At 46.2% G+C, this 57,671-nt stretch carries 35 protein-coding genes (1 of these 35 running past the window's edge); 25 read left to right on the top strand and 10 right to left on the bottom strand.

Going from position 1 to position 57,671, the window contains the following annotated elements:
* Window positions 1-525 precede the first annotated feature (525 nt).
* From ACRD7P_RS14215 to ACRD7P_RS14225, 3 genes are all read left to right on the top strand, one after another.
* The gene (locus ACRD7P_RS14215; protein ID WP_430908297.1) at window positions 526-1,392 is read left to right on the top strand and encodes a cupin-like domain-containing protein; all 867 of its coding nucleotides are present in this window, start codon (window positions 526-528) and stop codon (window positions 1,390-1,392) included.
* Window positions 1,389-3,119, top strand: a complete 1,731-nt coding sequence (locus ACRD7P_RS14220) for a C45 family autoproteolytic acyltransferase/hydolase (RefSeq protein WP_430908298.1) — start codon at window positions 1,389-1,391, stop codon at window positions 3,117-3,119. Before ACRD7P_RS14215 ends, ACRD7P_RS14220 begins: the two co-directional genes overlap by 4 nt.
* A 93-nt stretch (window positions 3,120-3,212) precedes the next feature.
* Window positions 3,213-4,505, top strand: a complete 1,293-nt coding sequence (locus ACRD7P_RS14225; protein WP_430908299.1) for a phenylacetate--CoA ligase family protein — start codon at window positions 3,213-3,215, stop codon at window positions 4,503-4,505.
* An 8-nt stretch (window positions 4,506-4,513) separates the two neighbouring features.
* Here ACRD7P_RS14225 and ACRD7P_RS14230 read toward each other — a convergent pair whose 3' ends face one another.
* Window positions 4,514-5,890 (bottom strand): glycoside hydrolase family 71/99-like protein, encoded by a 1,377-nt coding sequence (locus ACRD7P_RS14230; protein WP_430908300.1) that lies wholly within the window; start codon window positions 5,888-5,890, stop codon window positions 4,514-4,516.
* 397 nt (window positions 5,891-6,287) lie between these two features.
* On the opposite strand from ACRD7P_RS14230, the gene ACRD7P_RS14235 reads away from it, so the two are divergent.
* The 3 genes from ACRD7P_RS14235 to ACRD7P_RS14245 all read left to right on the top strand — a co-directional run bounded on the left by ACRD7P_RS14235 (window position 6,288) and on the right by ACRD7P_RS14245 (window position 8,502).
* On the top strand, window positions 6,288-7,424 hold the full coding sequence (locus tag ACRD7P_RS14235; RefSeq protein WP_430908301.1) for a response regulator: 1,137 nt from the start codon (window positions 6,288-6,290) through the stop codon (window positions 7,422-7,424).
* Window positions 7,425-7,639: 215 nt separating this feature from the next.
* A complete protein-coding gene (locus ACRD7P_RS14240; protein ID WP_430908302.1) occupies window positions 7,640-8,155 on the top strand; it encodes a DUF6265 family protein in 516 nt (171 codons plus the stop codon).
* Entirely contained in the window at window positions 8,152-8,502 is a 351-nt protein-coding gene (locus tag ACRD7P_RS14245; RefSeq protein ID WP_430908303.1) for a hypothetical protein, read from the top strand. The genes ACRD7P_RS14240 and ACRD7P_RS14245 overlap by 4 nt, the downstream gene beginning before the upstream one ends.
* Before the next feature lie 91 nt (window positions 8,503-8,593).
* Here the strand turns inward: ACRD7P_RS14245 and ACRD7P_RS14250 are convergent, their stop codons facing one another.
* Window positions 8,594-9,064, bottom strand: coding sequence for a CBS domain-containing protein (locus ACRD7P_RS14250; RefSeq protein ID WP_430908304.1), 471 nt, complete (start codon window positions 9,062-9,064; stop codon window positions 8,594-8,596).
* A 121-nt stretch (window positions 9,065-9,185) separates the two neighbouring features.
* On the opposite strand from ACRD7P_RS14250, the gene ACRD7P_RS14255 reads away from it, so the two are divergent.
* From ACRD7P_RS14255 to ACRD7P_RS14270, 4 genes are all read left to right on the top strand, one after another.
* On the top strand, window positions 9,186-11,471 hold the full coding sequence (locus ACRD7P_RS14255; RefSeq protein ID WP_430908305.1) for a M28 family peptidase: 2,286 nt from the start codon (window positions 9,186-9,188) through the stop codon (window positions 11,469-11,471).
* The gene (locus tag ACRD7P_RS14260) at window positions 11,464-12,270 is read left to right on the top strand and encodes an SDR family oxidoreductase (RefSeq protein ID WP_430908306.1); all 807 of its coding nucleotides are present in this window, start codon (window positions 11,464-11,466) and stop codon (window positions 12,268-12,270) included. The genes ACRD7P_RS14255 and ACRD7P_RS14260 overlap by 8 nt, the downstream gene beginning before the upstream one ends.
* Window positions 12,271-12,382: 112 nt before the next feature.
* Complete coding sequence (locus ACRD7P_RS14265) at window positions 12,383-12,754, top strand: hypothetical protein (RefSeq protein ID WP_430908307.1); 372 nt, start codon at window positions 12,383-12,385, stop codon at window positions 12,752-12,754.
* Between the two features lie 189 nt (window positions 12,755-12,943).
* Window positions 12,944-13,651, top strand: coding sequence for a hypothetical protein (locus ACRD7P_RS14270; protein WP_430908308.1), 708 nt, complete (start codon window positions 12,944-12,946; stop codon window positions 13,649-13,651).
* Here ACRD7P_RS14270 and ACRD7P_RS14275 read toward each other — a convergent pair.
* Genes ACRD7P_RS14275 through ACRD7P_RS14285 form a run of 3 tightly spaced genes read right to left on the bottom strand, consistent with a single transcriptional unit; the run spans window position 13,648 to window position 15,768 of the window.
* Window positions 13,648-14,736 (bottom strand): DUF2652 domain-containing protein, encoded by a 1,089-nt coding sequence (locus ACRD7P_RS14275; protein ID WP_430908309.1) that lies wholly within the window; start codon window positions 14,734-14,736, stop codon window positions 13,648-13,650. The genes ACRD7P_RS14270 and ACRD7P_RS14275 overlap by 4 nt on opposite strands.
* Window positions 14,737-14,792: 56 nt before the next feature.
* The gene (locus ACRD7P_RS14280; protein WP_430908310.1) at window positions 14,793-15,281 is read right to left on the bottom strand and encodes a nuclear transport factor 2 family protein; all 489 of its coding nucleotides are present in this window, start codon (window positions 15,279-15,281) and stop codon (window positions 14,793-14,795) included.
* Window positions 15,274-15,768: a hypothetical protein gene (locus ACRD7P_RS14285; RefSeq protein ID WP_430908311.1), complete on the bottom strand. Its 495-nt coding sequence runs from the start codon at window positions 15,766-15,768 to the stop codon at window positions 15,274-15,276. The genes ACRD7P_RS14280 and ACRD7P_RS14285 overlap by 8 nt, the downstream gene beginning before the upstream one ends.
* 63 nt (window positions 15,769-15,831) lie before the next feature.
* On the opposite strand from ACRD7P_RS14285, the gene ACRD7P_RS14290 reads away from it, so the two are divergent.
* The 3 genes from ACRD7P_RS14290 to ACRD7P_RS14300 all read left to right on the top strand — a co-directional run bounded on the left by ACRD7P_RS14290 (window position 15,832) and on the right by ACRD7P_RS14300 (window position 17,632).
* Entirely contained in the window at window positions 15,832-16,770 is a 939-nt protein-coding gene (locus ACRD7P_RS14290; RefSeq protein ID WP_430908312.1) for an NAD-dependent epimerase/dehydratase family protein, read from the top strand.
* Window positions 16,771-17,011: 241 nt separating this feature from the next.
* Window positions 17,012-17,404, top strand: coding sequence for a response regulator (locus ACRD7P_RS14295; RefSeq protein WP_430908313.1), 393 nt, complete (start codon window positions 17,012-17,014; stop codon window positions 17,402-17,404).
* Window positions 17,405-17,503: 99 nt separating this feature from the next.
* Window positions 17,504-17,632, top strand: coding sequence for a hypothetical protein (locus ACRD7P_RS14300; RefSeq protein WP_430908314.1), 129 nt, complete (start codon window positions 17,504-17,506; stop codon window positions 17,630-17,632).
* A gap of 163 nt (window positions 17,633-17,795) precedes the next feature.
* Here the strand turns inward: ACRD7P_RS14300 and ACRD7P_RS14305 are convergent, their stop codons facing one another.
* Window positions 17,796-18,398, bottom strand: coding sequence for a hypothetical protein (locus ACRD7P_RS14305; protein ID WP_430908315.1), 603 nt, complete (start codon window positions 18,396-18,398; stop codon window positions 17,796-17,798).
* Window positions 18,399-18,671: 273 nt separating this feature from the next.
* Here ACRD7P_RS14305 and ACRD7P_RS14310 point away from each other — a divergent pair, with 273 nt between their 5' ends.
* Complete coding sequence (locus ACRD7P_RS14310; protein WP_430908316.1) at window positions 18,672-20,003, top strand: MFS transporter; 1,332 nt, start codon at window positions 18,672-18,674, stop codon at window positions 20,001-20,003.
* 543 nt (window positions 20,004-20,546) lie between these two features.
* Window positions 20,547-21,584 (top strand): helix-turn-helix domain-containing protein, encoded by a 1,038-nt coding sequence (locus tag ACRD7P_RS14315; protein ID WP_430908317.1) that lies wholly within the window; start codon window positions 20,547-20,549, stop codon window positions 21,582-21,584.
* A gap of 145 nt (window positions 21,585-21,729) precedes the next feature.
* Here ACRD7P_RS14315 and ACRD7P_RS14320 read toward each other — a convergent pair whose 3' ends face one another.
* On the bottom strand, window positions 21,730-25,650 hold the full coding sequence (locus ACRD7P_RS14320) for a T9SS type A sorting domain-containing protein (RefSeq protein ID WP_430908318.1): 3,921 nt from the start codon (window positions 25,648-25,650) through the stop codon (window positions 21,730-21,732).
* Between the two features lie 450 nt (window positions 25,651-26,100).
* Between ACRD7P_RS14320 and ACRD7P_RS14325 the strand changes: the two genes are divergently transcribed.
* Both ACRD7P_RS14325 and ACRD7P_RS14330 read left to right on the top strand, forming a co-directional pair.
* The gene (locus tag ACRD7P_RS14325) at window positions 26,101-28,818 is read left to right on the top strand and encodes a S8 family serine peptidase (RefSeq protein WP_430908319.1); all 2,718 of its coding nucleotides are present in this window, start codon (window positions 26,101-26,103) and stop codon (window positions 28,816-28,818) included.
* Between the two features lie 277 nt (window positions 28,819-29,095).
* A complete protein-coding gene (locus ACRD7P_RS14330; RefSeq protein ID WP_430908320.1) occupies window positions 29,096-30,631 on the top strand; it encodes a tetratricopeptide repeat protein in 1,536 nt (511 codons plus the stop codon).
* 305 nt (window positions 30,632-30,936) lie between these two features.
* On the opposite strand, the gene ACRD7P_RS14335 is transcribed toward ACRD7P_RS14330, so the two are convergent.
* Window positions 30,937-31,377, bottom strand: a complete 441-nt coding sequence (locus ACRD7P_RS14335) for a nucleoside deaminase (protein WP_430908321.1) — start codon at window positions 31,375-31,377, stop codon at window positions 30,937-30,939.
* A gap of 307 nt (window positions 31,378-31,684) precedes the next feature.
* A complete protein-coding gene (locus ACRD7P_RS14340; protein WP_430908322.1) occupies window positions 31,685-31,906 on the bottom strand; it encodes a hypothetical protein in 222 nt (73 codons plus the stop codon).
* 290 nt (window positions 31,907-32,196) lie between these two features.
* Between ACRD7P_RS14340 and ACRD7P_RS14345 the strand changes: the two genes are divergently transcribed.
* From ACRD7P_RS14345 to ACRD7P_RS14375, 7 genes are all read left to right on the top strand, one after another.
* Window positions 32,197-38,886, top strand: a complete 6,690-nt coding sequence (locus ACRD7P_RS14345; protein WP_430908323.1) for a gliding motility-associated C-terminal domain-containing protein — start codon at window positions 32,197-32,199, stop codon at window positions 38,884-38,886.
* A 37-nt stretch (window positions 38,887-38,923) separates the two neighbouring features.
* Window positions 38,924-39,862 carry a PorP/SprF family type IX secretion system membrane protein gene (locus tag ACRD7P_RS14350; protein WP_430908324.1) on the top strand — a complete coding sequence of 313 codons (939 nt, stop codon included), beginning with the start codon at window positions 38,924-38,926 and terminating at the stop codon, window positions 39,860-39,862.
* 365 nt (window positions 39,863-40,227) lie between these two features.
* Window positions 40,228-40,413 carry a hypothetical protein gene (locus ACRD7P_RS14355; protein WP_430908325.1) on the top strand — a complete coding sequence of 62 codons (186 nt, stop codon included), beginning with the start codon at window positions 40,228-40,230 and terminating at the stop codon, window positions 40,411-40,413.
* Window positions 40,414-40,419: 6 nt separating this feature from the next.
* Complete coding sequence (locus tag ACRD7P_RS14360; protein WP_430908326.1) at window positions 40,420-41,892, top strand: fasciclin domain-containing protein; 1,473 nt, start codon at window positions 40,420-40,422, stop codon at window positions 41,890-41,892.
* Between the two features lie 603 nt (window positions 41,893-42,495).
* Window positions 42,496-53,283 (top strand): PKD domain-containing protein, encoded by a 10,788-nt coding sequence (locus ACRD7P_RS14365; protein WP_430908327.1) that lies wholly within the window; start codon window positions 42,496-42,498, stop codon window positions 53,281-53,283.
* Between the two features lie 10 nt (window positions 53,284-53,293).
* On the top strand, window positions 53,294-54,244 hold the full coding sequence (locus tag ACRD7P_RS14370; protein WP_430908328.1) for a PorP/SprF family type IX secretion system membrane protein: 951 nt from the start codon (window positions 53,294-53,296) through the stop codon (window positions 54,242-54,244).
* 12 nt (window positions 54,245-54,256) lie between these two features.
* On the top strand, window positions 54,257-56,194 hold the full coding sequence (locus ACRD7P_RS14375; protein ID WP_430908329.1) for an OmpA family protein: 1,938 nt from the start codon (window positions 54,257-54,259) through the stop codon (window positions 56,192-56,194).
* A gap of 109 nt (window positions 56,195-56,303) precedes the next feature.
* On the opposite strand, the gene ACRD7P_RS14380 is transcribed toward ACRD7P_RS14375, so the two are convergent.
* Window positions 56,304-57,539, bottom strand: a complete 1,236-nt coding sequence (locus tag ACRD7P_RS14380; protein WP_430908330.1) for a T9SS type A sorting domain-containing protein — start codon at window positions 57,537-57,539, stop codon at window positions 56,304-56,306.
* A gap of 11 nt (window positions 57,540-57,550) precedes the next feature.
* Here ACRD7P_RS14380 and ACRD7P_RS14385 point away from each other — a divergent pair, with 11 nt between their 5' ends.
* On the top strand, window positions 57,551-57,671 hold the 5' portion of the coding sequence (locus tag ACRD7P_RS14385; RefSeq protein WP_430908331.1) for a hypothetical protein. The gene runs 146 nt beyond the window's last position; the window shows 121 of its 267 coding nt (coding positions 1-121); it begins with the start codon at window positions 57,551-57,553; the stop codon falls past the right edge of the window.

Below are 57,671 nucleotides of genomic sequence, written 5' to 3' on the forward strand. Positions count from 1 at the left end.
GAGAGCTGATCGTTTCAAATTGGGTATCCGTCAATTCCATTTAACAAAGATACCTATTTTGTGTTAACACGCCCTAAATGAAATACGACCCTGATGGCAACATCAGGGTTTTTTTTAGAACGAAAACCGCTGTCCAAATTCAAACTCAAACATCAAACACAAATTCAAGCGCATTCCGCTTACTACTCAATACTAAGTACTTTGTACCAATTACTAGAAAAAATACCGCTACGCTAAAAGAACAAGGACGCATAACAAGTTCAAAAGTCAAATACAAACTCAAAGTTAGCAGTTACACTTACTTTTTACGCAACATTAAAAACTGCTACCCCATTGATTATTGTTAACTGCTAATTGTTCACTGAAAAAACACATGTCATGTCGAGCCTGTCCAGACCTCCGTTCAAATTCAAACGCAAAAATCAAGCTCAAGTGTCAAGTTCGCAACCACACTTGCTACTTTTACTAATTACAACCAGCTACCCACTACCAATTGTTCATTTTTCATTGTAAATTAGTCCAACCATGGGGAAATTTAAAACGCGTCCGGTAACCCGGGTAACGGATATTTCGAAGCAGGAGTTTATAGAACAATTTTATAAGCCCCAAATTCCCGTTTTGATAACCGGCCTTACCAAAGACTGGCCCGCCTATAAAAAATGGAAGCTCGAGTATATTCAGGAACGTGCGGGAGAGCAGGTAGTGCCCTTGTACGATAACGAACCAGCCAAGGACAAGGAAAGTGTATACGCCCCTGCCAAGGAAATGAAACTCTATGATTATATTGAAATACTGAGGACCAAACCTACGGATCTACGGATGTTCTTTTATAACATTCTGAAGGAAATGCCGGAATTGCTCAATGATTTTGATTATCCCGAAATCGGGCTCAAGTTTTTTAAAAAATTGCCCGCCCTGTTCTTCGGGGGAGGAAAAAGTAAGGTATTCATGCATTACGATATTGACCTGCCCGATAGCATGCATTTTCATTTCGATGGAGAAAAAAGGGTAACCCTATTCTCCCCTGCCCAAACAAAATACCTCTACAAGGTGCCCTTTTCCATACACAATATCGAAGAAATCGATATGGACGATCCCGATTTTGAAAAATACCCCGCCCTTGAGAAAGCCGAAGGAATTGTAGCGGAGATGAAACATGGGGACGCCCTCTACATGCCCAGCGGTTACTGGCATTCCATACGCTACTTGAACGGCGGTTTTTCAATGACGCTACGTGCCCTTCCCCGAAAACCCTCCCGTTTTGCAAAAATGCTCTATAACGTGCTGATCATGAGAAATATCGACAACCTTACCCGAAAGTATTGGGGTCAAAGATGGTTGGACTATAAAGAACGGTTGGCCGTTAAACGAACCGAGAAAAACCTGATTTGACACCCTTTACAGCACCTTTTTTTGAACACCCCGGACCTAGGGCTTTCCACAAAACCTTTCGATCCGGGATTCCTAAAATGGTTTGGACCGTTCTACTCCTGGCCACACTCTATTCCTGTGGTGTATCCAAATCGTTAAAGGACCTTCCCGAACTGGGAAACTATCAAAACGAAATTCCACAACGCCGACAGCTATCGGACAGCAGCTTTACCATTGGCCACAACTTTCTATCCAAAAACCGCCAAGGCCTTTGGGAACTTTATGTGGATGGGGATCCGTTGGAAATCGGTCTTAAAACCGGCAGTCTTACCCAAGAGCTCTTTCAATTTCAGGAGCGCGCGTTCATCAACAAGATCAACGAGTTGGTACCTTCGGAAGGAAAACAAAAGCTCCTTAAAAAGTTTTTGGCCTGGTACAACCGAAAAATGTACCGCAATATCGATACGCGTTTTAAGGCGGAAATTTACGGCCTCTCCCGATACGCCTCCAAAAACTACGATCATATTGCAACACCTTACCTTAGGGTGCTCTACTTCCATGGGGCACACGATATTGGGCATGCCCTACAGGACCTGGCCTTGGTCGGTTGCTCTTCCTTTGCCACTTGGGGAAACAAAACGGCGGACGGAAAGTTGCTGATCGGACGAAATTTTGATTTTTATGCAGGAGACGATTTTGCCAAAAACAAGATTATTGCCTTTATCGCCCCGGACAAGGGCCATAACTTTATGTCCGTCACCTGGGCCGGTTTTATTGGTGTGCTATCGGGTATGAACGACCAGGGGCTTACGGTAACCATCAACGCAGGGAAATCTTCCATTCCGTTGGTGGCCAAAACCCCCATATCCATAGTGGCCCGCGAAATATTGCAATACGCCGGTACTATTGACGAGGCCATCGCCATTGCCAAAAAAAGGGAGGTTTTTGTATCGGAGTCGATTTTTGTAGGCAGTGCAAAGGATAAAAAAGCGGCCATAATCGAAGTTTCCCCTGAAAAGTTCGGGGTTTACGAGGTGGACAACAACGGGCAATTGATCTGCGCCAATCACTTTCAAAGCGCTGCCTATGCCCAAGACAAGGCCAATACCAAACATATACTGGAGAGCCATTCGCAATACCGATACGAACGGATGGAGGAATTGCTTGGCCAAGGACCAAAAATGACTCCCGAATCGGCCGTGGAAATACTACGCGACCGGGAAGGACTTGGCGATAAGGCCATCGGTTATGGCAATGAAAAAGCGTTGAACCAGCTTATGGCGCACCACGGCATCGTTTTTCAACCGGAGGACCTTCGGGTATGGGTATCCAGCAACCCATATCAAATGGGGGAGTTCGTAGCCTACGACCTTCAAAAAGTATTTGCACAAAAGGGCAGTGTAGATGGAATTCCGAAGCTCGCGACAGCTGAAAAAAATATTCCGAAATCCGCTTTTCTGGAAACTGCGGCATACGAAGCCTATGGTTCCTATAAGTCCCTAAACAAGGAAGTTTCCAAGGCCATAGCCTCCAAAACGCATCTAGAGCGAAGTTTGCTGGTCGATTTTGAACAGAGCAATCCGGAATTTTGGGAGGTACATTACCTCATCGGCCAGTACTACCTGCAACGCGGGTACGATACCTTGGCGCTATCGGCATTCCGAAAAGCGGCCGAGAAAGAGGTTACTACCGTTCCCGATCGGGAAAAGGTGGCAAAGCTGATCCATAAGTTGGAACGGCGTCTTTAAGGACGACCGCTCAATTTATTTTGTAAATGGGAAAACGTTTGGCGCCACATTTGCAAATATTCCCCTTTCTTTGTCGTACCAGATGTAATCCATATGATTCCCGAAATTGAAAAAGCATCGGCAACGGCCATAAAAACGTTTCAAGAAGAAAAGTTAAGGGAACTGCTACAGTACGTGAATACCCTTTCCCCATACTACCGTAAATTGTTCCGGAAACATAAGCTGTCGATTTCGAAGATCAATACCCTTGAGGATCTACAACGGATCCCGACCACTACAAAAGACGACCTGCAACAACATAACGATTCTTTTTTGTGCGTTCCCAAAAACCAGATTGTCGATTTTGTGACCACCTCCGGAACGTTGGGAGAACCCGTTACCGTGGGCCTTACCGATGGGGACCTGGAACGGCTCGCCTATAACGAAGCCATTTCCTTTGCCTGTGCAGGTATCGGAACTGACGATATTTTACAGTTGACCACCACCATGGACCGCCGTTTTATGGCCGGGCTAGCCTACTTTTTGGGAGTAAGAAAATTAGGGGCGGGCATTATTAGGGTCGGGGCCGGCATTCCCGAACTGCAATGGGACACCATTTTAAAGTTTCGGCCCACCTATTTGATCGTAGTACCTTCTTTCTTGCTCAAACTGATGCAATACGCGCGGGAAAACGAAATCGCTCTTTCCGATTCCGGAATAAAAGGTGCCATTTGTATCGGGGAGCCATTGCGAAATCCCGACTTTTCCTTAAACGTATTGGGACAAAAAATAAGGGATGAATGGGATATTGAACTTTATACCACCTATGCCTCAACGGAGATGAGCACGGCCTTTACCGAGTGTACCGCCCAACAAGGAGGGCATCACCATCCGGAATTGATCATTGTGGAACTTCTGGACGAGAACGAACGGCCGGTAGATGACGGAAAGGAAGGCGAATTGGTCATTACCACCCTTGGCGTAGAGGCAATGCCCTTGCTCCGTTTTAAAACCGGTGATATGATGACCGCACATAGGGAACCGTGCCCTTGCGGTAGAAACAGCTTGCGACTTGGGCCGGTATTGGGGCGTAAAAAACAGATGATCAAATACAAGGGCACTACCCTGTACCCGCCCGCACTCCACAATGCCCTGAACGATTTTCCGGAAGTGGACAGTTTTGTGATCGAACTCTACCATAATAACATTGGAACCGACGAAATTCGGATCAAGATCGCCACCAAGAGTACCGCAACGAATTTACTGGCCCGAATCAAAGATCATTTTCGTTCCAAATTACGCGTAACCCCTACTATAACCGTTAGACCCATTGAAGAAATTGCACGGTTACGCTCCTCCAAGCTCGGTAGGAAGCCCGTTAGCGTTATCGACCTTCGTGCCCGATAGTGAAGCGTTTACATAAAGCGATCGACCGCGACAACAATTTGTTTGGCCCTAATGGCGTTCGCGTTTTTAATGTAGTGGTACGAGCGATCTAAAAACTGTTGTGCCCGGGCATTCCCCTGAAACTGTTTTCTTGACCGATACAGGTCAAGGGTGGTTTGCAGGTCTTGGGGCGTTGCGTTTACCCCGGTGTATTCCTGTAACAATTGCAGGTATAAAAAGCCGTGTTCTTCGGTAGGTTCGATCATGGTGCCTTCGCCAAAATCGTTCCAGGTAGCCAGTTGGATAAAGTCGGCACCTTCCAAATGGGTATAATTTAGGGTTTCCAAAAACGTATTTCCACCGTTGTCGGAAATGCCCCATTGGTGCGGATTTCCCCAACCCCCTTCTTGATAATAATCCTCAAAACCGGGATATACGCTACCAAAAGTAATATCGGAACCCTGAAAATAATTGGCGTAATAATGGTCATGCGCTAGCAAATGATCGGGTGCGATCCACAAAAACTCTCCGGAAGCATTGGCGCCTACCCTTCCCTGGGCGGCCCATAACGTTAGTAGATCGGGAGATGCCCCACTTGGAAAAACGTCGAAAATGGTATTCCACTCCAAGGAATCGATTACGTGTTCGGGACCAAACACAAAAACCATCTCGTTACCATTATGGGTCAAAAAATTATCTTTTATAAAGTAGGTGTCGCGCATATACCTAAAATCGTCCTGAACGGCGGAAACCGGATCTGGGGCGAACCCCATAGCTACTGCCTGTTGTGCGACACGATCTTCATACATGATGGAAAAATCCATATCCAAATCGTCCAAGCGCACCATAAAGGTTTCCGTGGACTGTTTGATAAGGCCGTAATCGTAAAAATCGCGGGCACCGTACCAATCGAAGATTACCCCATCGATACCACATTGTTTCATCAACAAAAAATGGTATTCCTGCAAATCGGGATCTGCGGAGGAATAGGGCCCGATCAAGGGGTAAAAATGGGAGGCGATCTCTCGTGTGCCGTTACTATCCATAACGTTGGGATTCCTATTGGTCATGGTCCAGTGTTGGCCCCAATATCCATCGTAATCCTGGCTTTGGAACCAGGGCATGTAATGTGCATATACCTTTTTGGGGTTTTGTTTTTCAATATGCATGCCGGAAACGTCAACGATCCTACCGGCCTTGATGTCGCGCATCAATTGCTTTTCCTCGGAAAGTATCGCTAATAAAACCGAATCGGAAAATACTTGGGTATCCAGCACTACCGAGTCGGTCTGTTTACCGGAAACCAAAGTTGGTGTTGATACTATAGGTATGTTTTCCTTCTCGCATGCCTGAAATACCATTGCCGCGCTAATGACGACCATAAAAAAAACCCCGCTATTTTTCATATTAAAATGCTTTAGGGGGGAAATTATAAAATGAGGGAAGAAGGAACGAAAATAACTTTTTTGTAAGAATTATCTTAAAAGTACTACTTATTTTTTTAAATGTTGCGGTTAGTCCAAAAATTAACATCGTTTTGGGGAATCCGCATGGCAGTTGGTCGACCACGGACCGCTATTATTATAATAATCTGATAAACAACAGTATTAAAAACAGAACACTTCATTTTAAAACCATATGCACTTCATCGAAAAAGTAGGAATTATTTTACAAAAATAATACTAAGCATGATGTATGTCCGTTTTCCTAAAGAATATTCTTACAAAACAATTAAATCAAACACCAAAAAGGATTCAGAGACAGTCACTTTGAAATAATCCCCCAAATCTTAAACTATGGCTTATGAAAATTCTAGCAATAGATGATCAACCGCTGATCACTTTTTCAGTACACCGAAAACTTACCAATCTAGAATACGAAGTGGAAACCGCTAATGATGGCGCTTCCGGTATTGCATTATTTGACAAATTCCAGCCCGACCTTGTCATCGTAGATTACAACATGCCGGGAATGAACGGGGTCGATGTAATCCGTCATATCAGAAAAGTGGCCAATTCCGATGTCCCGATTATTGTAATGTCCGGAAACACCGACGAAAAGGTTATTGTAGATACTTTTCATTTGGGTGTTACCGATTTTTTGAAAAAACCCATCGGTTTACAGGAATTGGTGGTCCGTATCAAAAGAGTTTTTGGAGAGGCCCCCAGCTGCTCTTTGGTGGACAACGAAACCAATCAAATGATCCAGAACTATTGCATCGGGGTCGTTATCCCATGCTATAACGAAGGGGACCGGCTTTCGGAAGATATTTTCAAACAGTTTGCGAACAAAAACCTGGGGTATCACCTCTGTTTTGTGAACGATGGCAGTAGTGACAATACCTTGGAGGTGTTGGAAGGGCTGCGAAAAGGAAACGAAAGTCATGTCAGTATCGTAGACTGTGTCGTGAACAAAGGTAAGGCAGAGGCGGTGCGCCAAGGAATACTACATTTGATAAAAGACCATCAATTGGATTATATCGGATACCTCGATGCCGACCTCTCTACGGATTTTAAAGATTTTGATGATCTTGTGAGGGTCATTAACCAATCCGAGTTCAAAATCGTAAGTGGTTCCCGAATGAGCCGAATGGGCGCCAATATCACCAAACAATCCGCCCGGAGTGTCATTAGCAAAACCATAAACCTCATCATAAGGTCCATCCTAAAAATGCCTTTTAACGATACACAGTGTGGTGCCAAGATCATGGATCGCGATATTGCGTCGAGCATGTTCAACAAACCCTTTATTACCCGATGGCTTTTTGATGTGGAAATTTTTATGCGCATGCGCAAATACTATGGCAAGGAGAAAGTGTTGAATTTTATCTGTGAACAGCCCCTTAAACGATGGATACATGCCGACGGTTCAAAACTATCCATGAAAGATTCCTTTAAGATCGTTGGCCAATTGGCCCAGATAGCGGTCCATTATAAATAGTCTTCCAACATACTGAATATCCTAACACCGACCTTGCTTCGGAGCACGGTTTTCAAACAAGGGCAACATCGCAGTTTTTGTATGCCAGTACACAAAAATTGCACGCGGAATGTGACCCGCCCATAAGTACCAATAGACCTGTAAGATTTACTTTGGGAGTATCTTACGGGTCTTTTGTGGTTCGTTTCCTAAGGTATAATTTGTATCTTGTAAGGATGAATACCAATCAAATACCACTATTGTTCGCGTTCTTTTTTCTTACGCTCGCACCGTTCGGTTTTGCACAAAACACCTTATCCTTGGCGGAGGGGGAAACCGCACCGTCCGCATCGCTTTCGCAGATGGCTTGGATGGAAGGGCATTGGAAAGGAACCGCTTTCGGGGGCATTACCGAAGAAATATGGGGGCCGCCCTTGGGAGGATCGATGATGTTTTCCTTTAAATTGGTTGTCGACGGCGAGGTAAACTTTTATGAACTGGGCCACGTTCGGCAGCAAGGCGAAACCCTGAACTTTGAGTTAAAACACTTTCATAACGATTTAAAGGGATGGGAAAAACAGGACGAGGTACAGCGGTTTCCGTTGGTAAAGGTTGCTGAAAATAAAATCTACTTTGATGGCTTCACCTTCGAACGGGTTTCCGACGATGAAATAAACATCTATGCATTGATCCACAATAACGATGGCAGCAATGAGGAAGTGGTTTTCAACTACAAACGCGAAAAATCTTGAAAAAAAAATGTTTAGAATGCGGTACGGAAATCATGGGCCGGATCGACAAAAAATTCTGTTCCGACCATTGTAGAAATGCCCATCACAACAATGTCAATAAAGACAGTAAAAACCTGATTCGCAATATCAACAATAGGTTGCGAAAAAACTACCGGGTATTGGACGGGTTTCCGCTGAAGGACGGTAAAACGAGAACTACCCGCACCCGTTTGTTGGACAAAGGCTTTGATTTTGATTTTATCACCAATCTTTACACCACCAAAAAAGGGACTACTTACTATTTTGTATATGATTTAGGGTATTTACCCTTGGACAACGATTACTACATGATCGTAAAACGGGAGTAAGGCATCCCATTGTTCTTATCAATTATCGGAACGGTCCTTTATCCTGAGTGAGAAAGGCTACGTAGTTCAAAAAAGTGTGCGTAAAACTGCCTTATTTCCAATTTTGACCGCTTAACTTCAGCGCGGCGATAACAATATCCTTTCGGCTGATCTGTCCGATCAACAGTCCGTCTTGCATCACCGGCAGTCGTCTTCTATTGCCTTTGTGAAAAACTCCGGCTGCATCGAAAATACTCATGTCGTGCGGAATCGTATCGACGTTTTTGGTCATGAATTTCTCCACGCTCTTGTCCAATATAGGCTGATTGAAATACCGGCTTTCCGATATTTGTTTCATACAATCGGCCTCTGAAATAATTCCGACCAAAAAACCATTATCGTCCAAAACAGGCCCCCCGGAAATATTGTATTTGGTAAACAGTTCCATCACCTCCAAAATGGATTGTTGCGGCGTAAACGTAACCAGTTTTCTGGTCATATAGTCCGTCACCAGAATTGGGGCGATATACTCTTTTTTCGATACTGATTTAGCTCGTGGGCCTTGAAAGCTCTTGATTCCCATGACGTTTGATATTTAAAGGTTGTCTCTTAAAGATAGGGAATTTTCTCCAATGTTGTAAAAAAAATCGACATAAGGGGCTATGGCTTAAGAATTTCATATTTTTAGAGGCCAAGAGTGCTCCATGAAAAAATTTCCTTCCGTTTTTACGCTTTTTTTGATCGGATGTGCCGTTTATGGCATATTCGCCTCGCTAACCCCGTCCTATAAGGAGGGTGCGCCCGTAGCAGCTACCGATTTTTCAACGGACAAGGCCCTAAAACATGTAAAGGCCATTTCCAAAGCGCCGCACGCGGTAGGTTTCCCCGGGCACGGACAAGTGCGCGACTACATTGTGGACGAACTGGAAAAACTAGGTTTGGAGACCAGCCTGCAAACCGGGTATACCGCTGGCGATTGGGGAAACTTGAGCAAGGCGGTGAACGTTCTTGCAAGGATAAAGGGTACCGGCAACGGAAAGGCACTGGTATTACTTTCCCATTACGACAGTAGCCCTCATTCCTCATTGGGCGCCAGTGATGCGGGTAGCGGTGTCGCCACCATTTTGGAGGGCGTACGGGCGTTCCTATCCAAAAATCCCAGCCCCAAGAACGATGTGATCATCTTGATTACCGATGCCGAGGAACTAGGCCTCAATGGCGCTGACATTTTTGCGAACGAGCACCCCTGGGCCAAGGAAGTCGGCCTTGTACTAAACTTTGAGGCCCGTGGTAGCGGCGGCCCCAGTTACATGCTCATAGAGACCAATAGGGGCAATGCCCGCCTGATCGAGGAATTTAAAAAAGCCCGGCCCGACTTTCCGGTTGCGAATTCGTTGGTGTATAGCATTTATAAAATGTTGCCCAACGATACCGATCTGACTGTTTTCAGGGAAGACCAGGACATTGAAGGATTTAACTTTGCCTTTATAGACGACCACTACGATTACCATACCGTACGCGATAATTATGCCCGTTTGGATCGACGAACACTTGCCCACCAAGGGAGCTATATCATGCCCCTATTATCCCATTTTGCCAATGCCGACCTAAGCTCATTAAAAAGTTTGAACGACCATGTGTATTTCAACGTGCCGTTTTTTAAACTGGTTTCCTACCCATTTGAGTGGATATGGCCTATGTTGTTACTATCGGCAATTGCCTTTGTCCTTTTTATGGCGCATGGGTTTCTCAAAAAAAAGCTTGATACCGTTTCCATTCTCAAAGGGTTTTTACCCATGTTGCTGGTATTGATCGTTAACGGGGGCGTTGGTTTCTACAGTTATACCCTATTGCAGTGGTTATACCCTTCCTATACGGACATGCTCCATGGTTTTACCTATAACGGACATTTTTATATTGCCGCCTTTGTGCTGTTCTCCATTTCGGTCTGTTGCTACTGTTATCACCGTTTTAAAAGGATATCGCTTCCTAATGTATTGGTGGCGCCCATAATCCTTTGGCTGGCAATCTGTACGCTCGTCGCCCTTTACCTTCCAGGTGCAAGCTTTTTTATCGTCCCGGTAATGGCAATGTTGGCCGGTTTTATGGTCGTCATCAACCAAAAGCGGCCCAGTGCATACCTCTTGCTATTTTTGGTGTTACCGGCCCTGGCCCTATATGCACCCTTTATTAAAATGTTCCCGGTAGGATTGGGCCTAAAAATGATGGTCGCCTCTACCTTGCTGCTCACGCTTACCTTTTTGCTAATGCTTCCCTTGGTCGGTTTTATGAAAAGGAAAAACGGTATTGCCCTTTTGGCGATATTGGCAGCTTGCGGTTTCTTGATAGCGGCCCATTTGCAATCGGACTTTACAGAAGAACGGGCCAAGCCCAGTAGTTTGCTCTATGTATTGGATGCCGACTCCCAAGAGGCATATTGGGCCACTTACGACCACGTTTTGATCGACTGGAACGCCCAGTTTTTACGTAATGAAGAAAAAACTCGGGACGTAGGCTTCAAACGTACCATTAGCAGCAAATATGGCTCCGGTTTCAAAAGGCGCTCCAAGGCGGCCTTAAAGGAAATACCGGCACCCGAGGTAGCGACGGTCAGCGACACCATAGTCGGTGAGCAACGTTTTTTAACGCTCTGTATACGTCCGCAACGAACAATAAATCGTTTGGAGGTCTTCACCAACGATATCGATATCTACAGCGCCGGCGTAAACGGCATCGCCCTATCCGATTATTTTTTGGAAAACCGCAGGAACCAAAGGTTGATCACCCATTATGTAAGCGACAACAGCGATACCGAACTGCTAGTGTCGGTCCCTAAAAACGATATACTGGAGTTGACCCTCTACGAGGCCTCCAACGACCTTTTGACCAACCCCCTATTCAGTATTCCACAACGACCTGAGAACAGCATTCCCATGCCGTTCGTGTTGAACGATGCCGTGCTGGTAACCAAAACCGTTCGTTTTGAGTAAAATCGGTATTATGGGCTGTGGATGGCTAGGGCTGCCCTTGGCCGAATCCTTGTTAAAAAAGGGTCATTCCGTTAAGGGCACCACTACATCGGAAGACAAACGCGAACAACTGCTTCAATTGGGCATAGAAGCCTTTTGCATTACGCTTACCGAAAGTGCGATCATCGGTAATATAGCAGCTTTTTTGGATGGTACGGATATCTTGATCGTGAATGTCCCTCCGCGGTTAAGAGGCCCTAAAAAAGAAAATTACGTACTCAAGATACAGCGGTTATGCGAACAACTGCCTGCCAATAAAACGGTAAAAGTCGTTTTCGTCAGCAGTACCTCGGTATATGGCGACGTTACGGGCGAGATTACCGAAAGCACACCGCCACGGCCTGCTACCGAATCGGGCAAACAATTGCTCGAAGCGGAAAAAATAATGCTCGACCGGGCGGGACAACGGACGACGATCATCCGTTTTGGTGGGCTTATCGGTCCAGATCGACACCCAATCAAACAACTTGCGGGTAAAACAGGATTGAAAAACGGCGATCATTTTGTAAACTTGATCCATTTAACAGATTGTATTTTTTTGATCGAACAAATTATAGCGAACCACTGGTGGGGCGAACTTTTTAATGGAGTATTTCCCGAACATCCGACAAAAAGAGCATTTTATCGAGCAGCGGCCATTAAAGCTGGGGTTGCCCCACCTTCCTACTTGTCCAAAACCGAGGATAACGGTAAAAAAGTGATTTCGGAGCGACTGTACAATGTTAAAATGCTTCGCTTTAATACTTCAGTACTTCCATAGTTCACCACACAAAAGCGTGGTTTCACAACAAAAACAACCGATTTGTGTTAACGCAAAGTCTATTTCTGGTACTAAAACGTAACTTTATTGTATTAATTTAAAACGTTTTGCCATGGAAAATCCAAGATGGAAAAGGCGAATTTTATCCGAGATCGAAAGCCTCGTCGCCCAAAGCTTTCCAAAGCAAAAGGTCCCCCAAAATGTTGCAATGTTGCATGTAGCACTCGTTAAAAACCACTACAATGCAGCCGCTGTAAACATCGATTATCACAGGCGAAGAATAGAAATAGACATCGTTATGGACGATCAAGCGTACAAACCTGGCGCAGTGAACACGGATATTCCCATCCTACGGGCCAACCTTTGGTTCCGTAACCTAGGGGACTTCCTAAAGTCATGCCTTGACAAGGACAATCGAAGTCTAGCTTTTTATGCCAGTTTGCTAAAATCCTATCATCAGAGCGATAGAATCTTAGTAGCCTAACCAAGAAGACCAAACCACTATACTGAAAAGGGTTCCTTAGGGGACCCTTTTTTTTGTTATACCCTTGACGGGGCTTCCTTCCGGTCCAAAAAACGGTGCTTAACGTATTTTTACGGTGAAATACGGAATTCATTAACAGCTTGTTACCATTTATTTTAATAGTTTTGCCCACCAAAAAAACTAAATCACATGAAACAGTTACTGCTCGTTTTTGTTTTTTCGATTTGCCTGGGCACCCAAGCGCAGACCAAAAGTGAACTGCAAAAGCACTACGAAGCCTTTTACAAGGAAATGCGCACCCAGGCCGATGTTGCCGGTGTCATTAATGCCCTGACGCATTTGAACGTGATCGCTCCCTCTAAAGACCGCAAGGATACCTTGGCCTATGTGTATGCCAATGACAACCAGCACTTACAGGCATTAAACACCATCGGGATAGAAAAAAACGATACGGACTCCGATCTGGCCGTTCAGGTAAAGGCGATTTCACTAAAAGCCCTAAACCAACCAAAACGTGCCTTGGAACAGTTCGAAATTTTGTTCTCTAGAACACCCAATGCCTACCTGGCCTATGAGTTGGCCGATCTAAAGATCCAAATAGGCGATTCGCCGGGGGCCGAAACACATATCAGCTATGGCATCGAAAATTCAAAGGAGGATATGAAATATGCCTTTTACGAAAGGCAACAGCCCTATGAAGTGCCGTTAAAGGCCGCTTTTTTGCATTTACAGGGGTTGGTGTCCTATAATAAGGACAAAACGGATATCGATGGTGCGGTGGCACTGATCGATCAGGCGCTGGCCCTTGCCCCGAACTTTAATTTGGCCTCGTTGAGCAAACAGGCGTTGGAATCCCGCAAAAATCCCCCGGCCGCCTCGACCGAAACGGAAAATTAATCGCTTTCCGAACGGGACGCTATAAAGTGTTCCAAGTCGGTAAGGGCGATGTCCAAATTTTTTTTAAAGCTCCGTTTACCGAAAAGTACCATGATCAGTCGTTTTATGGGCGACCTTGCTTTCCAATGCACGTGCACTTCCAATACGCAACGATCTGAGGCCATCGGGGTAACGATATAAAATTGGTACAGTTCGTCAACCGGGGGCGGGCTGGTAGTCATTTCACCATAGATCAACTGCCCGATGTTCACGGTTTTGGTGACGGCAACAAAATTCAAGTGTTTTCCGTTGACCACGCAAATATGGGCAGAGCCTAAACGGGTTACCTCATTTTCGTTATACTCGAAACGATCGGCGCCCTTTACCCAATAATGCCGATATCCATAATTGGTAATGTATTCCAAAAGTGTTTTTGCCGCTATCGGGAATTTTTTTTGAATGGAAAGCTGTGGAGGGGTATCAAAGTGTACCGTTTTCCCTTCGTCAAAAGTATTCAAAACCAGTTTTTCCTGATCGATCAAGGCGTAAATATAACGGAGTTCTTTTCCATCGTAGAGGTCCTGTCCCTCCTTAAAACGAAACACTCTACTGCAGTAATAGATGGGAAGCCCGATTTCCGCCGCCAGCGTTTTGCTCACCAAAGCATAATTTTCACTATCGATACTGTTCTTTAACAAGCGGTGCGCTTCGATCACCTCCTGACCAAAAGGTTTTCGACTGCCCTGAATTTCCAGAAACCGGAGCTCCCCACAATGTGCGACCAGCTTTAGCTGTAGTTTGGGTGCGGAGGCACAGGCATTACAGGGACAAATACGGTTCTTTTCCATGAGTTTCAGGTGACTGTGAAACGTGGTGAACATGGTTTCGATCTGTGCCAAAAGCCGTTCCTGCGAAAGCAGCTCTTCCTCTTTGTAAAAAAAGAGGGCATCCCCTTCGATTTCCGCTAATTTCAGATTTTGAGTATTGGCCGCCAATAACACCTCCAACAATTCGGCGATGACATGTTGGCTGTGTTCTACCTCGGTAGTTTGTACAAACTTGGTAAACCCTGAAATATCCGGAATGAAAAGTAAGGATTTGGCCATGGTGAAAGAGCAACGCCCAAAAAGGACAAGAGTTTCGGTTAATTTGAAAAAAGCGGTTAGCGCTTTTTTAGTTTTGACACGAGTATGCTATCGTTTTCCTTTTTTAAGGCTATCAAAGCCGGCACCTGATCGTTCGGTACCGCGATGGACAGTACGTAATGCGCAATTTTCCATTCGCCAGCACTTTTTCGCAAGGTTCCCGATCCCCGACAAAGCTTCATTTGGGTATCTAAAAGTTCGTCGAACCAGGCGATATCCAAATCCTCATTAAAATAGATGTGGCGCGATACGGGGGTGAAATCCCATGCCTTGCCCCGGTCAAAATAAGGTTTTGCAAAATCCTTGAACTCCGCTACTTTCCAATATTCGGTGGCATCGGTACCGATAAAAACCGCATCGGGGGACATCAGCTCAAAATAACCGTCAAAATCCGCAGCAGCCGCTGCCGCGTGCCAGTTATTCAAAACCGAATCGACCTGTTTTTCTTGCGCTACCAGGCCAAGACTCCATAAAAAGAAGAGCAATACGGCCGAACGATCATTCATCGAATATTAGTTTGGTATCCAAGGTATTGTTGACCACAACGTTGAACTGGTTCCTAAAGGCGTTGTAAGCCGTTATCATCTCCTTAACGGATGCTTGGGGATCCAAACGATAGTGGAGATCGCCCTTTACTTTTAGGACAAAGGTCCTGAACATTTTTTGCCTGCCCCTTATTTGTGGTATTCCAAACTCCACGGGGTATTCCGATGCACTCAGATCATCTTCCTTTTCGATCAATCCTTCGACGACCAAAAGCAGGTCGTCCCGGTTCGCTACCGTATACAACGCATCAAAACTAACCTCCAATGCCTGAAATTCGGCCCAGTTGCCCATAATGGCATTGGCCTTGGAACCGATGCTCGATTTTTTCGCCCATTTTTCCGTACCGATCTCATAAGAAGCCTGCTCCCCATTGGTAGTGTTCGCCTGTTCTTCCTTACACGAACCGATCAATAAAATTACTACCGCTAAAAAGAACAATCTTGGCATGGAACGAATGTACAAATTTTAATAAAGGCTATCTTTACCGTGTATATTTTTAACGTGTTTTTAATGCAGCAAACAATACTCATCATAGGCGCCTGTGGCCAAATAGGAACGGAGTTGACCCTGCTTCTAAGGGAGCAACATGGGGCCGATGCCGTTATTGCCAGCGACATTCGCCAGGGCAATGACGGTCTTATGGATTCGGGACCTTTTGAAATTTTGGATGCGACAGATTACGATGCCCTAGAAGAGGTAGTGGCTTACTATGGAGTCGACACGGTTTACCTGATGGCCGCCATGTTGAGCGCTACTGCCGAAAAGTTTCCTGAAAGGGCTTGGGACCTGAACATGAACTCTCTTTTTAATGTACTCAACTTGGGAAAGGAGAAAAAGGTAGACCGCATTTTCTGGCCTTCCAGCATTGCCGTTTTTGGCCCCAACACCCCGAAGACAAAAACCCCACAGCATACGATTATGGAACCCAGCACGGTTTACGGCATCAGCAAGCAATCGGGCGAACGATGGTGCGAATACTATTTTGAAAAATATGGTGTCGATGTTCGCAGTATCCGGTATCCGGGGTTAGTGAGCTGGAAAACCATGCCCGGGGGCGGAACTACCGACTATGCTGTGGAAATTTATCATGAGGCCCTTTCAAAAGGCAGTTACGACTGTTTTTTAGATTCGGACACCGAGCTTCCGATGATGTTTATGGAGGATGCTATAAGGGCCACGTTAACACTAATGGACACCGCATCGGAACACATAAAAATACGTTCTTCCTATAACTTGGCTGCAATGAGCTTTACCCCTTCGGACATTGTTAAGAGCATTCAGAAAAAGCTTCCCGACTTTACCGTTTCCTATACATCCGATTCCAGGCAAAAAATTGCCGATTCCTGGCCCAATAGTATAGACGACTCCTTTGCACGAAACGATTGGGGGTGGGCCCCGGAGTACGACCTGGAACGAACGACAAAGGAAATGCTCCAAAATTTGAGATAGGCTTTTTGTTTCGATTGCCTTTCGCAACATTGTTGTTTAAAAAATATGCCCGTAAACCAGCCTTAAACCCGACCTGATACGAACCTTTGGTAAAAAAACTATACACCCAAGGATAATTGTAATTTAATAAAACTACATTTGTAGTGTTTTTCGCAATATAATAAAAGGCATTCACAACATTTTTTTCGTTTCAACTTCACTTCGGAATACCTTTCTATCAACAACTTATAAACCTCATTTTATGTACGACACAATCTACCTGGTGGACGATATGCCGATGGTCAACCTTTTTCACGAGATTACCCTTCGAAATATTGGGATCGAACAGGACATCAGATCCTTTACCGATCCCGAAAAGGCCTTGGACGACCTACGGTTCAAAAACTGGCACAAAAAACGTGCATTGGTACTCTTGGACATCAATATGCCCGTAATGACAGGGTTTGAGTTTTTGGAGTTCATGGTACTCGAAAAACTTTCCGAATCCATCGACGTTGTGATCGTAAGTGCCAGCACTGCTACGGAGGATAGGGAATTGGCCGGTAGCTTTCCCCAATATGTAAACGATTATCTGCCAAAACCACTTCAGAAAGCCGCTTTATCGCAAATCTTTAATACTTCTTACGCATCGTAAGCTAGCTCTTTTGTACCGCTTCCGGGTATCGCATCAAAATCGATACTAGGGTACAGGCCTAAATGGTAAAAAAAGATGAAAAAAGCAGCGCAGTAGCGTATGTACCTGTTAAGCTCGCCCATCGACACTTTGGATTGGGAGCAGGTCAAAAGCTATCCGCTTCTTTACGATTTTTTTAGAAAACCCAGAAATACAGCGCTATTGAAGAAGGTATTGTCAGGCGAATAGCCGTTAACAGGGCAATTGGCCAAACACCATAGCAACTATGGCTATACGTATATGAAGGGCATCGGTTTGAAAAAACTAAAAGTTATACGGAAACCACCATCCAAAAGGAACTTGTATCCCGTTTGTAGCCCCTATTGAAAATTTGGTACTACAGAAAATAGGACTATTCGTTGTTTTTGTTGCTCCTCGCCAATGGGATCGATACCCCTATTGCCATAGCACCGGCTATTTGCCCCACCGATGGTTGCACGTAATAGGTGAAGCCAAAATCAACGGTATTTCTACGGCCAAGTTCCACACCTATTGAAAACGGAACATGGTAGATAACGCCATTTTTACGAATGGCATCAACAGCGTTCAATGTTTCGAACCTGCCAATGGAAGTGCCTATACCAATTTCAAAATAGGGGGCCACATAGGGTATGGGCGCCCGAACGCGTATTTTACCGCCCAAAAGAAGCGCTTTTGAACTTGCTACTTCATTGGTCGGGGCGTCATCAAAGGTTTTGCCTTTTTTGGAGGTGAGCAGTAACCCGCCATACGGTTTGAACGCGACCCATGAGGTTACCTTTAAAACGTATTCCCCCTGTAAATAGAGTCCGTCCGAAAAGGCATCGTCGACCGAATTTTCCGCAAAACTAAGGCCATATCCGATTTTGGCGTTGAGCCTACGCTCTTTAATAAATTGCGCGTTTACCCCAATCCAACATAGGGAAACGAGGAATACGATAACAGCTTTTTTGATGGGCGGTGTTTGGTTGGACATGGTTTTGGTTTTATCTCGAAAAAGCAGGGAAATTAACACAAAATCATAATTCATTTTCATCTTTTTCCAAACCGATTTTGACGGTTTTTTGTTTGAATCCTTCAAAGACGGATAAGGATATTAGCGTAAATGCCAACTATTGATTTAAAAAGGTACTTCGCTAAATGCCCACAACCTTGTTCTCCCCTATGCACCGACTTCCATTTTAACGTTCTTTTTAAAATACGGGGCCTCTTTTTTAGCTATATTAAAACAATCTTTAAACACCATGGTTTGACCTCCTTTTTCACCTCCAAAATATTCCCGATCCTATTGGTAAATTTTATCGGAATATTAGGGTACAGTTTGGTCATTCCCATATTGATCTTTATTGTAACGGATTTTGGGGGCAACGGCTTTGTTTATGGAATATTGGGCGCCACCTATCCTTTTTTCCAGTTTATCGGCGCGCCCATACTCGGGCGGTTGTCGGACAAGATCGGACGTAAAAAGGTGCTGATCATCTCCCAAACCGGTACTTTTTTGGCGTGGTTGCTTTTTTTGCTGGCCTTTTTATTGCCGGAGACCACGCTTTGGGAACAAAACACCACATTGACCGGCAGTTATATGATGACCTTGCCCCTGATCATTATTTTTCTGGCACGTATTTTTGATGGGTTTACCGGAGGCAACGTTTCGGTAGCCAACGCCTATATGTCCGACATTTCCACGGATGAAGACCGAAACCGGAATTTTGGGCGTATGGGCGCCTCCACCAGTTTAGGGTTCGTCATCGGCCCCGCTTTTGCCGGCTTGTTGGCCAGTACCCTTATGGGGGAGGTTTTGCCGTTAATTTTAGCCGCAATAATTTCCTTGATCGCCATTTTTGTCATCAATTTTAGGTTACGGGAAAGTGTGCCCTGTATCGTAGATACGGGTGGTGTATCCATAAAAAACGTACGTCGCTTTTTTCAGGTCGAACATAAGGACTGTTTTACCGAGGGAAGCGAGACCCTGCAATCGGAAAACGGGAACGGCTGGTTGCGGGTATTAAAAATCGATGGGGTACCCCTGCTCTACCTCGTTTACTTTCTCACCTTTTTCGGTTTCAGTCTTTTTTACGCAGGGCTCCCCATTTATGCCAACAGCATTTTGGGCTGGTCCGCCATAGACCTCGGTATTTTCCTCGCCTATTCCAGCGGTATCATGATTTTGGTACAGGGGCCGTTGCTGAGCGCGGTATCCAAAAAAATGTCCAGCGAAACCTTGGTGCTGCTCGGTGCGTCGCTATTGATGGTGAGCTTCTTTTTATTGTCCAAACCAGATACCACCGTACTTTATATCGCCAATACCCTGCTTTCCTTGGGCAACGGATTAATGTGGCCCAGTTTCCTAACATTATTGGCCGGTATTGGCACTCAAAAAACACAAGGATCCATACAGGGGTACGGAACATCAATGGGTAGTTTTGCGAGTATGCTAGGGCTGATCATTGGAGGAACACTTTTTGAAACCATAACGACGGCCGTATTTTTTATGGGGGCCTGTATTTTTTTGATCATCGCCATATTAATGCTCTTTCAGCGTTACCGATACGCCAAGCTTCATCGCTTACAGGGGGCATAATAGCAAGTATATAAGGGGTTTAACCTATTTTACGGAAAATGGGCAACCTTACCTTCATGGCACAAGAAAATCAACAGCCCGTTAACTTAAGAGGTTCGGTTTTACCGTGGGGCTTTAAACAACGTGGGTTCCACTTAAGAAACCCCTGTTCTGCACTAACGGATGTTCTCCTTTTCGAAAGGATAGGGAACGCTACCAATATACCGCTTAGGACCTTTCCCGCATACCTTTCGATTATCACTACATCATAATCCAACATCCAAGTTACGATCGACCATTTTCCAATTTAAATGAGTCAATGATTGAATCTCTTGCATTAAAGTGGTCAAAGCCCAATGCTTTATTTTGATGTCGTATGTTCGAAAACACTGTTTTTCGAAACCTACTCAGCAGAAAGCCCGATTGTCATGATCGGGCTTTTATCCTTTGTTCCATCTTATCAAAATAAAATGTATTTTTATCCTGCTGAGTACGTTTTGTTCCATTTGATAAGTGCCTATTTACCATCGGGTAAGCGTATTTTTAACACTTAAAGCAATGGGTATGAAAAAAAAGCTTTCGGTTACCGACACCAGTCCCCATTCCGTTGTAGTATCAATGGCCAATGCCTTAGAGGTAGACTATCGGGACAACAAGTATGAATATGTTTTAGAACTGCCCAAAGCGTTTGGGGAGGGTTTTGTAAAATCTTACGCCTTCAAAGATGGTTTTGGCGTGGTACATACCAATTACAAACTGGCGAAGGACTTTTATTTTCAATTGGAAAAGGGAGCTGTTCATCCGCTCAAACTTATTTTCAATGCCGGTGATATTTACAATCATAAACTTGAAAATTCCAGTGCCTATACCGATATCAATTTTTCCGAAGTAATCATTGTATCCAGTACTCGCGAAAACAACCATCATTTTATGATTCCCGCCGGGGTGTCGTGCGACCTGTTCTCCATTGAGGTCAATAGAAAGCGCTTTGAAAACCGTATCATGGATTTTACCGAGGACATGGATATCGAGCTTGCCAGCCTTTTCAGAGATCTGAACGGTGTAATTCCCTTCTCATACAAAGGACCCTACAGTTACGATATTGGTGTAATGATCGAGGAATTTAAAAACTGTAGATTGGCCGGAATGAACGGTTATCTGTATTTGGAGGCAAAAGCTTACGAGATTTTTACAAGCTTTCTGGAACAGTATTTGGACGATACCAAAAAACCCGACAAGCGCAGTATTTTTCGGCAGAACCAAACCCGCTTTATCAAACAGACCGGAATGTTCATCCGTGAGAACCTGGAAAGTATACCGACCGTACAGGGACTCGCCCAAAAGTTCGGTTTGAGCAGCAATATCCTCCAAAACGGTTTCAGGTCCATTTACGGCATGTCCGTTAATGAATTTATTCAGAATGAACGATTGCTCATGATCAAAAAGCTTCTGACGGAGTCGGATTATTCCATATCCGAAATAACCTATATGGTGGGCTTAAATTCCAAAAGTTACCTCTCCAAAATTTTCTTTGAGCGATTTTCGATGACACCTTCGGACTTTAGGGCAAATGTGAAAAAAAAGGATGGAGGTACGCTTTAAGATCGAACGATTTACACTTACGACCATTTTTGGGCAAGGTCGGCCGCACCTTTGTTTCCCTACACAAAAAAAGAAGGCCCCGGCAATAATGCCGGAGCCTTACCAACGACCTTGTACTCGGCCGTAGTGCAACATGAGGTAGGTTCTAGTTCACGATGAGCTTTGATGTTTGACCATCGTTACTTCTTATAAGGTACACACCGGATCGAAACTGGGATACATCTATTTGGTCCACCGCATCATATGTCTTGATTTTGGCACCCAAAATATTGTAAATGACAACGGATACCTTTCTATTGAAATTCACAACGGATGTACTCGGGTTCGGAAAAATACTGAAAGCGTTTTCGCCCACTTCCGGCAGTGACGATACGTTGGCCCTTATCGCATTTCCCGATAGCAGATCGAACGTGGTCGCTTTGGCGGCATAATCGTCCGTAGTCAATCCCGATATTTCATAGAACTTTTCAAAGGTTACGCCGTCGGAAGATCCCCAACATTCAAAACCACTGAAATTTCGGTTGATCGCATTCACGTTTATTTCCAGACTTGTGGGAACGCTAGGGGTATTTTCCTCCAAAGCTACCGTAAACGACTGTGGAAAATTATCGATGGGAACACCGCCATTGGTAAGCCCGTCATATATCCTAAAAGGATTGTTGGAAAGGTTGTTGTCGTCAGTAACCCTATCGGCCGTTTCGGAGGTCACCTTGGTCTTCGGATATGCCTCACCGTCAACGAACCAAGTCAGTTCCTTAAGACGGGGCAACTCGCCAACACTCCCGGTAGCTACAAATCTTAAATGGCTGAAACCTGCACTAGGTTCGGGATCCGGAGGTAGATCACCAAAAGTAAAGGTGGTACTTTTTCCATCATAGTCGGCTAAGGTCAAATCTGAAATCTCATAGAATTTCGTAAAATTGACGCCATCGGTGGAAGACCAACAAACAAAACCCTTTAAATTCCTGTCCCTCGCATTTACGGTAATATCGAGACCTTTTGGATTCTCATTGATCGGGTTCTCCAACTCCAGTATGATTTCGGCTTCCTCGGTGGCACTGATGCCCCAAGCTCCGTTAAGGATACCGTCGTATACCCTATATGCGTTCCCTTGGTTTGCCGAAGCGGTTACGGAACCCGAACCGTTGGTAAGTTTGGTACCCGGGAAAACAGTGGCACCATCGAACCATTCGATTTCCCTGATACGCGGTGCCTTTTCCGCCGTTAAAGCCCCCTTGGAGGTAAATTTCAAATGTGTAATGGCACCATTTGTCGGCGGGTCTGGATCTACGGGAACATCGACTCCCCCGATTTCCCGGCGCCATACCCCCATACCACGCGTCGCGGCGGTCAAATAGGTTTTGTTCCCATCGGTAGTGATGTTCGCTTCACCAAATCGGGTATTGAACATATTACCTGTCCAATCGGTCCATTCAATGTTGATCGAATCGTTTTCGACCGGTATTATTTCACCCTTGAAAACACCTAGGCCCTTGCGCTGCTGCGGTGCGCCAAGACTTACGATAATGGTGTTGTCGACAGCGGCAATGGTGGCAAACCCTATTGAGGTAAATCCGTCTACCCAGTTCGTAGGAACACTGGTAAAAGTATCGATGGCTACACGGGTATTGATCCCGGTATCGATCCAACTTTCTGAAGTATTCCAGTCTTCGGCCAGATTGCGATTGATCAATACCCTGGTATCCTCTCGAGTACTGGTCGACAATGAGGCCAACCCCCATGTTTTACCGTCGGGCCCTAAAAAAACGGCCAGATCATCGGGAACAAATGTCGAATTCCGAACAATGTCGTTTCCGTTTAAACCGGCCCGTACCTTAAAGTCCGCAGCTTCAAATATATAGTCGCCGTTCGGTTGACGTGTCCCTTTAATGAAAGAAGTGCCGCCTTTTCTACCTCTTGCCCAAATAACGTCATCGTCCACGGGATCGGCGTATAGTTCCTGATAGTCTTCAATGTCATACGCATCGGTATCCGGGGTAATTTTTCTCCAATCCGTATTGGAGCCGATAAAGCTGCTAATGTTGTCCGTTACGTAAATTCCCGCCCGAACACTATTGGGTGCCACAATGGGTACACCGTCCTCGTCCCTGATAAGTTCATCGGTAACCGGATCCTTTACGACCCGTTTTTTTCCCTGAAGGGAAATGTATACCCTTTCACGGGTGTTCGTGGCCTGTACGACACTTCTCAAAAGTGCTCCCGGCAGCCCACGGTTGCCGGCATCGTTCGGTTTTGAAAACCGGTTGCCCCCACCAATCTTTTTCCAATCTTCCTCTTTGGTAAACTCCGTAATTTCACGCGAGTTGAATTCGTAGGCAAAGAGCGTTCCATTTTCCGGTTTTGGAATTCCGAAAGATCCCGCCCTACCATCGGCAATAAGGATCGGATTGCGTGCGTTTCCAAAAGTAAGAATGCCCACACCAGAGGAATTATCGGACTTCCCTGCCCTTTTTCCCGGTTCTTCGGGAATGATCGGACCTACGTTTTTGTTCCAAGATCTTCCATTGTCTATCGATTCTATAATACCGTTGTCCGCGGTGGCCTGAACCATATAATTCCCCAATTGTTTTACATTGTATACCACTACATTGGTAACACCCTTGTCTTCATAGGTATCTAAAGCATCGCCTGGATTATCATCGACCCTTTTGGTGTAGATCGCTTTCCAACTATCTTCCGAATAGGGAAAGCCGGCGGCTCCGTTCCGAATATTTTTCCCAATAAAAAAGTTCTGGCCACCGGTCAACGCGATCCGCTGTTGATTAAAACCTCCCACTTGCGGCGTAACCTCATAACTACGTACGATCAATGCCCTATCTTCCCAGCCAATGTCAAAATCAAATTCTACTTCTTGCGAGCCGGCACCATCCTTCACCTTATTGTTGTTCTGATCGCAAATTTTTGTCCATTCCTGACTTACCAGACCATTTCCGTTCGCGGTAAAGGAGATGTTTCCCCTCCATAGCCCTTGCCTTGCCGCATTGTTGCCCGCGTTATTGGCAATACCCAACAAAAGCTCAAAACTGTTCCCACTGGAGTTCCAGGTGTTGATAACGGGTTCGTGCCATGGGGAAAACTCTGCAATGTCGAATACATTATTGTTTCGAAGGCCTCCCGAAATGTTGACCCACTTGTTCCGCGCAAACGATGTGTTTTTAAGATCGGAGGTTTTTACACTGAATACGTCAAACGTTCTTTGTGTGCCGCCGGTCTCCGGGTCGATAACTTCTTCTCCCATATGGTAGGAGGCAAAAATCCTTGTCCCATCGGGGCTTAAACTTAAACCGGTACATCCGGCGTTTTTGTTCGTGCTGGTCACCCCGTCGGACGCGCCGATACCCAAGGGATTGTCCTTTCGTTCAAATTCGTAGCTACTGCCGTTCCAGTTACCTACATAAACTCCTGCCGAGGCGCCCAAGTAAATGGTGCCATCATCGGCCACTGCGGCATTGTACACTTGTCGATAACCCTGTTCCGTTTCATAGGAATAAGAAGCGAAAGAATTGCCCCCATCCCTAGAAATAAGGATTTCTCTCGATCCATCGGGCTCGAACGGTTCCGGGGTATTCCCGCTCTTTTTGATGACACCGTCTTTATTATGCCATGCGGGAGCGATAACGACAACCCTGTTGTTGCCCGAAACACCTGGGCCGCTTATGGCAATGGTTCCGGAGGGCATACCGCGACTCTCCTCGATAAACGACCACTCGCCGGGCTCATTGTTCGCGCCATAAGTGGTAACCTGGGCACCATAAATGGTACCGCTAAAAATTTTGTCGAATCCCTTACGCGTTTCAACGGTAAAGGAAAAGGCATGTTTGGACGTATTTGATCTACTGACAAAATCATCGTCCCCCCAATTGTCGGAGGTAAAAATTCCGTCTACATCGCTACACACCCAAATTCTACCCGGTTTGTTCTGGTCGAAGTGAATGTCCTGAAAGGCACCGCCTCCACCATTGCTCATCTGTTCCCATTGTGCATGCGCCAAAAAGGAAGTTACTATCATTGAAAATAAAAATACCGATTGTAAGATTTTGTTCATCATTCTTTTTTTATTGGTTGAGGTTGTTGCTAATACACTTTGGCAAAGAGTTTTTTCATAAATATTGATTTAATAATTTTTATACTTCTTGATAGTAAATTTTCAAAAAAAAGCGTTAAAAAATATATGAATTCGCAAATACGGATAATTAAAAATGTCAATTTATCGAAAGTGGATTCCTTTTTTTTAAAGCAATAACAGTACATCTTTTTTCAAAAAAAACACCTTATCACATCATCCGAACGTTTAGCGATGTGGCTGCACCTGAAACGTCACTTTTACATTACTCGGTTTCCACACCTTTGTGCACAACAAAAGACTTCAAATCAATTGCTTAGTGCCCGCTGCTAACTTTTTGCTGACTTTTCGGTTACTTTTTGCTGTATCGGTCTTATGGATTTTCATTGGCGATCACGTTACTTGCCAATCGCGAAACTTAAAACGGAAAAAATGAAAACACGACTACGCTATCTCATTTCAATGCTGATACTGGGAATTACCCAAACCTTATGGTGCCAAGAAAAGGAGCCATTTAAGGAAGCTTCCATCGATGCTAAGATTTTTGGCGCACCCATTCAGAACAAAATGGATATAAAGAGCCGCATTAGCGCGTTTTTATCGAAAAACAGGAACAATCAAAAAGAATGGATAACGAAAATCCAAAACGAAAAAAACGGGTCCGAAAACTATGTAATTAGGAACAATAACATCATGCTGGAGGTATATACCAGCGATAATCAAAACCCCGATGCTTTCGCGGCAGCATTGAAGGCCTTGGGGTTTGTAACCAGAAGTCAACATGATAAAATCCTTCTCGGTCGGATACCTATCGACTCTCTTGAAAGGTTATACACATTGGAAGAAGTAAGTGCGGTAATCCCGGTCACGCGCTTACTCACCAATACGACCCGGTCCCATCCAGAGGATGGTTACGTTCCCTATGGTGGACGTAGAACCGATTTCAAGGATTTCACCGGATTTGGCGTTGCCAACAATCAGGGGAGCGTAGCCATGAAAGCCGATCAAATACAAAAACGATTAAAAGTATCCGGTAAAAATGTTAAAATTGGCATCATCTCCAGTTCTTTTGATTTGCTCGGCAATGCACGCAAAGGAATCAAGAACGGTGATTTGCCCGGGCCACAAAATCCCAATGGTTTTAAGCGGCCGGTAACCGTTTTGGAAGAAGGGATTTTAGAGGGTCTTTCAAGACCGAGCATTGATGAGGGAAGGGGAATGGCAGAATTGATCCATGATATCGCACCTGAGGCACAACTGTTTTTCAGCACCGGTTTTGTAGGTTCCGACCTGGCTTTCGCCGATGCCATCAAAAACTTGGCAGCTGCCGGTTGCGACATCATTGTGGATGATGTTTTTTTGGGTACGCGAAGCTCGGTCTATCAAGAAGGTTTGATCAGTGAAACAATTGAGAACGTTACCGATCGTGGAGTGTTATATTTCACTTCGGCCGGTAATTTTGGCGATGGTTCAACAAGGAATATTTTCAAATTTTACGAGTCGGCCTATGCTCCTGCCGAAGTAGATTTCCCCGGGCAGGGCACCCTCTTGTTCCATATTTTTGAAACGGGTAGCCCATTTTTACCGGTTCAGTTGAAAAAGGGGACCAGTACACTGAATATTGAAGTACAGTGGAGCGAACCCTGGGGATCGCGGTGCAAGGGCTGCGCAAAAAGTAAATATGATTTGAACATTGTGGCCTTTGACGGCAATTCGAACATCTTAGAACTGGCACAGCCAAATGTAAAAGGCGATGCCAGGGTCGGTACCAATTTTACTTTTGAATCTACCGCCGACAACGTTATCGGCATTGGCCTGATTACCTTGCAAGGTGGCGCTTTACCGGAAAGAGTGTTCATCGGTTACGATGTTATCAATTCTTCGGCCACAATACTGGAAGAGGATACCAAAATACTATTTCAAAATACGCCTACCATTTATGGCCATAACAACGCCGCCTCTGCAATAACCGTCGGAGCGTCAAGCTGGTTCAACACCCCGGAAGGGGCCATATACTGGAACGACAACATCGCCGGAACCATTTCGAACGGTCAAAGGGTAGATCGTGTGCCCGTACCGAAAATCCCCATTCTAAGCTATCCCGGGGCACCAAGTGCCATATTTTCCAGCCAAACGCTTGTTGACCCCATCACCACCAAATCATCCATTGGGGGAATAGGGCTCCTTTTCGACAACAAAGGAAATTTGATCAATGCGAACGGTAAACCCAAAATCAATAAAAAACCGGACGTTGTCGGCCCTGACGGTGTGTCGAACACCGTTAGCGGCCTTACCAACAATATCATACCCAATCGTTTCTTTTTCGGCACTTCCGCCGCGGCTCCAAATGTTGCCGCCCTTGCGGCACTTTTACTACAGGCTTCCAACTACACGTTTGACCAAGCGGAAATGCGAAAGGTCCTGAACGGCACGGCAATAGATATGGACGACCCCTATATCATGGGATTACAAAGAGGCAATAATAGTCCGCGTTTCAGCAAAGGATTCGACTTCGCATCCGGTAACGGATTTGTTGATGCCGTCGCCGCCGCCGACAAAATCATCAAAACCATTCGGACAAGGGACCTTTTGTTGACGGAAGTATGTTCGGAAGACAACGCCAACGGAAGACTATGGGAAATAAACAACCGAAACGCCTTTGCCATAGAGGCCACGGTAAGAAGTAACAAAAAAATCAAACTGCCCAACAAAACATCCTTCCAAAAAGGCCCAAAAACTTTCATGGCCGCACCCGGTATCAGTTATATAATGACCGAGGAACCCAATGCAACGCCATCGGCTACAAGATTGGGTATAAAAACTACCAGAGCCTTTAAATTCGTAATCTCAAGCGAACGGTTAAAATTGTGTAACCCCAAGAAAAACAACGTACTCTCGGTCACGTTGTCCCCTAATCCGGCAACGGCCGACAAAAATGCGATAACCGTAACCCTGAAGGGGTCAAAAGGAATTGGAACTACAATCAAACTATTTGATTTTAATGGTACATTACGGGCCTCCCGAAGCGTAAAGCCGAACACCGATCGTTTTCAAACGATGTTGGATATCAGAAACATTCCAAAAGGGAAATATGTAATAAAAGTGATTTCCAAATCGAAAACGATTTCCAAACAACTCATTAAAAAATAAGATCAAAATTGTGTTAGGTTTACTTTTTGGACCGCCATCAACTTCGGTTATGGCGGTTTTTCTTTACTCGACAATAACTACGGCGACGTAATAATTACCAGGTCGACTTTAAATACCCCATGCTTCACGGACAATAAAATTAGTGCCCCAATTCTCCGAAACACCTTCAAAAATGCTTTTATTTTAGTACCTTTTTCTCAAACAACTGTTTTTGATAGCGGCAATTCTTCACATTTTAAACCATTTACAAAATCGTGGAAAAGCGGTTGTAAGCGTAATGGTATTTTTTTTATTGCAGCCACTCCTCGCTCAGAACAATAAAAGCAAAGCTTTTCGCCTGCAGGATTCGCTGATCAAAAAAGCCATTACGTTACGAACGAGCCGACCAAATGAAGCAGTTGCCCTGGCCAAAAACGCGCTCGTAATTTCCAAAACGCTTAAAGATCCGACGGTAACAGGCTATAATACGCACGTTTTGGGAGTTTCCAGTATCGATAGCAACAAACCTGAGACGGGAATGGCGCACCTGATAGAGGCCCTTCACATTTACGACAGTATAGGTGATCTAAAAAAAATGTCGGGAGTCTACAACAGCATCGGCTATCTTTATAATACCATAGACGTTCACGAAAACGCCATTGAGGCGTATACAGCTTCTTTAAAAATAGCGGAAACCTTCAACGATAAAAGATACCATGCCGTGATTTTTAATAATCTTGGCGAAAGTTATTTGAAGTTGGACTCGCTCGAGCGGGCGATGAAGTATTTGAAAAAGTCATATGCCCTAAATACCGTACTTGGAGACTCCATTGCCGCTGCCCAAAATTTGGGAAATATAGGGCTGGTCCATTTTGATCGGGGAAATTACCAAAGGGCACTCACCATATTCGCCGACTGTAGGGTTCAATTCCAAAAGTTCGGGCAGTTGGCCAGTATGGCGGAAGCGGAACTTTATCTTGCAAAAGCCCATAGCCGCATGGGAAAGTTTTCAGAGGCTATGGCCGGTTACAATAAGGCGGATAGTGTTGCCAAAAAATTATCGGCATTTAAAATTTCTCATCAAATATATCTGGAAAAGGCAAGTTTATTTGAAAAAAAGAGCCAACCTGATTCGGCACTTCTCTATTATAAAAGGGTTCAAGAAATAGAAGGCAAACTTCCCAGCAAACAAAGTTTGGCAAACATACAGGCCATTAATACCATTTATAAGAACGGTCAGGTTCAGAAAGTGCTCAAAAAACGAACGACCATTTTTAAAACGGGCTTTTTGGTATATGTGGTGGTAACATTGGTCCTTTTAAGCTTGGGGCTCCTGTATTTTAAAAAACTAAGAAAACAACAGCTTCAAGAAAAAACCAAAAACAATAACCTGCTCCTCCTGGTCGGGAATACCAACAAAAAATTGACTACTACCAATCTTAAACTCGTTGAAAAAAACAGTCAGTTGGCGACAATTCGAAAAGAACTATTGGCTTTGGATAGACAGAAAAAACCAAAAAAGCAACAGATAAAAAAAGTAAGTCAACTAGTAAACACGAGTCTTAAAAACACAAAGAACTGGGAGGCGTTTCAGTTAATTTTTGAACAGACCAACGACCACTTTATAAAAAGACTGACGGAAACGTATTCCGAAATCGGTCCTGCCGAGCTTAAATTAGCGTCGCTCATCAAAATAGGTTTCTCTACAAAGGACATTAGTAACATTCTTAACCTCAACGAAAATAGCGTAAAGACCGCAAGATGGCGGCTCCGAAAAAAATTGCGTCTGGAACGCAAACAAAACTTGGAATCCTTTTTGACCAGATTCCCGTAACACCGCCATAGCGGTAATCCAATATTTCAATTAAGTTCTGTAGACCTTCTGTCCCATCATTTTTTTTTGCAGTTGATCTCTCGTATTTCCGATTTCATGGTTTGAAGTAAAACGACAATTTTGGGATTGCCGTTTTTAGCAAGTTGTTGTCGGCAAAGACGAATTGAAACCTTTTTTTTGTATAAATGGAAGCTGAAAGTATTGAAAAAGAAAAATTCATCATATTGATAGCGATGTTCAAGCAAATCGGTTTCCTTTTTGAAAGAACGACAATGGTATTGAGTACGTAAGCGTTCTTGTCCAAATCAGGATTCCTCCCAGACCTTCAAAGCTGCTTCTCTAAGGAGTTGCTCCATATGAAACTCGGCACGCCGTAACTTGGCGTCCATATCAAAATATGACTTGGAATAGGTAAAACCGTATTTTTGGGCGTCTTCAGCGGAGGCACCGTAGTAAATTGCATTAAATTTTGCCCAGTGGCACGCACCGAGGCACATCATGCACGGCTCGCAACTCGTATATAAAACACATTCCCGTAAGGCTTTTCGTCCTATTTTGGAACAGGCTACCTGTATCGCTAACAATTCCGCGTGTTGTGTTACGTCATCATTGCCACTCACCAAATTATGCACGGCACATACAATTTCACCGTCCCTAACGATGACCGCACCGAAAGAACCACCCTCTTTCGAGGCTTTGCCCTCTTGCGCTTTTTTAATGGCCATCCTCATAAATTTTTCGTGCATCGGTATTGTTTAAGAGAATTTTTGTAATAGCCTTTGATAGTCGCCTATATTTTAGCGTGTTGGCTGTTTTAAACGAACAGTGAATTACCTAATTGTTCTTACAATGCCATAACGGATTCTTGCCCAGCCCTATTTTCTGAACAAGATTACAGCGAAATCGTGAACCAACTAGGGCCATTACCTACCGTTGCCAAAAAAGAGGAGTTTACTTCCCATAACAACCTGCGGGGGTATTTGCTTTAAGCATCCCCTGTAAACTGAAATAATTGTTTAGCGGGTTTGTAAAAAGGTTAACTTTTTTTACCGCTTACACCTCCAACCTACCTTTCAAACGTTTGTCGATTTTTTTCTTTTTCACCGTAATCCGCTTCATCACGTCCATCAATTTTGAATCTTTTGTTTTCTTGTAGATTTCGTTAATGCCAAGGACTATTTTTTTGGCCTCTCTAGATGCTGCTACACGATCACTTGTAGTCATATGTGACATTTTCATTTTCTCAAAGTTTTCCGCTTTTACTATCCAGTCCATAGTTTCTAATTTTGTTTAATAAAATTACATTAAAGTTAAACAATATTAACTACAGTCCCATAAGAAATATCGATAGTACTGTAAGTAAAAGTCATTTTAAAGGCCTCTCGACAAAACGGTCGACATACTTTCGCCCCGCCCCATCGGTTAACGTTTATATCGTGTACCTATAGACATATTATCAGAGGTTGACCACAAAAACCTAGTGGTAGACAACAATTATTTTTGCTGGCTATTCCCTCGGGCTACCTTTCCGTTTTAAGCCGAATACCGATAAAACAGTGCTACCCATGTTAAAAAAAATATTCCTTCTGGCCTTCTTACTATTCTCCTTCAAGACCATCGCGCAGTTGAGCGACCTGCACTATATGCCGCCATTGACGCAAACGGGGAATCATTTGAGCGAACAGGCAATTTATCTATCAACTCCGGAAACCACTGCATTTAACGTTGACATCTACAGGGGAACATCCGCAACCCCATTAACCACTGTTTCGGTTTCCAACGCAACACCGTTCACGTATACCTTGCCCCTAAATGACAACGGCATCACCATGTTACCCGACGCAGAGGTAGGAACGGTACAAACCAACGCCGGATTACGTTTTGAAGCTACGGGAGGGGAAAAATTCTATGTAAATTACAGGGGGAGAAACAATGCTCAAGGCGCATCGCTTACCTGTAAGGGAAGAGCTGCGCTCGGCACCCATTTTAAATGGGGAGGAGCACCCTTATTACACAATAGAAGTATTTTCAATGCTACCCTCGGCATCTTGGCCACCGAGGACGATACCACCGTTATCATATCGGACTACGACCCCGACTGCGCTTTTAGGTTAGGGGGAAACGCCAGGGGCCTTACCAGCGATGAGATTACCATCGTTTTACAACAAGGTGAAAGTTTTGTTCTAGAAAATATAGGGAACAACGTAGGAACCGCCAACGACACCAACGCCAACCGTTTTGGCTGGTTGGGCGCCGATATTAAATCGGACAAAAACATAGCCATAAGCAACGGTAACGTTCTGGTAGGCTTGGTACCGGGAACCAATCTACAGGATGCCGGAATAGACCAACCCGTTCCCATCGATGTCGTTGGCCGGGAATATGTATTCATTAGGGGAGGTGGTTCCAATGTCCTTGAATTTCCCATCATTATCGGTACCGCAAATGGCACCGACATTTTTGTAAACGGGTCAGCAACACCGAGCGCAACCATCAACGAAGGAGAGTACTATATCGTACCCGGATCCAATTACTCCGGAAATTCCGCCGGAAACAATTTAACCGTAGTCACCTCAAAAAACGTTTACGCGTATCAAGCGTTGGCGGGAAACACGAGCGCTGCCACCAACGGCTTAAATTTTATAGCGCCGGTAAACTGTTTGTTGCCAAACTCCCTGAGCAACATTGCGAATATTGAAAGTTTGGCGAGTACCACCATCAACGGTGGGCTTACCATTTTGGCCTCCACCACTACCGCAGATGCCAACATAGTCGTTACCGATGGCTCCGGTACCGTTACCTTACCCCCATCCAAGTTGGCCACAGGCCTTCCTTGGAAGAGTTTTTACGTCCCTAACCTATCCGGAAACGTTTCGGTACAATCCACGGGCCCAATAGCGGTCGGGGTTGTCGGCCTGGACGGCGCCCTGGGTCTGGGCGGTTATTTTTCCGGTTTTGACACGGTTCCCGTGGTAGACTATAGTATCAGCGGTCTAGGATGCTTAGGGGAGACCATCACCCTGTCCGAACCTTTCGACACCTACCAATGGTACCAGAATGGAACGCCGATCGGCGGTGCCAATGCCATTAATTATACTGTACAGGCCATTGGGGACTACTTTGTAAGGGTCTCCAAAGGAGGCTGTTTTTACGACTCCAATGTGATACCGATATTCTATTGTGATCCCGATATCAAACTGGACAAAACAGCCGATAGCAACACGTTTTCAGAGGGGGAAACGGTAACATTTACGATTACCGTTGAAAGCCTGGGTATAAATGATGTCACCAATTTGGTTATTACCGATGCGCTGCCCACGGGGCTGACCGTTTCGTCCGTTACCCCTAGCAAAGGTACTTGGTCCGCTCCCAATTGGACAATCGGAACGATGACCGAAGGAGAACGTCAGACCTTAACGATAGAAGCGGTCGCCGATGACATCGCTGCACCAACAAAAACCATAAGCATAACCAATACCGTATCAAATTCTCAAGATCAGGTAGATTCGAACGCTTCCACCGACGATACCACGGAAACCATTACCGTTGCCAACTTGGATGACGATGGGGACGGAGACCCTGACCTTACCGATACAGATCCCGAAGACCCCTGTGCCTATAGCAATGACCAAAACCCGGCAAATGCGGATCCCAGTTGGAATACCTTGGATTGCGATGGCGATGGCGAAACGAACGGTACCGAAATAACCAACGCTACCGATCCACAGGACCCATGCTCCTATACGGTAGCCAATACGCGAACCGCAACGGACGAGAACTACGCTATTTGGGCGGCCGCCGATTGTGATGGCGACGGAAATCCAAACGGGACCGACCCCAACCCCTTCACCCCAACAGCTGTAGACGACTTTACTACGGCCGACGTCGGTATTCCAAAAACTTTTAACATTCTTGCCAACGACGACTTTTTGGTAGGGAGCACCATAACCGACCTCAATACGGGAACGGCCAGCGGGACCATAATGATCGATCAGGCCACTGGTGAAATTACCTATACCGCCCTCCCTAGTGAAAATCCGTCTACCGTAACCATAGACTATCAAGTCTGCAACGGAACAATTTGCGATTCCGCTACCCTGAACATTACCATTCCCGCCTGTGCGGATGCCGACGGGGACAATGTTTGCGATGTGGTCGATACATCCATAAACGACCCTTGCCAACCGAACGGGGACCCTGCATGGCAGGCCCAGGGCACCAATGACTGTGATGGCGACGGCCTCACCAATGATGAAGAGGTTACCGCCGGCACCGACCCGGACAATGCGGACTCCGATGGCGACGGCATTGACGATGGTACGGAAGTAAACACCGACAATACAGACCCCTTGGACGATTGTAGTTCCGTAGGAGGAACCCCATTGGGGACCAGCGATTGCGATAACGACGGTCTAACCAACAATGAAGAAACGACAGCGGGTACCGACCCTAACGATCCCGACTCCGACGGCGACGGGGTACAGGATGGTACGGAATTGAATTCCGACGGTACCGATCCCAACGATCCATGCGCGTTTGTGTTGACCAGCGCTACCGAAACGCCCACTGCCGCGTGGAACACTGCCGACTGCGATGGCGACGGAGTTGCCAACGGTACGGAAGTTGCCAATGGGAACGACCCTTTGGATCCCTGTGACCCATTACAAACTGCAGGGTATACCGGATACGATAATCTTAACCCTCTCTGGGGAGCAGCCGATTGCGATGGCGACGGTTTGAGCAACAACGATGAAATCAATATCGGTACCGACCCCTATAATAACGATTCCGACGGTGACGGTATCGATGATGGAACTGAAGTAAACAGTAACAATACCGACCCCTTGGATGACTGTAGTTCCGTAGGTGGAGCACCACTGGGAACAAGCGATTGCGACAACGATGGCTTGAGCACAGATGAAGAGACAGCGGCCGGTACGGACCCCTATAATCCTGATTCCGACGGCGATGGAGTAGTTGACGGTACCGAGGTCAACACGGACAATACGGACCCTAATGACCTTTGCGACTTTAATTTGGCCAATGCGACCGAGACGCCCTCCGCAACATGGAACAGCGGCGACTGCGATGGCGACGGTGTTCCCAACGGTACCGAAGTGGCCAATGGGAACGATCCTTTAGATCCGTGCGACCCCTCACAGACCGCAGGATATATCGGATATGATGCCGCGAACCCTATTTGGGCCAATGCGGACTGCGACAACGACGGTAATACGAACGGAACGGACCCCAATCCGTATGCGCCCGTTGCCGTAGATGACTTTACCACTGCCGATGTTGGCATACCCAAAACCTTTAACATACTCACCAACGATGACTTTTTGGTAGGCAGTACCATAACGGATTTGACTACCGGAACGGCGGCAGGTACTATTTCAATAAACCAAGCGACAGGGGAGATCACCTATACGGCACTGCCCAGCGAAGACCCATCAACGGTTACCATCGATTATCAGGTTTGTAATGGGGCCATTTGCGACACAGCTGTTTTTTATATTGCCATACCTGCTTGCGCGGACGCCGATGGCGATAACGTTTGTGATGTAACCGACACTGCCATCAACGATCCCTGCCAACCAAACGGTGACCCATACTGGCTGCCGCAAGGAACCAATGATTGCGACAACGATGGACTAACCAACGATGAAGAAGCGCTGGCCGGGACCGATAACAACAACCCCGATTCCGATGGCGACGGGGTATTGGACGGGACGGAAGTAAACACCGATCTTACGGACCCTACTGATCCTTGCGCATTTGTACTGGCAAGCGTAACCGAAACACCTTCCATGGCCTGGACCGATGCCGACTGTGACGGTGATGGAATAACTAATGGTATTGAGGTGAGTATAGGAACTGATCCTTTAGATCCCTGTACTCCCGCACAGCCGCCCGGATATACCGGTTACGATGCAACAAATACGGTATGGACAGCCGCCGATTGTGATAACGATGGCATCGATAACGGTACGGAGGATACCAATGGTACCGACCCCTATAACAACGATACCGATGGCGACGGAGTGCTCGATGATGTGGATACCGACCCATTAGATCCTTGTATCCCCGTACAGCCTCAAGGGTATACCGGATACGATGCCTCAAATATCATATGGAGAGCGGCCGATTGTGATGGTGATGGTGTGAACAACGGTACCGAAGACAATAATGGGACAGATCCCTATAACAACGACACCGATGGCGACGGAGTACCCGATGATGTGGATACCGACCCATTAGATCCTTGTATCCCCGTACAGCCTCAAGGGTATACCGGATATACGGCAACAAATACTATTTGGGCGGCGGCCGATTGCGATGGCGATAATGTAAACAATGGCACAGAAGACACCAATGGTACAGATCCCTACAACAACGACACCGACGGCGACGGAGTGCCCGATGATGTGGATACCGACCCGTTTGATCCGTGTATCCCCTTACAACCGGCAGGATATGTAGCATACGATGCCACGAATACGATATGGGCAGCAGCCGATTGTGATGGTGACGGTATCGATAACGGCACCGAAGACACCAATGGTACCGATCCTTACAATACCGATACCGATGGCGACGGTATTCCTGATGATACCGATCCCGACCCCTTAGATCCTTGTATCCCCATGCAACCGGAAGGCTATACCGGTTACGACAGCACGAATGCCCTTTGGGCAGCGGCCGATTGTGATGGTGATAATGTGGACAATGGCACGGAAGATACCAATGGTACAGATTCCTACAACAACGACACCGATGGCGACGGTATTCCGGATGATACCGATACCGACCCCTTAGATCCTTGTATCCCCGTGCAGCTGGCAGGGTATACAGCTTACAATGCTACAAATGCGATATGGGCAGCCGCTGATTGCGATGGTGACGGTGTAGATAATGGTACAGAAGATGCCAATGGCAGCGATCCATATAACGGCGACAGCGATGGCGACGGAGTACCCGATGATTTGGATACCGACCCCCTAGATCCGTGTATCCCCGTGCAGCCGGCAGGGTATACAGCTTACGATGCCACGAATACGATATGGGCAGCCGCCGATTGCGATGGTGACGGTGTAGATAATGGTACAGAAGATGCCAATGGCAGCGATCCCTACAACAACGACACCGATGGAGACGGAGTACCCGACGATGTGGATACCGACCCTCTAGATCCGTGTATCCCTGTACAACCGGCAGGATATGAGGGATACGATGCTACGAATGCGATATGGGCAGCCGCCGATTGTGATGGCGACGGTATCGATAACGGCACAGAAGACAACAACGGTACCCATCCTTATAATACCGATACCGATGGCGACGGTATTCCGGATGATACCGATACCGACCCCTTGGATCCTTGTATCCCAGTGCAACCAGCAGGGTATACCGCTTACGATGCCACAAATGCGATATGGGCAGCCGCTGATTGCGATGGTGACGGTGTAGATAATGGTACAGAAGATGCCAATGGCACCAATCCTTACAATGGCGACAGCGATGGCGATGGAATCGATGACGGGCAAGAAGCAAACGACGGCACCGACCCCTTAAATGACTGCGATTCGATCAACGGAACACCTTTAGGTGCAAGCGACTGTGATGAGGACGGACTTACCACCGATGAAGAGACTGCGCTGGGGACCGACCCTGAAAACCCCGATACGGATGGCGATGGCATTGATGACGGCCAAGAGGTCATGGACAATACCAATCCTTTGGACGACTGCGACTCCAATGGCGGAACGCCGCTCGAAACCAGTGATTGTGATCAAGATGGGCTCACCAACCAACAAGAAACGGACTTGGGTACCGACCCTAACATTGCGGATACCGATGGTGACGGTATTAACGACGGTCAAGAAATTACCGACAACACGGACCCGCTGGATGGTTGTAGTTCTAATGGCGGTACGCCGCCGGACGACCTGGTCTGCGATATCGAAATTGAAAGCGACCTGGTAGCACCGGGAACCAACGGAGGTATTTTCCGCATCATCAATATCGAGGCGTACCCGAACCACAGCGTAACAATTTACAACCGATGGGGCGTTAAGGTTTTCGAGACCACGGCCTACGACAATACCGATAACGCATTCAATGGGATATCCAATGGAAGAGCGACCATTCAACAAAACGAAGCCTTGCCGGTGGGAGTTTACTTTTACATCATCAACTATCAAGATGGAGAAAAAGGAAAGACCCGATCAGGATATCTCTATATCAATCGCTAAACCAAACCAACACAGTAATTTTTCTTAACAACGCACCATGAAAAAAATAGCAATCGGCATTTTACTGTTAATGGCCACAACAACCAGCTTGTGGGCCCAGCAAGATGCACAGTACACCCAATACATGTACAATACCGTGGCGGTCAACCCTGCTTATGCAGGATCTAGGGGCGTTTTGAGTATCGGTGCCCTATACCGATCGCAATGGGTCGGTTTGGATGGTGCCCCAACTACGCAGACGCTGAACGTTCACAGTCCGGTTTCGGAGCGAGTGGGCCTGGGGCTATCGATCGTCAACGATGAAATCGGAAACGGCACCAATCAAGACACCTATTTCGATGCGGTCTTTTCCTATACGGTGCCCGTATCCGAAACGGGTAAGCTCTCCTTTGGCGTAAAAGCCGGGGGTCACTTGCTCAACATCGATTTTAACCAACTACAAAACTACAATCCTGGAACGGACGCCTCGGCACAGCCGAACATTGACAAACGGTTTTCCCCAAATTTTGGTGCCGGGGTATATTACCATACGGACCGATTTTACGCCGGACTATCCGTCCCCAACTTTCTACAGACCGAACATTTTGACGATTCCGGGGAAAGCAACGTTTTTCTGGCACAGGAACGTATGAACTGGTACTTGATTTCCGGTTATATTTTCGAATTGAACCAAGATGTAAAGTTGAAACCGGCCGTATTGTTAAAAGCAGTTCAAGGAGCTCCTTTGCAAGCCGATCTTTCCGCCACTGCCTTGTTCAACGAAACGTTCTCTATTGGCGCCGCCTATCGTTGGGATGCTGCATTGAGCGCATTGGTAGGGTTTCAGTTGAACGAACAGCTCATGCTCGGTCTTGCCTATGACCGTGAAGTGACCGAACTGGGAAGTACCGCTTTTAACGCAGGTTCGTTCGAGCTGTTCTTGAGGTATGAACTTTTAACGAGATACAAAAAAGTAATTACCCCAAGATTCTTTTGATGTCGAATGGTACTATTAACAGTAGGCCGTTTACCCAACTCCTTTTAGCTATGCCCTTTTAAGCGTAGTACGACAAGAAAAGGAAACCAACGACCGGTATCAAAAATAAACCGAAGCGATACGATAGACGAAGTGTTTTCCCGTTGTTAAAAAAGAGGAGGCTATAACATACTGGCCACCTCGCGATAAGAAAAAAATATAATTTTTATATAGGTTAATCGTTTAACTTTACTATTCTTATCGAAATTTTAAGATTTTTCGATATGTTTTCTGGGCTTTTTTACTGGGAAAACTTGGTTTTTCCTTGTAATAACACTCTGAACGACACCAATCGATACACTAAAGTAGCTAAATCAAACACATGTATGAACAAAGTAAGAACAGCAATGGGACGTCTAGGAGTCGCCCTTGTACTCGTATTGACCGCAATCGGTTGTAATTCCGATGACTCCGTCTTTGCCGAACCGGAAATAGTGGAATTTAATGCATTCAATGCCATTAACTCAAAATCTCAAAACACGGCACTTTACCAGGCCTTAGTGGTCGCCTAGGGCGGTTTGGACGCTACCCTATCGGGCGCAGGTCCGTTTACCGTATTCGCACCTAACGACCAAGCCTTCGAAAATTTGGCCGCCGCATTGGGCTTTGCCAGTGCAAAAGATATGATTTCAGGTGAAGGGGCCGTCAGCCCGGACCTTTTAGCAACAATTTTGACGTATCATGTAGTTGGCTCCGCTGCTTCGGCGGCATCTTTGAGCGATGCACAGGAAGTAACTACCGTACAGGGAGAGTCGTTTACCGTAAACATTACCGATGGCGGTATTTTCCTTCAGGATAAAACGGAACGCGAAGAAACCAGTAGCGAAGCGCAAGTAGTAGAAACCGATGTTATCGTTACCAACGGTATCATCCATACCATAGACAAGGTATTGTTACCACAAGCCGTAATCGATGCCGCCATGATCGACACCCGACCGACCATTACCGAATTGGCCGTGGCCAATGACGGGCTTACCATATTGGAAGCCGCTGTTATCAAAGCAGGGTTTGCCGATTTGTTGTCGAGTAAAAATGTTGATGAAGACGGAAACGAACTCGGGTATACCGTTTTTGCCCCTTCTGACGATGCCTTTGTTGCCCTTTTGGATTTCCTTGGAGACGATTACAACTCGCTTGACGATTTTGATAACGGTCCGGAAATGCAACTGTTATCGGACATTTTGGCGTACCATGTGGTTCCACAGCGTGTTGAGAGCAGTGCCGTAGTCGTTGGCGAAGTTGCTACCGCATTGGAGGACGCTTCACTCGAAATTACCGCTGCCTCTGAAACCGCAGTAGCGATTACCGATGCAGTGGGCGGGGTTAGCAATAGTATCGCCCTTGATGTACAAGGTTCGAATGGGGTCATACACGTCATCGACAGAGTATTGTTGCCAGAGACCGCACAAGCGTTCCTAGATAAATTGGCAGCGGACGATTTGGCCGATATCGTTGTGGCAGAGCCTACCTTGAGCATATTGGAGGCCGCCCTGATCAAAACCGAATTGGTTAGTGTATTTGTCGATGACAGCAACACCGGTTTGGCGGAAGGTGACGAAGCGCCCTCAAACTTTACCTATTTTCAAACAGCTACCGTATTGGCACCGACCGATGACGCTTTTGTAGCCTTGTTGGACTTGTTAGGTGATGACTATAACTCTTTGGACGACTTTGATACCGAGGAAGAAATTGCACTTTTGACCAATATTTTATTGTATCATGTAGTCAGTGGTTCGGTAACTTCCGAAAGCGTTGTGGCCGGAACCGTAATTAACACCCAAATAGCCGATACCATCGAAGTAATCGATGAACTTGGTTCGGATAGCGTATTACTGCAAGATACCAGCGGCAACAGTGATGCCCAGTTGCTCGCCTTAGATGTTATGGCAAGGAACGGAGTGGCGCACATTATAGATACCGTACTGCTTCCTCAGGAAGCGATCGACTTCATCAATTCACTTAATGAAGTGGTAGAAGAGCCGACCGAATAAAGAGTTCGGAGCCTTTTCCTTTACACATAACAGTTTTTTTAGTAGTATTACCCATACCACTAGAGCCCGGCAAAGAAATTTGCCGGGCTTTTTAAATAAAAATATCCCTTTGGCCATTGCAGTTCTCATCTAAATACCACTTTAACTTCAAAATGGTATGAGAACTCTTCTTCTAATCCGGCTAAATTTCCAACTTCCAAAATAACCTTATTTGTATCGCAACAAGGTAAGCTTCTCAATTTTACGATTTCCAGTTCATATCCAACTATAATAAGCTATATCGATATGTTTAAAATGATCGAAAATAGTTTCAACCTGGTTTCGCAAACCAATTCCACACTATTCGGAGATTAATATTAGGCCATTAATAATTAAAAATATGTTGTTTTTTTATGGCCAACGGTGACTTTTTATCAAAAAATGTGTCAACTATTAAAGAAAGATTGCATTACATCGATCAGCCCTTGTTTCACCACAACTGATCGACGAAACGCAACAATTTTAAGTTTAATGGTACTATTTGGAGTACTTTTAAACTTCGAAAGAAAAATACTACATAACTACCCCTGAAATGGGAGCTATGCTAACCAACCACCATCGATTATGAGAGATGCCATATTGAAGCAAATCACAATGTTTCATATCCAACCCATAGAAAGAATTCCTTTAAAGATTTCATCAAGGATTATCCCTATTTGTACGGTACTGTTTTTTTTCCTTGTTTCCTCTCAAGCCTTTGCACAAAACTGCTCCGTAAATGCTGGGGTACCGGAAACCATATGTGAAAACAACACTGGCTTCAGGCTCTCCGGCGCTGCCGCGGGTTCCATTCAGGGCGGAACTACTTGGTCGCAGGTTGCCGGACCTTCGGTAATCATTGATGACCCAGCTGATTTAAATACCTCGCTGACCGGTCTGTTAGGCGGGAATGATTACACTTTTAGGCTGTCTGCGGACTGTACCGACGGAAGTACCCAATTTCAAGACGTCGTCATCACTGTAGCACCCATAACCGTTGCAGATGCGGGTTCTAACCTAGAGTCGTGCCCCGATAGCTCGGGATCTTTAATAATTAACGGCAACTCACCGACGAATCCCGGGGAAACAGGTACGTGGTCCATAGAAGGAGCCAATAATGCAGGAGTTACCATCAACTTTATAAATTCGCCGAGTTCCACAATAGATTTATCGGAGACAAGTGCCGGGACGTCTACTTTACGATGGACGATAACTGGTCCCGACTACGCACCTGGACAATTTTGTGAATCCTTTTCCGAGATTACGGTCACCAATTATGGCGGAGAAGCTATTGTAGATGCGGGCCCAGACCAAAGTTTGGATAACTGTTATACGGTTAATCAATCCACACTTTTGAATGCGAGTTTTGGCGGAAACAACGTCAATGGACAACAAGGTACCTGGACCTTTGTTAGTGGCCCAAGTACTCCAACGCTATCAAATCCAAATAATAACAGGTCATCTTTAGGCGCACTGATCGAAGGAACGTATGTAATGCGATGGTCGGTAAACGGGCCCTGTGTAAACGGAAGTGATACGGTTACGATTACCGTTGACCCCGCTACACAGGATATTACTACGGCAACCGTTGCGCAAAGAAGCATCAGATTCTGTGACCCCACCATTACTACGGTAACTTTAGAAGGTGCTGATCCGCAATATGCCGGTGAAACCGTATCCTGGACGCAAACAGCCGGTCCTGGCGGAGCTACCATACTCGACGACGATAATGGCACAACCCAAGTAACGGGCTTGAACGGAAGTAGTACTTATCGTTTTCTATATACAATTACCAATAGTAATACAGGCTGCGATGATAGTGAAGAAGTAACGGTGCAATATTCGAATGACCCGATAACGATTCAGGCAAACGGTGGTAACGACATTATCGCAGATTGTGGTGTGACAAGGGTAAACGTTCCCTTTACGACCACCGGTGAAGGCGGAAACTCATATAGCATCGTTAGTGGACCGTCTGGTTCCACAGTGGTCGATCCAAGTCGTTTTCAAAATACAAACTCACCGGCCAGAATTGATTTCGACCTAGAAGGAACATATACCGTTTCATTTCGAAGGCGTGTAGCCGGCTCGGTTCAAACCGGTTGTAATGAAGGTACGGATGCTATAAACATTACCGTATCAAGAACCCCTACCGCAGCAAACGCTGGAACCGGTCAAAACTTGGCTTGTGATGTGGTGAGCACTTCAGTTACTGGAAACAGTGTTGGCGTTGGAAACTCGTTATGGAGTCAGGTCAGCGGTCCAAATACCGCAGATATCGCCTCACCTTATGCACAGACTACTACCATATCAAATTTTATACCTGGAACCTACGTATTTCGATATGCGATAACAGGTGGTAATTCCTGCACACCTCCTGCAGAATCCGATGTGCAGATTGTCGTAGCCTCCTCCGCAGCAGTTTCAGCAGACGCCGGTACCGATCAAACAATTTGTTTTGGCGCGCCAACGACTCTTGATAGCAATAGTCCGCCTTCCTCAAATTTAGCGGGCACATGGTCTGTAGACAGTGCACCTCCCGGTGCCACCATCGTTTTTGAAGATGAAAACGATCCGAACTCATTGGTTTCGGGCTTGGACTTACCCAACGAGACGTATATACTCCGCTGGACGATTGAAAATCCCAATGACAATACCTGTCCTCCACCTGGAAGCGATACTGTCACCATTTCGACTAGTGGTACCGCCGGACCGACTACTGCCAATGCCGGGACCGACCAATGCCTACCATCAGGAACAGGTACAGTTCCGTTGAGCGGAAACGCTCCTGCAGCAGATGAAAACGGTTTGTGGACCGTAGTACCGAACAACGGTGGATTGACTTTTGCCGACGACACCGTTTTCAACACTACCGCTACCATAAATACCGAAGACAGCTACATACTGACTTGGACCATCAATAAAAACGCCCCTGGTTGTCAAGCCAGTTCCGACGACGTAGAGATTACCGTTGGAGCTCCGGCCGCAGCAGATGCAGGTCCCGACCAAAGTGCCTGTTCCGATGTATTTACTATGTCAGCTACCTCCTCCACGGGAGACGGATTATGGACACTTGTAAGCGGCTCAGGGGGATTTACCATTGACGATGATACCAGTCCCACGGCACAGTTTACCTTCACCTTTTCAGGTCAATATGTTTTTGAGTGGGCTGTAGAGAACGGAAGCTGTTCTTCGGATTCTGATGAGGTGGTTCTTAACGTTGGCATACCGGCAACAGTAGCAACGGCGGGTACGGACCAAACCATTTGTAACGCAAATACCGTCGTTTTAGATGGCAATACCTTTGACAGCAATACCGAAAATGGAGTTTGGACCCTACTGTCGGGTGCGCCGAACTCTCCCTCTATTGTAAATGTAAACGACCCTGTAACGACGGTAAACAATTTGGTCTCGGGAACCTATACGTTTCGGTGGAGCATTACCGGGGACGCATCCTGTCCCTCAACATTTGATGATGTAGTAGTGGATGTTTTTGTTCCTGCAAATGCGGGTCCAGATCAACAACTTTGTGAAGCGAACAATGTGCTATTGGAAGCCACTTTTGGATCCACCGGGTCTTGGACACAAATAGCCGGACCAGGTGTCACTGAACCTGGAACAGCAGCTACAATTTCGCAAACTCCATCCAACAGCAACGTTGCCGAAGTAACCATAACACCCGGTAACACTTATGAATTTCAGTTTACCACGGATTACACCTCTTGTCCCGTGACTTCGGACGAGGTCATTGTCACCTCCTCACAAGGACCACCTATAGACCCGGATGCAGGTACGGACCAAGTAGTTTGTACTGCTGATGCAACTTCAATAACACTGGATGGAAACGATCCGATTGCGGGAGGGTTTGATACCACGCAACCCGAAAACGATGCGTTTTGGAGATTTGCCGATGTTCCCTCCGGAAGCGTGGCGAGCTTTAACGATGTCAATCAGTTCAATACCACATTGGATAACCTTACCGTTCCCGGAATCTACATTTTGGAATGGAACTTTGCTACGGAATTTTGTACCGATGCGGCAGACGTAGTTCGGGTCGAAGTTTTTGAAGCTCCCTCTAACGCCGATGCCGGTACGGCCCAACCTAACGCTTGTCAGTTGGATGCACAGTTGAATGCGACGGCACCAACTATTGGAATTGGGCTTTGGACGATAACTACCGATCCCTCCGGTGGGGATATAGTTATAGACAGTCCAAACAATCCAACAAGTACATTGTCGAATATCACCACCCTGGGGACGTATACCTTTACTTGGACCGTAACCAACGGTACTACTTTTACATCACCTTCGGGATGCGCCCCCCAAACCGATACGGTGGACATCACCTTCACCGATGTACCACCATCCGAACCTAATGCCGGTCCAGACCAGTTGTTTTGCGATGCCACACAAACTAATATGGATGCCACTCCTTTGGCAGAAGGTACTGGAACATGGTCACAGACGTCAGGCCCTGGGATTACCGATCCCGGATCAGCGGCGACCATTACGGCCCCAAACAATCCCCAAGCATTAATTTTAGATTTGGAGCCGGGCACTTACGAATTTACCTGGACCAGTTCAAACGGTGGATGTTTGCTGACGGATACCATGGAAATCCAAATTGAATCCCAACCGGTCACCGCAGATGCCGGACCTGACCAGCGATTGCAGGAGTTTGCACCCGTAAATCTAGCCGCAGTGCCTCCCACCCTCGGTACCGGGGTGTGGTCCCAAGTTTCGGGACCCTCAATTGCCAATTTTACAGATCCTACAGATGCCAACACCTCCGTAAGCGGTGTACAAATTGGAACTTATGTTTTTGAATGGACCGTAACCAATGGTAGCTGCTCCGAAGTATCCGATACCGTGGAAATAGAAATTGTTGGAATCGCGGACTTGGAACTTGTAAAAAGTGTATCCCCTTCTTCGGTCAGTACCGGAGATACGGTAACGTTTACTATTGCCCTGTTCAATAATGGTGCGAACGGAACCTCAGATGCTACCGGTGTAACCGTATTGGACGTCATACCGTCTGGATATAGCTTAATTCCTGGAACGGTAAGCAACGGCGGAGTATATAATCTGGGAGACTTATCGGTAACTTGGTCTGACTTAAGCGTCTCGAACGGAGCTACGGTAAACCTTACTTTTGATGCTACCGTAAATACTACCGGACCCTATGACAATACCGCGGAAATCACTGCCAGCGATCAGTTCGATCCAGATTCTACACCGGATAATGGGGTCGACACCGAGGACGACCAAAGTACTACTGCCGTAGTCATTCAGCCAAATGATCCCCCCACAGCGGTAAACGATGAAAGCCTGGCCAATACTTTAGGTGCCGCTGTTGATTTGGATATTCTTGCTAATGATACAGATCCTGAGGGAAATCTTGACCCAAATACAGTAGACTTGACTGTTCCTTCCGGTGCTACCAATATACTTACCGATGTAGATGGAGATACCATAGGTTTTGAAGTTCCGGGTGAAGGAACATGGGAATATAGCCCCGCTACCGGTCTATTGGAATTCATCCCCGAGCCTGGCTTTACCGGTAACCCTACCGACATTACCTACACCGTGGACGATACCGATGGAAATACCTCCAATGTCGCGAACGTGAACGTGGAATATACCTTTGATCCACCGGTAGCCAACGACGATACCAACCCGACCGCTTCAGAAGTTGGTACGGACACAGTAGTCGATCTTTTGGCCAACGATGTACTTCCAGATGGGAGTACCCCGGCACCAAGTGATGTAACAATTGATTTGAATCCCGCAAACCCGGGAATAGATACCACATTGAACGTTCCCGGCGAGGGAACATGGACATACGACCCCGCCACGGGCGAGGTCACCTTTGATCCGGAGCCCACCTTTACCGGTAGCCCGACACCCATTACGTACGAGCTTACCGATACCGACACCGGACTGAGCGATACCGCCAACGTTTCGGTAAGCTACCAGTCACCGCCTGTTGCGGTAGATGACCAAAACCTTGGTAATTCCTTGGGCGATGTCGTCACCTTGGATATCCTCGATAATGACACGGATGCTAATGGAAACATCGACCCCAATGCCGTGGACCTTGCCGTTCCGGCAGGCGCAATCGATATAGTGACCGATATTGACGGGGACGTCATAGGCTTCACCGTACCCGGTGAGGGAACATGGGAGTATAATCCGATTACCGGGCTGCTTGAGTTTGTCCCGGAACCCGGCTTTACCGGTAACCCTACCGACATCACCTATACCGTAGACGATACCGATGGAAATACCTCCAATGTCGCGAACGTGAACGTGGAGTATACCTTTGATCCACCGGTGGCCAACGACGATTCCAACCCCGTACCGACCGATGTCGGGGCGAACACCACATTGGACCTCTTGGCGAACGACATCCTGCCGGACGGCAGTACGCCATTGCCGACGGACGTAACGGTGGACCTGGATCCCGCGAACCCGGGAGTAGACACCACATTGAACGTTCCCGGGGAGGGAACATGGACATACGACCCCGCTACAGGCGAGGTCACCTTTGATCCGGAGCCCACCTTTACCGGTAGCCCGACACCCATAACGTACGAACTTACCGATACCGACACCGGACTGAGCGATACCGCCAACGTTTCGGTAAGCTACCAGTCACCGCCCGTGGCCAACGACGACGACGACCTGGGCAACCAGCTCGGGGACACCGTGGCAGTGGATATCCTTGCCAACGATAACGACCCCGATGCCAACATCGACCCCAATGCCGTCGACCTTGACGTTCCAGCGGGCGCAACCGATACAGTGACCGATATTGACGGGGACGTCATAGGCTTCACCGTACCCGGTGAGGGAACATGGGAGTATAATCCCGCAACGGGACTTTTGGAATTCACACCCGAATCCGGCTTTACCGGTAACCCTACCGACATCACCTACACCGTGGACGATACCGATGGAAATACCTCCAATGTCGCGAACGTGAACGTGGAGTATACCTTTGATCCACCGGTGGCCAACGACGATTCCAACCCCGTACCGACCGATGTCGGGGCGAACACCACTTTGGACCTCTTGGCGAACGACATCCTGCCGGACGGCAGTACGCCATTGCCGACGGACGTAACGGTGGACCTGGATCCCGCGAACCCGGGAGTGGACACCACATTGAACGTTCCCGGGGAGGGAACATGGACATACGACCCCGCTACGGGTGAAATTACCTTTGATCCCGAGCCCACCTTTACCGGTAGCCCGACACCCATTACGTACGAGCTTACCGATACCGACACCGGACTGAGCGATACCGCCAACGTTTCGGTAAGCTACCAGTCGCCGCCCGTAGCAAACGACGACGACGACCTGGGCAACCAGCTCGGGGATACCGTGGCAGTGGATATCCTTGCCAACGATAACGACCCCGATGCCAACATCGACCCCAATGCCGTCGACCTTGACGTTCCGGTGGGCGCAACCGATATCGTGACCGACATTGACGGGGACGTCATTGGCTTCACCGTACCCGGTGAGGGAATATGGGAGTATAATCCCACAACGGGACTTTTGGAATTCACACCCGAATCAGGCTTTACCGGTAACCCTACCGACATTACCTATACCGTGGACGATACCGATGGAAATACCTCCAATGTCGCAAACGTGAACGTGGAGTATACCTTTGACCCACCGGTAGCGAACAATGATCAAAGTACTGGGAACACTACAAATACAAATGTAACCTTGGACCTCTTGGCGAACGACATACTGCCGGACGGCAGCACGCCATTGCCGACGGACGTAACGGTGGACCTGGATCCCGCGAACCCTGGAGTGGACACCACATTGAACGTTCCCGGGGAGGGAACATGGACATACGACCCCGCTACGGGCGAAATCACCTTTGATCCGGAACCCGGTTTCACGGCAGACCCCACACCGATCAATTACGAGCTTACGGATACCGACACCGGACTGAGCGATACCGCTACCGTGACCATTGACTATGACATACAACTACCGGTAGCCAATCCTGATGAAGACCTGAATAATGTTCCGGAAAGTATCGTTTCGGTCACTATTTTGACCAACGATGCGGATCCCGACGGTAATCTTGACCCTAATAGTGTAAATCTTACGCCCCCGTCCGGAGCCATCAACATCACAGTTGACGGCGATGGGGATGTTATCGGTTTTGATGTGCCCGGGGAAGGAAACTGGAGCTATGATCCTGCTACGGAAGAAGTTACCTTTGACCCGGAACCCGGATTTTTGATCGATCCCACACCGATTACCTATACCGTTGACGACAACGATGGAAATACCTCCAACATCACATCGGTAACCATTGGTTATCAAGACGTGGCAGACCTTTCCTTAGTGAAAACAGTTGTTGACAATGATCTTACTCCATTTATTGGTTCCGAAATCACCTTTGAAATACGGGTAACCAATGACGGCCCCGCAAACGCCACGGGCGTTACGGTAACCGATTTGTTGCCAAGCGGATACGACTTTGTACTCTTTAGCTCGACCACTGGTGCCTATAATGAAAACACTGGGATTTGGACGGTAGGAAACATCTTTTCCGGAGCAACGGAAATATTGTTGATCGATGTTCTGGTAAACGGTAGTGGAGACTATACCAACGGGGCCGAAGTGACGGCATCCGATATCCTTGATATTGATTCCACACCAAACAATGACGTGCTTTCGGAAGACGACCAAGATGAAGTGGACGTTGTTCCACAGATCGTTCCTGTCGTCGATGTTTCGGTGACCAAGACCGCAAATACCTTAACACCGGATATCGGGGGACAAATCGTATTCACGATTACAGTGACCAATGACGGGCCTAGTGATGCAACCGATGTAGTAGTTACGGATTTATTGACCTCTGGATATGACTTCGTGAGCGCGGTCCCCAGTGTTGGAGTGTACGAGCCTTTGAACGGGTCTTGGACCGTAGGAAATCTACCCAACGGAATCACCGAAAACATCGTAATCACCGCCGATGTTTTAGCAAACGGAGAATATACGAACACCGCGGAACTGACCGACCTGACCGAGCGCGATATCGACTCGGAACCGGCGAACAACGATGATACCGAAGATGACCAGATGACAATTAACCCGACTCCAGTGCTGGTTTCCGATCTATCGCTTACCAAAACGGTAAACAACGCCACACCATTGGTGGGGGAAGATGTTCGTTTTACCATTAACATTACAAACGACGGGCCCAGTGATGCGGCCGGCGTGGTTATTGCCGATTTGCTACCTACGGGATATACATACATTTCCAGTAATGCTACAGCAGGAAACTACAATGAGACTACCGGAGTTTGGAATATCAACGGCACCTTGTTCAACGGCACAACAGAAACCTTGGTAATCACAGCTTTGGTAAACGCCAATGGTGTATATGAAAACGTCGCGGAGGTCATTGCCTCGGACAATGTTGACCCTAACGCTACGGCAGGCAATAACGTTCCCGCTGAAGACGATCAAGATAATGCGAACACTGTTCCGATACCGATAGCGGATGTGTCGTTAACAAAAACAGTAGACAAACTGGTTCCTGATGTTGGAGAAAACGTCATATTTACGCTCACTGTTTCTAACGACGGACCCAGTGATGCTACGGGTGTTGTAATAACCGATTTATTGCCAGCGGGGTACAACTACATCTCCGACGACAGCGGCGGAACCTATGACAACGCTACCGGAGTGTGGACGGTCGGAACCGTTGCCAATGGTGCAAATACACTATTGAACATTACGGCCGATATCAACCCCAATGGAAGTTATATTAATGTTGCAGAGCTTACCGCAGTAAATGAAATAGATCCGGATTCAGCTCCAAACAACAACGATTTAAACGAGGACGATCAGGCCGAACAACCGACTACGCCTAGGGTAATAACCGACATATCGCTTACCAAGGAAGTGGACAACCTGTCCCCTTCCATCGGTGATCAGATTACCTTTACCATTACCGTGAACAATGATGGCCCTAGTGATGCGACCGATTTGGTCATCGAGGATCTCTTGGCCACAGGATACGACTTTGTAAGTGCTACCAGCTCGGCAGGTGTTTATGATGAAGTTATCGGTTCTTGGGATATTGTTTCACTGGTAGATGGTGCTACGGAAACCTTGGAAATTACGGTTACCGTACTGGCCAATGGCGACTATCCCAATGTAGCGGAACTGATTTCACTGGGAACCTTCGACCCTGATTCCTCACCGGACAACAATCTAAATTCAGAGGACGATCAAGACACCGTTCTGCCGAGACCAACAGGATTGGCAGACCTGACATTGACCAAAACCGTCGACAATACCTTGGCAAACGTAGGGGACACAATAGAGTTCATAGTCAACCTCAGCAATGGGGGCGATAGTGATGCAACAGGAGTCGTGGTCTCCGACCTACTCCCAATAGGCTTCACTTATCAGTCTCACATTGTCACTGCGGGACTATATAATCCGTTTACCGGTATTTGGAACACCAATGGGGTAATACCGAACGGTACTACGGAAACACTGGTGGTTTTGGCTACTGTAAATGAACCCACCGGCGTTGAAAACGAATACTTGAATACTGCAGAAATCACGGCAAGTGATCAGGCAGATCCCAATAGTGATGCCGACAGTGGTTTTGAAGTAGACGACTTTGCCGATGGCCTACCTGACGACGATGAAGCGAGTATATTAATAGTACCACCAGTAGTAGATATCGCACTCACCAAAACGGTTAGCAATTTACTTCCAAGAATTGGCGAGCAAATTCAGTTTGAAATGACCGCCACCAACCAAGGCGACGTTACGGCAACCACAATCGGTATTGAAGAAATTCTGCCGCGAGGGTACGAACTGATCCTTGCGAATGCCAGTATAGGAACGTTTGATGCCGTCACCGGGTTCTGGAGTATCGAAGCGTTAAACGCCTCGGAAACAGCTACCTTGACTTTGACCGTTACAGTACTTGAAGTAGATGAGTACCTGAATACGATAAGCTTGGCCTTCGTTGATCAAATCGATTTGAATATGGACAACGACAGCGCTCAAGCGACCGTTACACCAAGTTGTCTAAATATTTACAGTGAGTTCTCTCCGAACGGAGATGGTAATAACGAAGTGTTCCAAATCGATTGTATTTCGCGATTCCCGAACAATACTTTAAAAGTGTATAACCGTTGGGGTAATATCGTATTTGAGACAAGGGGATACACCAACGATTGGAACGGGGTATCGAACGGAAGGGCTACCATTAACAAGGGAGAGAAACTACCGGTGGGCACCTACTACTATGTATTGGACCTGGGCGACGGCTCCCAGCCTATCGCTGATTGGTTATACATCAACAGATAAGCGACGCACCATGAAAACCAACCTATTTAAATTTCAGAAAATGAATTACCGACGAACATATATAGCCCTACTCTTTATCGGCATCAATTATTTTACCGGTTGGGGGCAACAAGACCCACAGTTCACCCAATACATGTATAATACAATGAGTGTAAACCCCGCCTACACAGGTTCCCGTGGTCATTTGACCATTATGGGGCTCCACCGTTCACAGTGGGTAGGACTCAATGGAGCGCCGACCACCCAAAATCTTGGAATAGATGCTCCAGTAGGAAATAATCTGGGTCTAGGACTTAATTTGATCAATGATGCCTTGGGGCCGGTAAACGAATTTTTTGCGGACGTGAACGTATCGTATACCATTAGGCTTAACGATGACTCCAAAAAACTATCTTTTGGTGTAAGGGGTGGTGGGCGTCTTTTTAATGTGGACTTTTCTAAAGGAACTACGGCGACCCCCGATGTGCTGTTCGCCAATAATATTGATAGTAGATTTTTCCCGACAATAGGAGCAGGTATATATTACCATACCAATAAAAGCTATTTGGGCCTATCGGTACCGAACTTCTTTGTCCAAGATCATTTCGATGAAGTTGAACAAGCTATTGCCGTTGAACGAATGCATTACTTCTTGATCGCCGGAACCGTTTTCGACCTCGGCAGGGATGTAAAATTGAAACCGGCCGCTTTTGTGAAATGGGTCCCCGGGGCACCGATTATTGCCGATGTGTCGGCAAATGTACTCCTAAAGGAAACGTTAACCCTTGGTTTGGCCTATCGATGGGACGACTCGTTCTCCGGTCTTATAGGGTTACAAATTACTCCTGCCCTATTTGCAGGATATTCCTATGATCTTACGACAACGGACTTAAAGAACTATAATTCCGGCACCCACGAGATATTTCTTAGATACGAGTTTAAAACCGAACAACGCAGACTTAAATCCCCTCGATTCTACTAATACCACCCAACCATGAAAAAATTTCTTATTTATAGTATCTTTTTATGTACTCTTTTGGGTTCGGCCCAGGAGAAGTACAAAAGTGCCGACAAAAATTTTGAATCCCTTTGGTATGTAAAAGCTGCGGAGCAATACGAAGGTATCATAGCAAGAGGAGATGATTCCCAAGAGGCCCTACAGCGAATTGGCGATGCTTACTATTTTAATACCGACATGAAAAATGCAAGCAAATGGTATGGCACTTTGTTTTCAAAACATGAACAAAATCTATCCCCTACATATGCGTTTCGATATATACACGCTTTGAAAGGTATTGGAGAATACAATCTGGCCAAAGGTTTGATGAAAGTATACGAAGGAAAAATGAAGGATAAATCATTTGACGTAGAGCAACTACGGAAAAATGATAAAAAAATGGACTATTTGTTAACCCAACAACCCCAGTTTTATATTACCCACTTGCCAATGAACACGAAGGTTGCCGATTTTGGAGCTATGTTTTATAAGGAGAGGGTCGTTTTCGCCTCCAGCCGCGACACACTGAAATTTAGGACCCGGATCTACAAATGGAACGAACAGCCGTTCCTAAACCTGTTTGTTGCCGACACCTTGGAAAATGGGACGGACTTCAAAAACGTAGCCATTTTTTCGAAAACGATAAACAGTAAATACCACGAAGCCATCGTTGCATTTACACCGGACGGTAAAACAATGTATTTTACCAGGAACAACTATTCCGAAAAAACGTTGGGTAAAGACGACAACGGAATAAACCACCTAAAGTTGTATAAAGCGGACCTCGAAAACGAAACATGGGGAAATATTACGGAAGTACCTTTTAACAGTGAAAATTACTCGGTGGGGCAGCCCGCAATTAGCCCGGATGGTAAGCAATTGTATTTTGTATCCGATATGCCAGGGTCAATTGGAAGTACCGATATTTTTGTTGTTGACATTTTAGAAGATGGCAACTATTCAACCCCTAAAAACCTAGGGCCGAAGATAAATACCAGTGGCAGGGAAATGTTTCCGTTTCTTACAACGAATAAACTATATTTCGCTTCCGACGGGCATCTGGGGCTAGGAGGCCTGGATGTTTTTGAAAGCGTATATCCCGATAATCAATTCTCAAATCCCGTAAATGTCGGCAGACCATTAAACAGTAGACTAGATGATTTTGCCTATATCGTCAATGAAAGGACCCAACGCGGCTATTTTTCCTCGAACCGGGAAGGTGGAACAGGCGACGATGACATCTACTCCTTTCAGCGTTTTGAGCCCGTTTGTGAACAAGATTTGGTCGGAAAAATAGTAAACGAGCAAAACGGCCTACCGATACCCTATGCAAAAGTTACGGTTGTTGACGAAGAAGGTAACGAACTGGACGAGACCACAACTGACCAAAGTGGGGACTATGATTTTGACCTTAAGTTAAAATGTGACCAAAAATACACGGTAAAGGTTACAAAAGAAGGGTTTGACCACAGTTCAAAAGTATTTGCAAGTCCGACACAAAATGGTTTTACGAACAACTTACCACTTGGGCTTAAAAAGAGAAATGAACTTATAGTAGAGGAAAACGGATTACTCAAAATTAAAATAGGAATCATCTTTTTTGATTTTGACGAATCTTACATTACCAAATCGGCAGCAAGCGAACTCAACAAAGTGGTATTTGTAATGAACGAATACCCAAACATGGTCATTAAAATCGAATCGCATACCGATTCAAGAGGGAACGACACGTACAATGAAAAGCTATCTGACCGTAGGGCCAAAGCAACACGCGAGTTTCTAATAAAACAGGGTATTGCAGCGGAACGACTGGAGAGTGCCATAGGGTATGGAGAGAAACAACTAATGAACGACTGTGATAATAATACCACATGCTCCGATCGCCAACATGATCTCAACAGAAGGTCCGAATTTATTATTCTAAAAATGGAGTGAACCCTTTTTTTGCATGGCTTGCTACACCGTCTAAAAAGACAAGTGGAACGGAATGGCCACCAAAGTACCGTTCAAGTATCAAAAGGCTATGAAAAGTATACGCCCAGTGTCAATATTTTAAGAGTTTGACCGTACCAATAAGCGTTTCTCCCTTCTTTAGCTGGACCAAATACAGACCGCTCGATAAAAAATCTACCGCAACGTCCGCTCCGGACCAGTTAGCTTCATGCACTACATTTCCTAAGACATCGAACACCCTTACATCCATTTCCTTTTCATCGCTCCTAATATTAAAGTAATCCTCTGCCGGTTGCGGGTATAAGCTAGCTTTGGATGTTGCTGTGGCGTAAAGGGAATCGGTCTCCGATATGTCCGTTTTAAGATTGACCACGGACCGTGGAAAAACGTTTCCGTAATGATGGTCGATATAGGAGATCAGCGAAGTGGTAAAGGAGGTTACAAAAGCTTTACGAGCATTTTCATTGAACCGAATACCTTGGTTCAGCTCTACCTGAATTGCATCTATGGCCCTATTGTTTGTTCCGGAACCATGTCGTCTAGTGTTGTAACCGCCATTAAAATATGGTTCCCCAACACTTGGCGCTGGGTCATTTGAACTGGGAACGGATGGGAATCCACTGTTCGAAAGCAAAGTTCCCAAGCTTTTTTCTCCCCGGATGAGTTCCGAGTGGGCATATCCCCGTCGGTTTCTCCCGGCCAGAGAACGGATACTACTTTTAGCAACGATTGCATTTTCGTTCAAGCGGGCATTGGAGCGTCTTAGCTCCTGAGCGGTCAGGGCATAAGCGAATTCTATACGCTGTATGCTGTGCGCGTGGCCATGCATGTCCAAAAACAGTCCTTTTCCAAACCGTAATACCATCTCGTCTTTCGCCTCGTTTGTAAAATCATGATATCCGAACCAGGCCTGTTCGACCCTTTTATTTCCATCGGCGGCATCGCGCTTTTCCCTATTCGCATCGAATTTTGAACGATGCAATTTATTTGTAATCATATGTGGATACATCCCGGTCCGTTTAACGAACTCATCGTAAATCGCAAGGGTTATGGTTCGGGAATAGGCGTCGTTTACATATTTACAACCATCACAATTTCTGTCCGGAAGTCCTCGAGGACGTAATCTGCCTCCATGTGGCGCGGACAAGATTATGGGCAAGTTCCCAGCATGATAGGACACATACCCGGTATCGTCGGAATACTCCTTACCGGGGATATAATTCCTTTGGGCATTGGTACTTTCCGGGGCAAAAAGAAAAGTATTTACAATCAATAAGGTTATGGTATTCTTCTTAAATATTGTGGCCGTTATTGTATTCAAATCCATTTGTCATCGTTTTGTTCGAAGGATTCGTATTGGGTCTATTTTTAGTAGGCCTGGACGATACAGGGCTTAAAAAAACACCAAAGCGGTCCTCGGTATTACACGACCGAAAAATAGGGGTATTGCCGGAAAGCG

The sequence above is a fragment of the Maribacter sp. 2-571 genome, from assembly GCF_050589625.1.
In the GTDB taxonomy this organism is placed as follows: Bacteria; Bacteroidota; Bacteroidia; order Flavobacteriales; family Flavobacteriaceae; genus Pelagihabitans.

Bases quoted from the DNA above. Each gene is read 5' to 3' on its own strand.
- ACRD7P_RS14215 (WP_430908297.1), top strand. From the start codon at position 526: ATGGGGAAATTTAAAACGCGTCCGGTAACCCGGGTAACGGATATTTCG.
- ACRD7P_RS14225 (WP_430908299.1), top strand. From the start codon at position 3,213: ATGATTCCCGAAATTGAAAAAGCATCGGCAACGGCCATAAAAACGTTT.
- ACRD7P_RS14230 (WP_430908300.1), bottom strand. From the start codon at position 5,890: ATGAAAAATAGCGGGGTTTTTTTTATGGTCGTCATTAGCGCGGCAATG.
- ACRD7P_RS14235 (WP_430908301.1), top strand. From the start codon at position 6,288: ATGAAAATTCTAGCAATAGATGATCAACCGCTGATCACTTTTTCAGTA.
- ACRD7P_RS14240 (WP_430908302.1), top strand. From the start codon at position 7,640: ATGAATACCAATCAAATACCACTATTGTTCGCGTTCTTTTTTCTTACG.
- ACRD7P_RS14250 (WP_430908304.1), bottom strand. From the start codon at position 9,064: ATGGGAATCAAGAGCTTTCAAGGCCCACGAGCTAAATCAGTATCGAAA.
- ACRD7P_RS14255 (WP_430908305.1), top strand. From the start codon at position 9,186: ATGAAAAAATTTCCTTCCGTTTTTACGCTTTTTTTGATCGGATGTGCC.
- ACRD7P_RS14265 (WP_430908307.1), top strand. From the start codon at position 12,383: ATGGAAAATCCAAGATGGAAAAGGCGAATTTTATCCGAGATCGAAAGC.
- ACRD7P_RS14270 (WP_430908308.1), top strand. From the start codon at position 12,944: ATGAAACAGTTACTGCTCGTTTTTGTTTTTTCGATTTGCCTGGGCACC.
- ACRD7P_RS14275 (WP_430908309.1), bottom strand. From the start codon at position 14,736: ATGGCCAAATCCTTACTTTTCATTCCGGATATTTCAGGGTTTACCAAG.
- ACRD7P_RS14280 (WP_430908310.1), bottom strand. From the start codon at position 15,281: ATGAATGATCGTTCGGCCGTATTGCTCTTCTTTTTATGGAGTCTTGGC.
- ACRD7P_RS14285 (WP_430908311.1), bottom strand. From the start codon at position 15,768: ATGCCAAGATTGTTCTTTTTAGCGGTAGTAATTTTATTGATCGGTTCG.
- ACRD7P_RS14290 (WP_430908312.1), top strand. From the start codon at position 15,832: ATGCAGCAAACAATACTCATCATAGGCGCCTGTGGCCAAATAGGAACG.
- ACRD7P_RS14295 (WP_430908313.1), top strand. From the start codon at position 17,012: ATGTACGACACAATCTACCTGGTGGACGATATGCCGATGGTCAACCTT.
- ACRD7P_RS14300 (WP_430908314.1), top strand. From the start codon at position 17,504: ATGTACCTGTTAAGCTCGCCCATCGACACTTTGGATTGGGAGCAGGTC.
- ACRD7P_RS14305 (WP_430908315.1), bottom strand. From the start codon at position 18,398: ATGTCCAACCAAACACCGCCCATCAAAAAAGCTGTTATCGTATTCCTC.
- ACRD7P_RS14315 (WP_430908317.1), top strand. From the start codon at position 20,547: ATGAAAAAAAAGCTTTCGGTTACCGACACCAGTCCCCATTCCGTTGTA.
- ACRD7P_RS14320 (WP_430908318.1), bottom strand. From the start codon at position 25,650: ATGAACAAAATCTTACAATCGGTATTTTTATTTTCAATGATAGTAACT.
- ACRD7P_RS14325 (WP_430908319.1), top strand. From the start codon at position 26,101: ATGAAAACACGACTACGCTATCTCATTTCAATGCTGATACTGGGAATT.
- ACRD7P_RS14330 (WP_430908320.1), top strand. From the start codon at position 29,096: ATGGTATTTTTTTTATTGCAGCCACTCCTCGCTCAGAACAATAAAAGC.
- ACRD7P_RS14335 (WP_430908321.1), bottom strand. From the start codon at position 31,377: ATGCACGAAAAATTTATGAGGATGGCCATTAAAAAAGCGCAAGAGGGC.
- ACRD7P_RS14340 (WP_430908322.1), bottom strand. From the start codon at position 31,906: ATGGACTGGATAGTAAAAGCGGAAAACTTTGAGAAAATGAAAATGTCA.
- ACRD7P_RS14345 (WP_430908323.1), top strand. From the start codon at position 32,197: ATGTTAAAAAAAATATTCCTTCTGGCCTTCTTACTATTCTCCTTCAAG.
- ACRD7P_RS14350 (WP_430908324.1), top strand. From the start codon at position 38,924: ATGAAAAAAATAGCAATCGGCATTTTACTGTTAATGGCCACAACAACC.
- ACRD7P_RS14355 (WP_430908325.1), top strand. From the start codon at position 40,228: ATGAACAAAGTAAGAACAGCAATGGGACGTCTAGGAGTCGCCCTTGTA.
- ACRD7P_RS14365 (WP_430908327.1), top strand. From the start codon at position 42,496: ATGAGAGATGCCATATTGAAGCAAATCACAATGTTTCATATCCAACCC.
- ACRD7P_RS14370 (WP_430908328.1), top strand. From the start codon at position 53,294: ATGAAAACCAACCTATTTAAATTTCAGAAAATGAATTACCGACGAACA.
- ACRD7P_RS14375 (WP_430908329.1), top strand. From the start codon at position 54,257: ATGAAAAAATTTCTTATTTATAGTATCTTTTTATGTACTCTTTTGGGT.
- ACRD7P_RS14380 (WP_430908330.1), bottom strand. From the start codon at position 57,539: ATGGATTTGAATACAATAACGGCCACAATATTTAAGAAGAATACCATA.